The 57671-nt window shown below is 34.3% G+C and carries 40 protein-coding genes (2 of these 40 running past the window's edge); 33 read left to right on the top strand and 7 right to left on the bottom strand.

Annotation, left to right across the window (positions count from 1 at the left end; translation table 11 throughout):
• On the top strand, positions 1-1534 hold the 3' portion of the coding sequence (locus GQ47_RS17470; RefSeq protein WP_371199648.1) for a rhamnogalacturonan lyase. The gene continues 251 nt to the left of window position 1, outside the view; only the last 1534 of its 1785 coding nucleotides appear in the window; its start codon lies beyond the left edge, outside the window; its stop codon occupies positions 1532-1534.
• Positions 1535-1798: 264 nt separating this feature from the next.
• On the opposite strand, the gene GQ47_RS17475 is transcribed toward GQ47_RS17470, so the two are convergent.
• Positions 1799-2839: a GntR family transcriptional regulator gene (locus tag GQ47_RS17475; protein ID WP_035651106.1), complete on the bottom strand. Its 1041-nt coding sequence runs from the start codon at positions 2837-2839 to the stop codon at positions 1799-1801.
• Positions 2840-3225: 386 nt separating this feature from the next.
• Here GQ47_RS17475 and rhaT point away from each other — a divergent pair, with 386 nt between their 5' ends.
• The 8 genes from rhaT (at position 3226) to GQ47_RS17515 (ending at position 13707) form a co-directional block, all read left to right on the top strand.
• A complete protein-coding gene (gene rhaT, locus GQ47_RS17480) occupies positions 3226-4296 on the top strand; it encodes an L-rhamnose/proton symporter RhaT (RefSeq protein WP_035651109.1) in 1071 nt (356 codons plus the stop codon).
• Between the two features lie 25 nt (positions 4297-4321).
• On the top strand, positions 4322-6463 hold the full coding sequence (locus GQ47_RS17485; RefSeq protein ID WP_035651111.1) for a bifunctional rhamnulose-1-phosphate aldolase/short-chain dehydrogenase: 2142 nt from the start codon (positions 4322-4324) through the stop codon (positions 6461-6463).
• Positions 6464-6644: 181 nt separating this feature from the next.
• Positions 6645-7919 (top strand): sugar isomerase, encoded by a 1275-nt coding sequence (locus tag GQ47_RS17490; protein WP_035651114.1) that lies wholly within the window; start codon positions 6645-6647, stop codon positions 7917-7919.
• A 79-nt stretch (positions 7920-7998) separates the two neighbouring features.
• The gene (locus GQ47_RS17495; RefSeq protein ID WP_035651117.1) at positions 7999-9360 is read left to right on the top strand and encodes an FGGY-family carbohydrate kinase; all 1362 of its coding nucleotides are present in this window, start codon (positions 7999-8001) and stop codon (positions 9358-9360) included.
• A 107-nt stretch (positions 9361-9467) separates the two neighbouring features.
• A complete protein-coding gene (locus tag GQ47_RS17500) occupies positions 9468-10205 on the top strand; it encodes a (Fe-S)-binding protein (RefSeq protein ID WP_035651120.1) in 738 nt (245 codons plus the stop codon).
• A gap of 127 nt (positions 10206-10332) precedes the next feature.
• Positions 10333-11703, top strand: coding sequence for a glycoside hydrolase family 28 protein (locus tag GQ47_RS17505; protein ID WP_035651123.1), 1371 nt, complete (start codon positions 10333-10335; stop codon positions 11701-11703).
• A gap of 23 nt (positions 11704-11726) precedes the next feature.
• Complete coding sequence (locus GQ47_RS17510) at positions 11727-13130, top strand: lactate utilization protein B (RefSeq protein ID WP_035651128.1); 1404 nt, start codon at positions 11727-11729, stop codon at positions 13128-13130.
• Entirely contained in the window at positions 13120-13707 is a 588-nt protein-coding gene (locus tag GQ47_RS17515) for a LutC/YkgG family protein (protein ID WP_035651131.1), read from the top strand. The genes GQ47_RS17510 and GQ47_RS17515 overlap by 11 nt, the downstream gene beginning before the upstream one ends.
• Before the next feature lie 95 nt (positions 13708-13802).
• Here GQ47_RS17515 and GQ47_RS17520 read toward each other — a convergent pair whose 3' ends face one another.
• Together GQ47_RS17520 and GQ47_RS17525 are read right to left on the bottom strand one after the other, a co-directional pair.
• Entirely contained in the window at positions 13803-15017 is a 1215-nt protein-coding gene (locus GQ47_RS17520) for an MFS transporter (protein WP_035651417.1), read from the bottom strand.
• A gap of 95 nt (positions 15018-15112) precedes the next feature.
• On the bottom strand, positions 15113-15694 hold the full coding sequence (locus GQ47_RS17525) for a TetR/AcrR family transcriptional regulator (RefSeq protein ID WP_035651134.1): 582 nt from the start codon (positions 15692-15694) through the stop codon (positions 15113-15115).
• Positions 15695-15873: 179 nt separating this feature from the next.
• Here GQ47_RS17525 and GQ47_RS17530 point away from each other — a divergent pair, with 179 nt between their 5' ends.
• The 14 genes from GQ47_RS17530 (at position 15874) to GQ47_RS17595 (ending at position 42242) form a co-directional block, all read left to right on the top strand.
• Positions 15874-16446, top strand: a complete 573-nt coding sequence (locus GQ47_RS17530; protein ID WP_035651136.1) for a hypothetical protein — start codon at positions 15874-15876, stop codon at positions 16444-16446.
• A gap of 192 nt (positions 16447-16638) precedes the next feature.
• Entirely contained in the window at positions 16639-17205 is a 567-nt protein-coding gene (locus tag GQ47_RS17535) for a hypothetical protein (RefSeq protein WP_035651139.1), read from the top strand.
• Positions 17206-17303: 98 nt separating this feature from the next.
• A complete protein-coding gene (locus GQ47_RS17540; RefSeq protein ID WP_035651142.1) occupies positions 17304-17810 on the top strand; it encodes a hypothetical protein in 507 nt (168 codons plus the stop codon).
• A 309-nt stretch (positions 17811-18119) separates the two neighbouring features.
• The gene (locus GQ47_RS17545) at positions 18120-22160 is read left to right on the top strand and encodes a hybrid sensor histidine kinase/response regulator transcription factor (RefSeq protein ID WP_035651419.1); all 4041 of its coding nucleotides are present in this window, start codon (positions 18120-18122) and stop codon (positions 22158-22160) included.
• Between the two features lie 829 nt (positions 22161-22989).
• Entirely contained in the window at positions 22990-24387 is a 1398-nt protein-coding gene (locus tag GQ47_RS17550) for a hypothetical protein (RefSeq protein WP_051951622.1), read from the top strand.
• 42 nt (positions 24388-24429) lie between these two features.
• Positions 24430-27441, top strand: coding sequence for a SusC/RagA family TonB-linked outer membrane protein (locus GQ47_RS17555; protein WP_035651145.1), 3012 nt, complete (start codon positions 24430-24432; stop codon positions 27439-27441).
• Positions 27442-27452: 11 nt separating this feature from the next.
• Complete coding sequence (locus GQ47_RS17560) at positions 27453-29054, top strand: RagB/SusD family nutrient uptake outer membrane protein (RefSeq protein ID WP_035651146.1); 1602 nt, start codon at positions 27453-27455, stop codon at positions 29052-29054.
• A 1-nt stretch (position 29055) separates the two neighbouring features.
• The gene (locus GQ47_RS17565) at positions 29056-30693 is read left to right on the top strand and encodes a glycoside hydrolase (RefSeq protein ID WP_035651148.1); all 1638 of its coding nucleotides are present in this window, start codon (positions 29056-29058) and stop codon (positions 30691-30693) included.
• Between the two features lie 137 nt (positions 30694-30830).
• Entirely contained in the window at positions 30831-32414 is a 1584-nt protein-coding gene (locus tag GQ47_RS17570) for a glycoside hydrolase (RefSeq protein ID WP_035651150.1), read from the top strand.
• 131 nt (positions 32415-32545) lie between these two features.
• Positions 32546-34966, top strand: coding sequence for a sugar-binding domain-containing protein (locus tag GQ47_RS17575; RefSeq protein WP_035651151.1), 2421 nt, complete (start codon positions 32546-32548; stop codon positions 34964-34966).
• A gap of 160 nt (positions 34967-35126) precedes the next feature.
• On the top strand, positions 35127-36497 hold the full coding sequence (locus tag GQ47_RS17580; RefSeq protein ID WP_035651153.1) for a glycoside hydrolase family 27 protein: 1371 nt from the start codon (positions 35127-35129) through the stop codon (positions 36495-36497).
• Entirely contained in the window at positions 36497-39058 is a 2562-nt protein-coding gene (locus GQ47_RS17585) for an alpha-L-arabinofuranosidase C-terminal domain-containing protein (RefSeq protein WP_238568007.1), read from the top strand. Before GQ47_RS17580 ends, GQ47_RS17585 begins: the two co-directional genes overlap by 1 nt.
• A gap of 31 nt (positions 39059-39089) precedes the next feature.
• On the top strand, positions 39090-41027 hold the full coding sequence (locus tag GQ47_RS17590) for a glycoside hydrolase family 43 protein (protein ID WP_035651154.1): 1938 nt from the start codon (positions 39090-39092) through the stop codon (positions 41025-41027).
• A gap of 180 nt (positions 41028-41207) precedes the next feature.
• Positions 41208-42242: a hypothetical protein gene (locus GQ47_RS17595; RefSeq protein ID WP_035651157.1), complete on the top strand. Its 1035-nt coding sequence runs from the start codon at positions 41208-41210 to the stop codon at positions 42240-42242.
• 66 nt (positions 42243-42308) lie between these two features.
• On the opposite strand, the gene GQ47_RS17600 is transcribed toward GQ47_RS17595, so the two are convergent.
• Positions 42309-42641: a YegP family protein gene (locus GQ47_RS17600; protein ID WP_035651160.1), complete on the bottom strand. Its 333-nt coding sequence runs from the start codon at positions 42639-42641 to the stop codon at positions 42309-42311.
• A gap of 224 nt (positions 42642-42865) precedes the next feature.
• Between GQ47_RS17600 and GQ47_RS17605 the strand changes: the two genes are divergently transcribed.
• Both GQ47_RS17605 and GQ47_RS17610 read left to right on the top strand, forming a co-directional pair.
• Positions 42866-43990 (top strand): XdhC family protein, encoded by a 1125-nt coding sequence (locus GQ47_RS17605; protein WP_035651163.1) that lies wholly within the window; start codon positions 42866-42868, stop codon positions 43988-43990.
• Positions 43980-44588: a nucleotidyltransferase family protein gene (locus GQ47_RS17610; RefSeq protein ID WP_035651433.1), complete on the top strand. Its 609-nt coding sequence runs from the start codon at positions 43980-43982 to the stop codon at positions 44586-44588. Before GQ47_RS17605 ends, GQ47_RS17610 begins: the two co-directional genes overlap by 11 nt.
• A gap of 107 nt (positions 44589-44695) precedes the next feature.
• Here GQ47_RS17610 and GQ47_RS17615 read toward each other — a convergent pair whose 3' ends face one another.
• On the bottom strand, positions 44696-45832 hold the full coding sequence (locus tag GQ47_RS17615) for a cysteine desulfurase family protein (protein WP_035651166.1): 1137 nt from the start codon (positions 45830-45832) through the stop codon (positions 44696-44698).
• Positions 45833-46154: 322 nt separating this feature from the next.
• Here GQ47_RS17615 and GQ47_RS17620 point away from each other — a divergent pair, with 322 nt between their 5' ends.
• The 8 genes from GQ47_RS17620 to GQ47_RS22960 all read left to right on the top strand — a co-directional run bounded on the left by GQ47_RS17620 (position 46155) and on the right by GQ47_RS22960 (position 56520).
• Positions 46155-46793, top strand: coding sequence for a (2Fe-2S)-binding protein (locus GQ47_RS17620; RefSeq protein ID WP_035651168.1), 639 nt, complete (start codon positions 46155-46157; stop codon positions 46791-46793).
• Entirely contained in the window at positions 46790-47770 is a 981-nt protein-coding gene (locus GQ47_RS17625; RefSeq protein ID WP_035651171.1) for an FAD binding domain-containing protein, read from the top strand. Before GQ47_RS17620 ends, GQ47_RS17625 begins: the two co-directional genes overlap by 4 nt.
• Positions 47771-47777: 7 nt before the next feature.
• Entirely contained in the window at positions 47778-49979 is a 2202-nt protein-coding gene (locus tag GQ47_RS17630; protein ID WP_035651173.1) for a xanthine dehydrogenase family protein molybdopterin-binding subunit, read from the top strand.
• Between the two features lie 137 nt (positions 49980-50116).
• On the top strand, positions 50117-50608 hold the full coding sequence (locus GQ47_RS17635) for a DUF4280 domain-containing protein (RefSeq protein WP_035651176.1): 492 nt from the start codon (positions 50117-50119) through the stop codon (positions 50606-50608).
• Between the two features lie 11 nt (positions 50609-50619).
• Positions 50620-53334 (top strand): glycoside hydrolase family protein, encoded by a 2715-nt coding sequence (locus GQ47_RS22950; protein ID WP_051951625.1) that lies wholly within the window; start codon positions 50620-50622, stop codon positions 53332-53334.
• Positions 53318-54352 carry a hypothetical protein gene (locus GQ47_RS17645; protein ID WP_035651179.1) on the top strand — a complete coding sequence of 345 codons (1035 nt, stop codon included), beginning with the start codon at positions 53318-53320 and terminating at the stop codon, positions 54350-54352. Before GQ47_RS22950 ends, GQ47_RS17645 begins: the two co-directional genes overlap by 17 nt.
• A gap of 195 nt (positions 54353-54547) precedes the next feature.
• Entirely contained in the window at positions 54548-55432 is an 885-nt protein-coding gene (locus GQ47_RS22955; protein ID WP_051951627.1) for a hypothetical protein, read from the top strand.
• 191 nt (positions 55433-55623) lie between these two features.
• Entirely contained in the window at positions 55624-56520 is an 897-nt protein-coding gene (locus GQ47_RS22960) for a hypothetical protein (RefSeq protein ID WP_051951629.1), read from the top strand.
• 231 nt (positions 56521-56751) lie between these two features.
• On the opposite strand, the gene GQ47_RS17660 is transcribed toward GQ47_RS22960, so the two are convergent.
• Both GQ47_RS17660 and GQ47_RS17665 read right to left on the bottom strand, forming a co-directional pair.
• Complete coding sequence (locus GQ47_RS17660) at positions 56752-57315, bottom strand: DUF2911 domain-containing protein (protein ID WP_035651182.1); 564 nt, start codon at positions 57313-57315, stop codon at positions 56752-56754.
• Between the two features lie 95 nt (positions 57316-57410).
• Positions 57411-57671: the 3' end of a glycoside hydrolase family 2 protein gene (locus GQ47_RS17665; RefSeq protein WP_035651184.1), read on the bottom strand. 1572 nt of this gene lie beyond the right edge of the window; only the last 261 of its 1833 coding nucleotides appear in the window; its start codon lies beyond the right edge, outside the window; the stop codon is at positions 57411-57413.

Consider the following 57671-nt stretch of genomic DNA (forward strand, 5'->3'; position numbering starts at 1 on the left):
AAAAGGTAGTTTTACAATTCCGGCTTCAAGTTCTAATAAAGATTATTTGTCAATTTCGTTAAAACAAATTGAAGGATATACAGCAAATGATCTTTCGGTTGGTGATTTAGACGGTGACGGAAAATACGATTTAATCGTGCATATGACAGGAAAAGCGCACGACAATTCGCATACCGGAATTACAGATCCGCCTATATTTCAGGCTTATACTTTGGATGGGAAATTTTTATGGCAGATTAATTTAGGAAAAAACATTCGCGAAGGCGCACATTATACACAGTTTATGGTGTATGATTTGGATGGCGATGGAATTGCAGAATTGGTTTGCAAAACGGCTGACGGAACAATCGATAGTCAGAATAATGTTGTTGGCGATGCTTCAAAAGATTGGGTTGACCGTGATCCAAATTCAGGAACTTTCGGAAAAATATTGAAAGGACCAGAATATCTTTCTGTTTTTGACGGAAGAACTGGAAAGCTTGTCACAACGGTTGATTATATTGCCGAAAGAGGTGATCTTGCAGGCTGGGGTGGACATGGCGGAAGCGGAGGAAACGACACAAAAGGAAATAGAATTGATCGTTTTACGGCTTGTGTTGCTTATTTAGATGGCGTTCATCCGAGTGTAGTGATGTGCCGTGGTTATTACGGAAGAACGGTTTTAGCGGCTTGGGATTTTAAAAACGGTAAACTTACCTCAAGATGGGTTTTTGACAGTAAAGATTCTGAAAATCCGTATTCTGGAATGGGAAACCATAATCTTACCGTTGCAGATGTCGATAATGATGGCAAAGATGAAATAATCTACGGATCAATGTGTGTGGATGATGACGGAAAAGGTTTATATACAACGGGTTTCAGACACGGAGATGCTATTCATGTTTCTGATTTAGATCCTGATCTTCCAGGTCTTGAAGTCTTTGGAATTCATGAAATTGAAAATGGCACAACAGGTCCAGGAGCTACCGTTTTTGCTGCAAAAGATGGAAAAGTTTTATTTACAGGTTCTATAAATGAAGATGTGGGAAGAGGTGTCGCAGATAATATTGATCCTGAGTTAAGAGGAGCACAGTTTTGGTATTCAGGTTCTCCTGATTTATATAATATGAAAGGAAAAGTGGTTGGAAAAGCACCAGGCTCAATTAACTTTTTAATTTATTGGGATGGCGATACTTCTAGAGAATTATTAGATTCTAATCATATTGATAAATACAATAAAGGAAGATTGTTCACCGCAACAGGCGCAGTTTCTAATAACGGCACAAAATCGACTCCGGCGCTTTCGGGAGATATTTTGGGAGATTGGCGCGAAGAACTAATTTTAAGATCTGAGGATAATAAAGAATTGAGAATTTATTCGACCACAATTCCAACGGATGTAAGACAATATACTTTAATGCACGATCCACAATATAGATTGAGTATTGCTTGGCAGAATGTAGGATATAATCAGCCTCCACACACGAGTTTTTATATGGGAAAAGACATGAAACCGGCGCCAAAACCGAATATTTCTTTGGTGGTTAAGAAATAGTTTTCTTTTAGGTGCTAAGATTCTAAAAAGCTAAGGTTCTAAGGTTTTTTTACAAGAGGTTTTATTGTAGAGACGCACAGCAGTGCGTCTTTCGTATTTTATGAACGTATGATTTGTCATTTCGAGGAACGAGAAATCACACTAGAAACTCTACAAAGAATGGCGAAAATCTGTGTCGATAAACGAGTGTGATTTCTCGTTCCTCGAAATGACAAACGATGCTAAAAAAAACTTAGAACCTTAGTATCTTAGAACCTTAGCCCCTTAGATAGAATTTCTATCAATAAAATTAAAAGGCACTTTCACTTCTCCTTTTTCTTTATTTAAAATCATTCGGGCAGCGGTTTCACCCATTACGTTGAAATCGGTTGACATAACGGTGATGCCTAATAATTCTTTTAAAGGCGTGTCGTTGTATGAGATTACGCCAATTTCTTTTCCTAAGATATATTCTTCATCGCGAATCTGTTTCATTAAATTCACTAAATCCGATTCTTCGATGGTAATAAAGAGATCACCTTTTTTCAGGATCATATCGTCATAAACTTCACTTAGAATCTCAAAATTGATTTCGTGCTCGACACAAAATTTTCTGAATCCGTGCAAGATTCTTCTCGGATAAGGATAAACTGCTTTTTCAGGATAAACCAAAATCAACCTTTTATATTTAGTAATTTTCGATAAACCTTCTTTTAGAGCATTGTAAATATCATTCTCAAAATCCTGATAAATCTTGATGATTTCGCCTTCCATTCCTAATTTGATATTGTCCATAATGACCAATTTCTCTTTCGGAATGCGTTCGATTGCTTTTACAACATCATCAGTAAAACTTAAATGTTTCAATTCATCTGTTTTAAAGTGTGTTGTAATGACATAATAATCATAAGCGCCTTCAAATTTGTCAAGTAAATTAAGGAATAAGGTTTCGTCACAATGATAAATATGCAGATCAGTATGCGCATTTGCACCAACAGTATTGATAAAAGAACTGTAAGTTTTCATTTTATACGCACTCAATTTATTGAACAGAAAAAGCACATTTACCTTCGATTCGAGTTTTGTTCGAGTAATATAATAACCTTTTCCTCGAATAGAAGAAATGATTTTTCGCTCTTTTAAGATATTATAAGCCTTTTCGACAGTATCACGAGACATATAAAACTCCTCGCTGAAACTATTAATTGAAGGTATTTTTTGATTTATTTTTAGATTTCCGTTGGCAATATTCTGTAAAATTGAATCTACAATCTGCTTGTATTTTGGAACCCTTGAATCTTCATCAATTTTAATAAGTTTAATCATTTTGCAGGTATTGAAAATTATGCTGAAAAATTTACGAGCATAATTCTGAATTAAAATTTGGATATAAGCTTTACTTAAAAATCCGATAAAGTGCTGTAATTGCTACTTTTCTCACAAAGAGAAAGAATTAAATAAGGCTAATTTTATGTTTTTGGAGATTTTCATAATTATTACAAATTGATGATATAATAATTACGAAATCGATTGCTAAAATAGAAATTTTAAATTTATTTTTCTACTTAAAAACCATTCTTCTTCGCAATATTCTTTGGTTTTAACATAATTCCTAAAATCATAAAGGATAGTACAGGACAGTTTTCTTTTTTACATTCTCTTATTTTACAAAACCAGATTAACTATCAATAACCACAAACTAAATTTAATAAATGGAATCATTACTAGGTATTATTTTTCACTCCATTGGAGGTTTCTCTTCGGGCAGTTTTTATATGCCATTCAAGAAAGTAAAAAATTGGGCATGGGAAAGCTACTGGCTTATAGGAGGATTTTTCTCTTGGCTAATTGTGCCGCCAATTGCTGCTTATTTGACTATTCCAAATTTTACTGAAATTATTGCAGAAGCCGCTCCATCTGTTAAAGCATTAGCATTTACAATGGGATTGATTTGGGGAATTGGAGGACTTACTTATGGTCTTGGTGTTCGCTATTTGGGAATGTCATTGGGAAATTCGATTACTTTAGGATTCTGTTCTGCTTTTGGCGCTTTGATTCCGCCAATTTACTATAATTTCAATGCAGTAGAAGGTAAGGAATCAATCAGTGATATGTTTGCGAATTCAGGCGGACAAATGGTTTTGGCCGGAGTCTTAATATGTATTATCGGTATTGCTATTTTAGGAAAAGCCGGAATGCTGAAAGAAAAAGATTTTGCAACAGGCCATGAAGATAAAGACAAAGATTTTAGTCTGGTAAAAGGACTTATTATTGCTATAGTATCAGGTATTTTAAGTTCGTTTTTTAACTTCGGAATTGAAGCCGCAAAACCAATGGCTAACGTTGCCAACGAGGCCTGGAAATTAGCAAATCCAAATCAGGGAGAATTTTTATTCCAAAATAATGTAAGTTATATCGTTATCCTTTGGGGTGGCTTAACAACTAACTTTCTATGGTGTATTTATTTGAATTTCAAAAACAAAACTTTTTCAGATTATACAAATACAAAAACGCCAATTGCTAAAAACGTCTTGTTTTCTGCAATTGCCGGAACAATGTGGTTTTTGCAGTTTTTCTTTTATGGTATGGGGGAAAGCAAATTAGGAAATGGCGCAAGTTCTTGGATTTTGCACATGTCGACCATCATTTTGACGGCCAATTTCTGGGGATTCTATCTGAAAGAATGGACAGGAGTTTCTAAGAAAACAATGAGAACTTTTGCGTGGGGAATTGGTGTAATCATGCTTTCGATTGTTTTAGTCGGAATCGGGAATTCATTATAAAATCAACTAAAATCAAAACAACCAAATGTCGAATATAAATACAACTAATATGAATTTTAAGCACGTAAGCTATCTTTGGGATGACGCTAAAGCAAAAGAACTAGCTGGTGATGAAGTAGCGCTTTTTATTTATCGCTCTAACTTACTTGGAGCCGATTTAAGATTGACAAACTACGGAGGTGGAAACACGTCGGTAAAAATAACAGATAAAGATCCATTAACAGGCGAAAGCTCTGAGGTTATGTGGATTAAAGGTTCTGGTGGAGATATTGGAACATTGACAAAATCAGGCTGTGCAGCACTTTATTTAGACAGATTGCGCAATCTTGAAAATGTGTACAGAGGAATTGAGTTTGAAGATGAAATGGTAGAATTATTCAACCACTGTATTTTTGATCTAGCATCAAAAGCGCCTTCAATCGATACGCCTTTACATGGTTTCTTGCCTTTCAAACACATCGATCACTTGCATCCAGACGCGGCAATTGCAATTGCAGCTGCAAAAGATGGAAAACAAATTACTGAAGAATTATTTGATGGCGAAATAGGATGGGTTGGATGGCAACGTCCTGGTTTTGACCTTGGACTTCAATTAAGAAGTTGTTTGGAAGAAGCTGAGAAAAAAGGAAAAAAACTTCGTGGTATCATGTTAGGTTCTCATGGTTTATTCACTTGGGGAGATACTGCATACGAAAGTTATATTAATACGCTGGAAGTAATCGAAAAATGTGCTGAATATTTAGAAAGCAATTACGGAAAAAAACGCCCAGTTTTTGGAGGTAAAAAAATCGACAGTCTTCCAGAAGCGGATCGTAAATTAAAAGCAGCAAAAGTAGCGCCAATTTTAAGAGGTTTCTGTTCGTCAGAGCGTCAAATGATTGGACATTATACAGATGATGCAAGAGTTTTGGAATTCATCAATTCTAATGATCTTTCAAAATTAGCACCACTTGGAACGTCTTGTCCGGATCACTTTTTAAGAACTAAAATCAGTCCGCTGGTTTTAGAATTAGATCCAAACGAAGATTTGTCTGATGTTGATGCAATAAAAGCAAAATTAACGCCCGCATTTGAAGCATACCGTGCAATGTACAAAGACTATTACAATGCATGTAAAAAATCAAATTCACCTGCAATGCGTGACCCAAATCCGGTTGTGATTTTATATCCGGGAGTTGGTATGTTCACTTTTGCAAAAGATAAAACAATGGCGCGTTTGGCGTCAGAATATTATATCAATGCGGTAAACGTAATGAAAGGTGCTGAAGCAGTTTCAGAATATACTTCATTGCCTCACCAAGAAGCATTTGATATCGAATATTGGTTATTGGAAGAAGCTAAATTACAGCGTATGCCAAAACCAAAAGCACTCTCAGGAAGAGTAGCTGTAATTACAGGTTCTGCTGGCGGAATTGGTAAAGCTATCGCGAAGAAATTTGCTCAGGAAGGTGCTTGTGTGGTAATCAATGATATTAATGAAGAGCGTTTAGAAGTAGCTACAGCTGAGTTTGTAAAATTGTTTGGTAAAGATGCAGTTTCAAGCACTTTATTGAATGTTACAGATCCTAATAGTACTGAAAAAGCATTTGATGAAGCTTCTCTAGCTTTTGGTGGTGCAGATATTATTGTAAACAATGCCGGAATCAGTATTTCTAAATCTATTGCTGAACATACTTTAGAAGAGTGGGACAGATTATACGATATTTTGGTAAAAGGACAATTTATTGTTTCTAAAGCTGGAATCGAAGTAATGCGCAAGCAAGGATTTGGTGGAGATATTGTAAATATTGTTTCTAAAAATGCAGTAGTTGCTGGTCCAAATAATCCTGGATACGGTTCTGCAAAAGCGGCTCAAGCGCATTTAACACGTTTAATGGCGGCTGAACTTGGAGCTGATAAAATTCGTGTAAACACAGTAAATCCAGATGCAGTAATTTCAGATTCAAATATTTGGTCTGGCGGATGGGCAGAAGGACGTGCAAAAGCATACGGAATTACAGTTGAAGAATTGCCGGCTTACTACGCAAAACGTACATTATTAAATGAAATTATATTGCCAGATGATATCGCAAATGCGTGTTTTGCTTTCGTTGGCGGTTTATTAGGTAAATCTACAGGAAACGCTCTAAATGTTGATGGCGGTGTAGGAATGGGCTTTTACAGATAGATTGTTTAGTTTTTTTAAGTTTAAAACAAAGGTGGTTTTTTGTAATCTAACGTTCGGAAATTTTCGAGCGTTAGATTTTTTTAAAATTTAAGAACTAAAAAAACGCAAAAAAATAATTAAGATTAACCAAGAGCGCAATCGATATAATGTGTTAAATTGTGCGCTATTAAAATAAAATGCTATGTTAATTGAATCAAACAATATTGAATCTCATAACGAGGGATTGCTGAAAAAACATCAAAATAAATTTGCTTTCACAGCATCAGAAATAGAAAATGCAGAATCGATTATTCAAAAATTAATTGATTTTCAAATCGCAATTCCATCTTGGGCTTTAGGAACTGGAGGAACTAGATTTGGACGTTTTGCAGGTGGAGGAGAACCTCGTTCATTAGAAGAAAAAATTGAAGATGTAGGTTTGCTTCATAAATTAAACAATGCTTCTGGCGCGATTTCGCTTCATATTCCGTGGGATATTCCAACAGATTATAATGCAATCAAAACCCTTGCAGCACAGCACGGATTAAAGTTTGATGCCATGAACTCGAACACGTTTCAGGATCAAGCAAGTGCAGAACATACTTATAGATATGGTTCGCTTCAAAACGTAAATAAAGCAGTTCGCAAACAAGCAATTGCTCACAATATTGAGGTTATTAAACACGGAATTGAATTAGGATCTGATTCGTTAACAGTTTGGTTGGCTGACGGATCTAATTTCCCTGGACAATTAAACTTCCGTAAAGCATACCAAAATACATTAGAAAGTTTAGAAGAAATCTACGATGCATTGCCTTCAAACTGGAAATTATTCTTAGAATACAAATGTGCTGAACCAAACTTTTATTCAACAACAGTTGCCGATTGGGGACAGTCGTATTCATACGTTCAAAAATTAGGAGACAAAGCAAAAACACTTGTTGATTTAGGACATCATTTACCGAATGCCAACATTGAGCAAATTGTTTCTATTTTGCTTATGGACAATAAATTAGGAGGTTTTCACTTTAATGATTCAAAATACGGAGATGACGATTTAACTGCTGGAGCTTTAAAACCATATCAGTTATTCTTGATTTTCAATGAATTAGTTGAAGGAATGGATGCAAGAGGAATGAACCACGCCAAAGATTTAGGCTGGATGATTGACGCGTCTCACAATATTAAAGATCCTTTAGAAGATTTATTGCAATCTGTTGAGGCGATTATGATTGCTTATGCACAGGCACTTTCTGTTGACAGAAAAGCGTTAGAGCAAGCGCAAGAAGAAAATGATGTAGTAAAAGCACAAGAAATTCTTCAAAATGCTTTCCGCACTGATGTTCGCGCATTAGTTGCAGAAGCTCGTTTGCGTTCTGGAGCAGCTTTAAATCCAGTTGAATTGTATCGTACTCTTGCCGTTAGAAGCAATTTGATTGGCGAAAGAGGATTAAAAACAATGGCAACAGGTTTATAATTATAAATTATTAATTGTTAATTATAGATTATGAATCCATAATTAACAATTGATAATTAACAATTTACAATTAAAAAAAATGAATGTAGTTGCAATTTTTGATATTGGTAAAACAAACAAAAAGGTTTTTTTATTTGATGAAAATTATAAGATTGTTTGGGAAAAATCAGTAAATCTTGATGAAACCACAGATGAAGATGGTTTTCCTTGTGAAGATATTGATGTTCTGAAAAACTGGATACTCGATCGATTATCAGAAATAAAAGAGCTCACCAACTATGTTTTAAAAGCAATCAATTTTAGTACATACGGCGCCAGTTTTGTGTACGTTGATGAAAACGGAAAAGTTTTAACTCCTCTGTATAATTATTTAAAAGATTATCCAGAGGAATTAAAAAAAGGGTTTTACAGCAAATATAAAGGTGAAGAAAAATTCGCAGTTAAAACGGCTTCTCCGGTTTTAGGAAGCTTGAATTCCGGAATGCAGATTTATAGGTTAAAAGAAGAGAAGCCAGATTTATTTAAAAAAGTAAAATACTGTCTTCATTTACCGCAATATTTAAGTTTTCTGTTAACAAATGAGGCTTTCGCCGATATTACAAGTATTGGCTGTCATACGAATCTTTGGAATTTTAAAAAGATGAAATATCACAAATGGCTTCAAAATGAAGGTATTTCAGCTAAAATTCCGCCGTTGCATTACGGAAAAGATGTTTTGAAAAAAGAAAATGATCTGGCAATTGGAGTTGGTCTTCATGACAGTTCATCGGCAATAATTCCGTATACAATTAATTTTACGGAACCTTTCGTTTTATTATCGACAGGAACTTGGAGTATTTCTCTGAATCCTTTCAATAATAAACCTTTAACTTTTGAAGAATTGCAACAGGATTGTTTGTGCTATATGCAATACACCGAAAAACCGGTAAAAGCGGCGCGATTATTTTCGGGCAATGAACATGAAGTGCAGGCTAAAAGATTAGCTGCCCATTTTAATGTTCCGTTTGACAGTTTCAAAGATGTTTATTTTAATAAAAAGATTGTGGCAACTTTGCGATCGCTTAATTTTCAGATTATTTATCCAAAGAAATATGATTTTGATATTCTGAAAGAATGTCCTTTTCAAACAAGAGATCTTTCTTTATTTAAGGACTATGAAACGGCTTATCATCAATTGATGCTGGATCTTGTAGAACAACAAGTTTTTTCGACTAACTTAGTGATACACAATAGTCCCGTAAAGAAAATTTTTGTTGATGGAGGTTTTAGCAAGAATTCCACTTTTATGAATCTGCTGGCAGAAGCGTATCCAGATGTTGAAGTTTATGCAGCATCAATGGCGCAGGCAAGTGCATTAGGTGCAGCGTTGGCCATTCATGAAAACTGGAACCCGAAACCAATTCAAAATGATTTAATCGATTTGAAGTTTTATAAGCATTAAATAGATTTTTTCCACGCAGATTTAGCAGATTAATTTTAAAAAAAAATCTGCGTGTATCTGCCTAAATCTTTTTAAATCTGCGTGAAAAAATAGTAATTACCAAGAATATGAAAATCGGACTTTTTATACCGTGTTATGTCGATCAGTTCTACCCAAAAGTTGGAATAGCAACCTATGAGCTTTTGCAGAAATTAGGCTGTGATGTTCATTTTCCGATGGGTCAGACTTGCTGTGGCCAACCAATGGCAAACAGCGGTTACGAACATTTAACGAAAGGCTGTAACGCAAATTTTATCGCGAATTTTGCAGGATTTGATTACATTGTTTGCCCTTCCGGAAGCTGTGTTTTACACGTAAAAGATCATTTGCACGATGAAAAATTAGAAGTTGTAACTTCAGAAATGCGTAAAAAAGTTTTTGAACTGACAGAGTTTATTACTGATATTCTGAAAATAGATCACATAGAAGGAAACTTTCCATACAAAGTTGGAATGCATCAAAGTTGTCATGGTCAGCGTGGTTTAAAGCTTTCGCAAATGACCGAATTAAACGCACCATTTTTTTCAAAACCAGAGCAATTGCTTCATAATATTAAAGGTTTGGATTTAGTTTCTTTATCCAGAAAAGACGAATGCTGTGGTTTTGGAGGAACATTCTGCGTTACTGAAGAAGCTGTTTCTGTAAAAATGGGGCAAGACCGAATCAAGGATCATGAAAATCATAATGTAGATTATATTACAGGTGGCGATATGTCGTGTTTGATGCATTTAGAAGGAATTCTGAAAAGACAAAACAGCCGAGTAAAAACCATTCATATTGCCGAAATATTAAATACAATGGCGTAGAAACATTGGCCACGGATTTTACGGATTAAACCGATTTTCGCTGGTTTAATTTTATCAGTTGATTTAAAAAAATCTGTGCAAACCGGTTTAATCCGCAAAATCTGTGTGCCATTATAAAAACATTACCATGAAAAAAATATCAATTTGTTTCATCCTGTTTCTTTCAATCCTCTTTTTAGCATTTAAAAAAGATCCATCTACTGTGACGCAGAAAGATGTTGTGGTAAAAGCACAATTTGAAATGCCAGTTATAAAAATTCCAGATTTTAGCAAATGCAAGGAATTTTCGATAGTTGATTTTGGAGCTGTTAAAGGAGATAAAAACAAAACTTCTGAAGCCATTTCAAAAGCCATTTCAAAAGCAAATAAATCTGGCGGAGGAATTGTCGTAATTCCGGAAGGAGAATGGTTGACCAAGAAAATTCATTTTAAAAGCAATGTAAATTTGCATTTGAATAAAGGTGCCGTTTTGCTTTTTTCCGAAGATCCAAAAGATTATTTGCCTGCCGTTCGTTCGACTTGGGAAGGATATGAATGCCACAATTATTCACCATTGATTTATGCGTATCAATGTAAAAATATTGCGATTACTGGCGAAGGAGAGTTGAAAGCTAAAATGGATGTTTGGACAAAATGGTTCGCACGCCCAAAAGCGCATATGGAAAGTTTGAAAAGATTATACTATTTGGCTTCTTATAAAAAACCTGTGGAAGAAAGACAAATGGTAAATGATACGGCAAATTTGCGTCCGCATTTTATTCAGTTCAATCGTTGCCAAAATGTTTTAATGGATGGCGTTAAGATAACGAATAGTCCATTTTGGACGATACATCCGTTTTTATCAAAAGATGTCGTAATCAGAAATCTTCAGGTCTATGCGCATGGACATAACAACGATGGTGTTGATCCGGAAATGTCTCAAAATGTATTGATCGAAAATTGTGTTTTTGACCAAGGAGATGATGCGATTGCGATTAAGTCGGGTTGTGGTATCGATGCTTGGAATTTACATACGCCTTCAAAAAATATTGTAATGCGTAATTGTACTGTGAAAAATGGTCATCAATTAGTGGCTATTGGAAGTGAACTTTCGGGCGGAATAGAAAATGTTTTTATTGACAACTGTACCGTTGTTGATGGCGCAAAACTAAATCATCTTTTGTACATTAAAACCAATGAAAGAAGAGGTGGTTTTGTAAACAATATTTATATGACTAACATTACATCAGGTAAAATTGACGCGGGAATTCTCGGCATAGAAACTGATGTTTTGTACCAATGGCGCGATTTGGTTCCAACTATTGAACGACGCCTTACGCCTATAAAAAATGTGCATTTAGAAAATATAAAAGCAACCAATGTAAAGTTTATTTCGAGAATTCAAGCTCAGAAAGAACTTCCTGTAGAAAATATTTTCTTGACAAATGTAACTGCGGATAATGTTCAAGGAGAAAAAGCAATTCATGAAAATGTCTTGAATTTTGTCAGTAAAAATTAATAAGCGTTTTAAACTCTAAAAAAATGTCTTCAAAAAAAATAATAGAACATAGTGAAGCCGCAGCACGTTTTAATAAAGACGTTGATCGTGTAAACTGGCATGATGAAACGCTTTGGTTTGTTAGAGAAAAACGTGACAGATCAGCGCATCAGATCGCGGATTGGGAATTACTGCGTGAAACTGCTTCGAAAATCAAGAATAATGTGCTTTCTAACATTCACGATTATTTAGTTGAATTTGAAGTAAATGCACAGAAAAACGGAATAAAAGTACATTGGGCAGCCGATGCAAAAGAACATAATGAAATTGTTCATTCTATTTTGGTAAAACACGATGTAAAGCAAATGGTTAAATCAAAATCCATGCTTACAGAAGAATGCCATTTGAATGAATATTTAGCCGAAAATGGTGTAGAAGTAATTGATTCCGATTTAGGAGAATATATTGTACAGCTTCGAAAAGAGCCACCGAGTCATATTGTTTTGCCAGCAATTCACCTTAAAAAAGAAGATGTAAGTGAAACTTTTCATGAACATTTAGGTACAGAAAAAGGAAATTTTGACCCGCAATATTTAACCGAATCGGCGCGACAACAGCTTCGGGATACGTTTTTAACCCGAAAAGCAGCTTTAACCGGAGTTAACTTCGCCATTGCTGAAACGGGAGAATTTGTAGTTTGCACCAATGAAGGAAATGCTGATATGGGCGCACATTTAGCCGATGTTCACATTGCCTGCATGGGATTTGAAAAACTGATTCCGAAGAGAGAACATTTAGGTGTTTTCCTGAGATTATTGGCCAGAAGTGCAACGGGACAACCCATTACCACTTTTTCAAGCCATTTTAAAAAGCCAAGAGATGGCAAGGAAATTCATATTGTAATTGTCGATAACGGCCGAAGCACACAATTAGGACGAGAAGATTTTAGAAATTCACTGAAATGCATTCGCTGTGGTGCGTGCATGAATACGTGTCCGGTTTACAGACGAAGTGGCGGACATAGTTATCATAATGCTGTTGCGGGACCAATTGGTTCTATTTTGGCACCAAATCTTGACATGACCAAAAATGCCGATTTGCCGTTTGCCAGTACGCTTTGCGGTTCCTGCACGAATGTTTGTCCGGTAAAAATTGACATTCATGATCAGTTGTATAAATGGCGTCAGGTTTTGGTGAAAGAAGGACATACGCCAACTTCAAAAACCATTGCAATGAAAACAATGGCGAAAGTATTAGCGAACCCAACGGTTTTTAATATTGCTGGAAAATCAGGCCGATTTGTAATGAAAAATGCTCCAGGTTTGGTCAACAATAAAATGAATAAATGGTACGATCAGCGCGAAATGCCTGCCGTTCCGGAAGAATCATTCAGAGAGTGGTACAAGAAAAATTCAAGAGAAGCAAAAGAGAAAAACAATGAGCAGTAAAGCCGATATATTACGTAAAATAAAACAGAATCAGCCCGATTCTGTAACCGCTTTGCCAGACTTAAAAGTTTTAGGTTCTGAACAATCCGATGTTTTAGAAACCTATAAAACGGTGCTGAAAAACATTGGAGGAAACACTGTTGAAGTTTCAAATTATGAAGATATAATTTCATATATCAAAGAGCATTATAATATTGAAAAACGAATTGTGACAACGCTTCCTGAACTTTCAGAAATTGCATCTTTAGACTGGACAAATGACGATCCGCATTCACTTAAAAACGTGGAATTGACGGTTGTAAAAGCGCATTTTGGAGTGGCAGAAAACAGTGCGCTTTGGGTAACCGATGATATTTTGGGACAACGCGTTTCGCCTTTTATAGCACAATATTTAGCTATTATTGTAAACAAAGAAAACATATATCCAACAATGCATCAGGCGTATGAAAAAATAGGAAATCAGGAATACGGTTTCGGAACTTTCATCGCCGGACCTTCAAAAACGGCTGATATTGAACAGTCTTTGGTTTTAGGTGCACATGGTGCGAGAGGTTTGATTGTTTTTATTTTAAACTAATTTTTCGCCACGAATTCACGAATTATTTTTAAATCTAATTCGTGAATTCGTGGCGATTTTTTTAGAACAATTTATTTAAATTGAAATAAAGATTGTTATTTTTTAATCACTTCAACGGCTAAGCTTTTTGCTCTGTATTTATTAAAAGTTATAAAAATAATAGTTACAATTACAAGTAGAGCGAAATCGGCAACGCCTAATAATAATTGCGTTTTTACTTTAAATAAATTAGCAAATCCGTAGCTGAATATTGAACTGATCATGTACATTACACCACCTGTAAGTCCGCTTGCGATTCCGGCATTTTTTGAGAAACGGCTTAGACAATAGCCATAAATAATATTGAATATAAATCCGCCGGCAATGTGAATTCCGATAATAAAACCAATTAAAGTATAAAGACTGCTTCCGAAAGAAGAGGTAAAAATCATCAGCAATACTAAAGTAATCTGAACCGCAAATGCAATACTTACTTTTTGTGCCAAAGGTTTTTTAATCATCGATTTTGCAATAATACCGCCCGTCATTAATGAAAAACCAGAAAGCAAAGAACTGTATCCCGTAGTAATCGCTGAATATCCTAAAACGCGTTCAATAATAAACGGACTAGATAAACTGTAAACGACAACCATTCCAAACGAAATTCCGATAATAACCAAACCTAAAGTAAAATCAGCCGTTTGAAGCATTCCTTTGTACGTTTGTGCAATCAATTTTAATTTAAATGGATGATAATGTTTTAATGATTCTCCGCTGTAAATAAGTTCTAAAATCAGAAATACTAAGGATAATCCACCAAGGAAATAAAAGTTAGATCTCCATCCAAAACTGTTTTGCAGATAACCACCTAAAAAAGGCGCCATAATAGGAGCACAGGCCCAAATGATGGAAAACATACTGATGTAGCTTTTCAGTTTTTCGCCCGTAAATAAATCAACAAAATAAGCGCGTTTTCCTACTACAATAAGGGCAATTGTAATTCCCTGGATAATTCGCATGGCGTAAATAACATAAATATTGGGAACTAATGCAATCACAAAACTGGTAAGCGAAAATAGGGCAAGTGACGCCAGACTTATTTTATAGCGTCCGAAACTGTCTAAAATACTTCCAATAAAAAATTGGCTTATACCAACACTAAACATAAATAAAACCAGCGAAAGCTGTACCGCCGAAGCCGAAACATGCAAATCATTTGCCATTGCAGGCAAAGAAGGTAAATAAATATCTGTAGCAAAGCCAGATAGTGGAATCAATGCCAAGGCTAGTATAGTACTAAATCCCTTGTGGTTTTCTTGTAAAATTCTCATTTTGTTATTTTTTAATTGTTTTTTGTTGTGTTTCAATTGAAACTTATTTAATTTAAATTAGACCGAACGGTCTAAAAAATAGTAAAAAAAATAGGTTATCGAACATATCTTTTAAATTCATCCTTTATGCTTTCTAAAACGATTAGCATTTGTGTGTGATCACCACTTATTTTTTCGCATAAAATGGCACCTTCAATCATGGCAAAAGTTTTAATGCTAAACTGTTGCGGATTAATTTCTGCCTGCAATTCATTATTGTTTATTCCGTCTTCAACAATGGTGTAAAATCTCTTTTGGGCCGACTGGATTGCTTTTTTTACATATTCCTTCACCGTTGGATTTGTATCATCCGCATCAACTCCGAAGTTTAAAATTGGGCAACCGTCAACCATTGTTTCGTCATTTCCGTATACATCCAATAAATTGAAAAGTTTTTCCTGTGCCGTTTTGCCTTTTGAAACTGCGGTATCTAATTTGTTTGCCAATTGCGCTCTCAAATAGATAAATGATTCAATGCAAATTTCTTCCTTACTTTCAAAGTTACCATAAATACCGCCTTTTGCAAGTTTTGTAGCTTCCATAATATCAGTGATTGAAGTGCCCGCCATGCCTTTTTTATTGATAATAGGCGCTGATGCTTCTATGATAAATTGTCTAGTTCTTTCTGCTTTGCTCATGATCTTTTCATTTTGACGCTACAAATTTAGACCGTTCGGTCTTTATTTGCAATAATTTTAACTTTTTATTTTAGAATAGAGCCCGTTTAATAAAAATTATTTCTGTTCTTGTCATCATGATTTTTAATTTATATTTGTTTACATAGATGTTATTTTGAAACAAATTTCAATAAAGAAAAATGGGATTAATTTATAAAGTCGAAGATAAGGAGCTCTTAAAAACAAGAAATGAGATTTTCAAAGAAGTAGGAATTCCTGCTTTAATGACAAATGGTTTTGAGCCAGATCCTTATAAAACTTCATGGCATGGTGAATATGATAAAAGTAGTCGTGGATACATCTATCAATTCTCGAGAATCTCGCAAGAAAAATATCTTGAGCGAATTGAAATTTCAATTATTAGTGGTGAAAAATGGATTAAGATTTTTCTAAACATTTTCGAAATAAAACCAAATTTAAATTCGTTGTCTCTTTTGAAGGATTTTGACGGTCTTAAATTTAGCGGATTAGCATTTCGTTTAACTAGAATTCGATTACGAAGCGATGACTATAAAGGTCCGCCAATATTTTATATGTTGTTTTTACCAGAGCATAAATTTGGGAGCTTTTATACTAAAAGAGGATATAATAAAGAAGCAGAAAAGTTAAGGAAATTAATAAAATCAGACATGGAAAATGTAGATGGTTTTATAGAAAGATGGCATCAATTATTTTTCCCAGTTAAAATAGATTGGGAAGGGAATCTTAAATAAAATCTTAAAATGTAAACTATGGCACGAGCGAGACGCTCGCGCTAGCAGGGATAGCATAATAGTAGAATTTAATAAAAATTTTCCTTTTATTAATCGCATTAAAGAATAAAAATTATCTGTTCTTGTGTCATGATTTTTAATTTATATTTGTTCAAATAGATATTATTTAGATACAAAATTTAATAAATAAAAATGGGATTAATTTACAAAGTTGAAGATGCAGCGCTTTTAAAAACAAGAAATGAAATTTTCAAAGAAGCCGGAATTCCTGCTTTGTTAGCAAATGGTTTTATGGCAAATCCCTATCAAACCTCATTAAATGGGGAATTAAATAGAAATAATCGCGGATATAACTATCAGTTTTCCAGATTATCCCAAGAAAAATATTTGGAAAGAATTGAAGTTTTAATCAACAATGACGACAAATCAATTCAGATTTTCGTAAATGTTTTTGATGTGAAATCGAATTTAGATGCTTTCCCTGCTTTAAGTGATTTAGCGGGTGCAGATTTTAGTCAGTTAGCATTTAGATTAACAAGAATGAGGTTAAGAGATAATTATATAGGTCCGTCATTATTTAATAAGCTGTTTTTTCCAGCACATGAATTAGGGGGATTTTATACTGAGAGAGGCTTCAATAAAAAAGCAGAAAAATTAAAGAAACTGATAAAATCAGATATAGAAAACTTGGATGGTTTTATAGAGAAATGGAAGAGATTGTTTTCTCCGATGGAAATTGAATTGAAAAGGGAATCTTAAATAAAGTTTTAGAATGTAAAATATGGCACGAGCGAGACGCTCGCGCTAGCAGGGATTAATTTATAAGGTTGAAGATACAGCGCTTTTAAAAACAAGAAATGAAACGAGTAATAATAAAAAAAGGAGATGTTTTTTTTGTTAAAATAAATGACAATAGCAAGCGCTATTTTCAATACATAACAAATGACTTAAAACAACTTAATAGTGATGTAATTAGATGTTTTAAAAAAGTTTACTCGCTAAATGAAAATCCAAGTTTGGACGAAATAATAAAAGATGAAATATTTTTTTATGCACACTGCGTAACAAAATGGGGTGTCAAATTAGGGTATTGGGAAAAAGCAGGAAATATAACTGATGTGGGTACATTTGAGCATATTTTGTTTAGAGGTACAAATGATTATGGCACGATAAAAGGACAAGAACCCATAAAATTTTCAAATAATTGGTTCGTATGGAGGATTGGGGATTTAAAATCAACATATCTTGGCAAGCTTAAAGGAGAGAACAGGAATGCTGAAATAGGCATCGTTATGGACCCTGAAAGTATTGTATATAGAATAAAAACAGGGAAGTACGATGGTTTTTATCCAGATTTCATATAGACTTAAGGATTTAATTAAATGAATGATTTTCAGATTTAGCAAAAAATACTGAAAATACCAATATTGTTTGTATGATCCGCTAGCGCAGATTTGTAATCTGTGGTAATGATTGATATCAGAACACTTTGTGCAATAAAAGATGCGAACAAAAACATTTTATAAGCAAACCTTTATTAAAACTAAAAACGTAAGATTTACTCTTACACATCAGCCATAAAATCAAAATTTTATGAATTGATTTTTGCAAAATACCTATAAATAAGCTTATAATTGTGCTTTCTACACAAATTCACAAAAAAGCATACTATTTTGAAGTATTTTGTTCTGCATTTTATACTGCTGTTTGGTTTCACTTCGCTGAGTTTTGCGCAGGATAATCCGGTGAAATTTCTTGATATTTCTGACGGTTTGTCGAACAATTCCGTGATGACTATTTTTCAGGACAGCGACGGTTATCTTTGGTTTGGAACTTACGATGGACTAAATCGTTACGATGGTTACAATTTTAAAGTTTTTCGAAACCGAATCAACGATAAAAAATCACTTTCCTTTAATGCCATTTACAATATCGAAGGCGATTCTCGAAAGAACATTTGGGTTGGAGGCGCAAATGGAATAAGCATTTACAATAAATCAACGGCCACATTTCATCCGGCTGGATATCTTTCATCGAATAAAAAGAAAATCTTAAACGGCATTATTCATCAGATGCGTTCGGTTTCTGAGAATTTGTTTTTAGTTGCTTCGCAGAGTTTAGGCTTGGTTAGTTTTGAAAATGGTTTATTTGTAGGGAAACAAATTCCGCTTACTGTTTTGGGCAATAAAATCGGTATCAATAATTATGATGCGATTGCGATTCAGGAAGATAAAAAAAATAAACATTCGTGGGTTTACGTGCGAAATGTCGGAATTTGCAGTTATAGTTATTCGTCTAAAACCTTAAAAGCCGTTTTCTCGCTTTCAAAAGAAGTTAAAGCAATGAAATTAGCTTCTGACGGAAATCTTTGGTTGGGAACAGATGAAGGGCTTTTTCTCTTCAACACAAAAACGGGAATTATTTCAGATAATTATTTTCCAAATAAATGCAGTGTCACTGATCTTTTGGTTGACAAGAAAAAAGAGCTCTGGATTACGACAGACGGTTGCGGCATTTACAAAGTCATCGGAACAAATAAAAAAGCGATTCCGTTTAATAATGTAAACGATAATCAGCTGGCAAAAAGCAATTCGGTTTGGAGTTTGTATGAAGATAAAGACGGAAACATATGGTTTGGTTCTTTGCGCGGTGGTATCAGTATGCTGAGCAATTCGCCAAAGTATTTTAAAAACATTCGATACAATGCTAAAGATCCTGCCGAAAACTTCATTTTGTCTTTCTGCGAAGATGAAAAAAAGAATCTTTGGGTAGGAACTGACGGCGCGGGATTAAAATATTGGAACCGAAAAAATAACTCGTATATCAATTACGGTAATAAACTTTCAAGTCCGTTTATTACCGGAATTGTTCGGGATAATAATAACGAAATCTGGCTTTCGACCTGGGCGGGCGGTGTCAATAAAATTAATCCGAAAAACAATTCGGTTACGCAATATTCTTGTTTTAATCCTTTTACGAAACAAATTGAAAAGAATATTTGGTTTGTTTACAAAGATTCAAAAGCAAATATTTGGGCGAGTGCGACAAATGAAGGTTCGCTGTATTTTTTCGACAGAACAAAAAACAGTTTTGTGCTTTTTGACAAATCGGTTATAAACTTGCAATGTTTGACGGAAACCAGCGATGGGAAACTTTGGGGTGGAAATTATACCAATTTGTTTTCTATCGAAAAAAATACAAGAAAAATCAATAAAGTTTCGATTGGAAATCCAATTCGCTGCATTCACGAAGACAAAGACAAAAATCTCTGGTTGGGAACTCAGGAAGGCGGATTATTGTTATTTGACCGAAAGAAAAATACGTTTAAAAGGCTGACAACAGATGATGGTTTGCCGTCAAATACGATTTTAAGACTGCTCGAAGATAAGGAAGGAAATCTTTGGATGAGTACATATAACGGAGTCTGCAGATTTGATAAAAAGAGACAAACGTTTCGCAATTTCTCTGTAAATGATGGTTTGCAAAGCAATCAATTTAGTTTTAATGCCGGAATTGAATTATCGACCGGCGAGTTTCTTTTTGGCGGAATAAACGGCTTCAACATATTTTTTCCTGAGGCAATCAAAGGATTCAATCAAAAGAATAATTTATTGCTGAGTGATTTTTCTGTGAATAATCAGTCGATAGAAGAAAGCAAAGTCGAAGTTACAAATGACGATTCGACCAAAATGAAAGAAGTAAGTTTAGATTACGATCAAACGGCTTTGTCATTAGAATTTGTAGCAATTGATTATAACAATGCAGATAAAATAAATTATGCCTATTTCCTTGAAGGTTGGGACGAACAATGGAATTATGTGGGTCAGGCCCGAAAAGCAAATTATTCGAGGCTGCCGGAAGGAAAATATACGTTTAAAGTAAAAACGACAAACGCAAAAGGTGGCTGGAATAAAGAAGTTAGTCTTATTTCAATTGAAGTTTTACCGCCTTGGTACAGAACCTGGTGGGCGTATACCTTGTATTTGCTCGGAATTGCGGGGGCACTTTTTGTTTATTTGGATTACGAAAAAAATAAAGAAGCACTAAAATATAAAGTCAAAATTGCCGAATTAGAAAGCAAGAAAGAAAAAGAAATTGCCGAGAAACAATCGTCAATGTTTACCTATATCTCGCACGAATTCAGAACGCCGCTTTCGCTGATTATAAATCCGTTGAAAAAAGCAGTTCAGAAGGAGCGTGTCGAAAACGGATCTTCGGGCAGTGATTTGGCAATTGCGCATAGAAATGCAAGACGTCTTTTGAGTTTGGTCGATCAGCTTTTGCTTTTCAGAAAAGCCGAAAATGATGCGGATTCGCTTCGATTGTCGCCTATAAATGTCAACAAACTTTGTAATGAAGTTTATCAATGTTTTGTAAATCAGGCAAAAGATAAAAACATCAAATACAATTTTGATATTCCAGATAATGAAATTGAGATTATTGGCGATTATGAAAAAATCGAAATTTCGCTTTTTAACTTAATGTCGAATGCTTTTAAATATACTCCAATTGGCGGTGAAATTAGTTTGAAATTAACCGAAACAATTTCAGACGTTGAAATGGAAATTTCAGACAGTGGAGAAGGAATTGATAAAGCGGACATTGACGTAATATTCGAGAAATTCAGACAAATAAATTCTAAAGTTTCGATAAGTACTGGTTTTGGAATCGGACTTTTTATTGTGAAATATTTTGTTGACAAACACAAAGGGAAAGTAAGCTGCAGCAGTGAAATTGGAAAAGGAAGTATTTTTAAATTGACCTTTTTAAAAGGAAGCAGTCATTTTGAGAATGCTGTTATTACAAATGATATTCAGCAAAGAAGTCAGCTTTTTGACGAACTGAATGTTGATGATACTGAAGAAAATAATTCGGTTAATACTCCGATTTCAGAAACTGATTTTCGAACCGTAATGCTGACTGAAAAACGAACCATTTTAATTATTGACGATAATGATGATATCAGAAATTATCTGATCAAATTGTTTTCAGAAAATTATATGGTTTACAGCGCTGAGAATGGAGAAGAAGGTTTGAAACTGACCAAAAAACATATGCCTGATTTGGTTATCAGTGACATTACAATGGAGCAAATGGATGGTCTAGAGCTTTGCCGAAAGATTAAGGAAAGTAATGATTTGTCGCATATTCCGGTTATTTTATTGACAGCTTCAAAAAATCCAGAAACACATTTACAAGGAATCAATGACGGTGCCGATGATTATATCATGAAACCTTTTGATGATGATATTCTTGTTGCGCGTGTAGAATCGTTATTAAAAAACAGAAGCAATCTTCGAACTTATTTTCTGGACAGTATTACATTAAAAGAAAATACACAGAAAGTTCCGGCCGAATATCAATTTATACTGAAAAAATGTATTGATATTGTTGAAGCCAATATTCATAAAAAAGATTTTACCATAAAGACTTTTGCCCAGGAAATGGGAATGAGCCACAGAACGCTTTATACTAAAATCAAGATTATTTCCGGACAAACTTTAAATGCTTTTATTCGATCACTCCGGATTCGCAGAGCGGCGATGTTAATGCTGACCGAAGACATGAATATTGCGCAGGCAAGTGCCGAAGTTGGTTTTGAAGATCCTAAATATTTTAGACAACAGTTTGTAAAACTTTTTGGAATGACGCCTTCAGAGTATATTAAAAAATATAAGAGCTCTTTTAACTCCGATTTGAATATTATTGGTTAATCTATTGGTGCAATCTTAAACTAGAAACATAGATTTATAAGAACGAAAAAGAATATGAAAAGAAACATGCTTCTAACACATAGTCCCGAAGCTTCGGGATGCATTTAAATTAGTCAAACGCTTTTTTTTTAAAAGTTACTAAAACTATTTTTCTATGTGTTAAAATTAATTATGCTCAACGATTTTAGTTAAAAATCATTTTCAGACTTTATATTTTCTTAAAGACTTAATTGCATTTTGCAAATAAGAGTGCATTTTTTTGAAAAATTTCAAACGTTTTAGTCTCAAATGAAAGGATATTTCAACGATTGCAGATTATGTAAAAATATCCGGATATTTTTTAATACTCTGTAAATTTTAATACCAAATAATGATTAATTGCAATTTTGACCTCCTTTTTTTTCCATTTTACCCCTCCTTGGAAGTGTGATTTAAACATTTCTTTGCATCGATAGTAATAGATTAAGTTGTATTACTGTGTAAAATTATAAGTGTTATTTTTTTGATAAGTTTTTAATCAGTTTAAAGAATTGAGCCTTCTTTAAAATAAGATTGTAAGAGTTGGTTTTACGTATTACTTATCTGGCCCGCGACAAAAATCGCGGGTCAAAAAAATAAAGCTTTACTGTTTTAGAAAAAGAAAAAAAAGGAAATATTAATCAAACTTTACTAACATGACAAAAACCAAACCACCGATTTTTAATTGTCTGTTTCCGTCTCCAAAAAGGAAAAGACAATCTAGATCTTCAAAAATGAGTCCGACTCATTTATTTAAACAATCACTTTACGCTTAAAAAGAACAAACTAACCTAACCTTAAAATTAAAGAAATGAAAAAGAATAAATTTTTATTTTTTCTTGCCCTTTTTGCCGTTTTGTTTACAGGATGTCAAAGTAACGATTCAGATTTCGCTCCATCTGATGATCCTACGGTAGTAATAGCTACAAAAGAGATTTATGGCGCGCCAAATAGAAAATTCGAAATCAAAGCGGCGCTTGCTGATGATTTAGGATTAAAAAGTGTTGAAATCCAAATTCCGGAATTATCACTTGATAAAGTAATTTCGTTTGCAACAGATCCTTTGTTGAAAACATACGATCTAAGCTACTTTTTTGAAGTTCCGGCAAACAGAGGAACTTCTGAAGCTTTCAAAATAAAATTGACTATTACAGATGTTTCTGGAAATATTGTAAATGAGGAAATCAACCTTCGTTTAGACGGAGAATTTGCTGCACCATCTATTACTATGGTTTCTCCAAAAGAAGGAGCTGTAATTTTATTATCAACTAGTAATCAAATGCCAGTAAATTTTGTGGTGAACGACGATTCTGGTATTGATTATGTTCAAATTAAATGTGCTGCTTTAGGAATTGATGAAACTGTTCAATTAACGGGTTCGCCTCAATCTTATACATTCAATAAAACGTATACATTGCCAGTAACAGCTGCAGATTATGTTTTGACAATTACTGCGAAAGACAAATTTGCTATTCCGAACACTGGATCTTTGAATGTAAATATTGTGGCTACAAATGAGTATCCGGCAATTTATTTATGTGATCAGCCAAAAGGAACCAACCTGACTACTGATGCAGTTGGAGTTCCGATGTATTTCCACGAGAAAAGCGGACAGGATTTTGAATTCAAATATTATGCAGATAAAGACAACAAAGAAGTTTATTTCTTAGGTCAGGAATCAGATTTTGCCCCACATTGTTTTGGTTTGAATGCTGCAGGAGAATTAGCAGATGATGTTGCTTCGGCACCAATTATTTTGCCAACAAAAGGATATTACAAAATTAAAGTGAATCCAAATACTTTAAAGTATACAGTTACGAAATACACGCCAACAAGCAAAGTATGGGCTGATATTGCCAACGGATTATGGCATGATGATGCAGCACTTAGAAAACCTTTCGTGAGTGTTTGCGGTGGCGGAATCAAAGACGCAAACTGGGATACTTGGAATGCGTGGGTTATGACTGGATTGCACTTAAGCAATAATTCGGCAAATCCTTATCAATTAGTTGGTGAATACACTTTAACCGGAACTATGGAAGCCACTTTTACAGGCCAATGGTGGGATCCTTCTTGGAGATTAATCAAAAACGGAATCTGTACAATGTCGCCAGGTGAGAACGGAAATGCTAAATATCCAGCTGCTGCGGGAGTTTACAAAGTAGTTCTTGATACTGAGTTAGAAAGAGTATTTATCACAAAAAAATAGTTACGGCCTTCTTGTAACATTTAATTAATAAAACAGCTTAATATGAAATTTAAATATATAGGATTTTTTATTGCCCTGATGTGTACTGCTGTATCATTTGGACAAATAAAAATAACAGGTACTGTTAAGGATAAAGGCGCAGTGCCAATTCCGGGTGTTAATATCGTTGTAAAAGGAGCTTCAACTAACACGTCAACAGATTTTGATGGAAAGTTCGCAATCGAGGTTCCGAATAAAAATGCGCAAATTGAATTGTCTTTTGTTGGTTTTGCCAATAAAATAGTTCCAGTTGGTGATAAAACTAATTTTGATATTGTTTTAGAAGAATCAAGTCAGGCATTAGATGAAATTGTTGTAGTTGGTTATGCTGCTGTAAAAAAGAGCGACGTAACGAGTTCTATTTCTTCTGTAAAAGGAAAAGAATTGCAAACAATGACAGTAGGAAACGTAACAGAATCACTTCAGGGAAAAGTTTCTGGAGTACAAGTTGTAGGCGCTGGAGGTCCAGGTGCACAACCAAGAGTATTGATTCGTGGTATTTCTACGGTAAACTTAAGTACAGATCCGCTTTATGTAGTTGACGGAATTCCGATGGGAACAAGTATCAATTTCTTGAGCAATAACGAAATTGAATCGATGGAAGTTTTAAAAGATGCTTCTGCAAGTGCAATTTACGGTTCACGTGCATCAAACGGGGTTATCCTGATTACAACTAAAAAAGGAAAAGTTGGAAAAACAAGATTCAATTTTGATACAAGTTCAGGAATGCAGTTTATGAATAATCCGTATCATATGGCTGATGCACAAAGCTATGCAACAATTATGAATACGGCTTATAATAATTCAGGCTATTCAGATTATTTGCCAAATCCTTCTCAATACCAAGGAAAAACTACAGATTGGTGGAATGCTGGAATTAGAAAAGCAAGTCCAGTTGTGAATGCTTCTCTTGGAGTTACAGGAGGTTCTGAAAAACATACTTTCGCAATCAGCTTAAACTACTACAATTCAGAATCTATGTATGAAGTAGGAGGTTGGGAAAGAATTACAATGAGAATTGCAAACGATTTTAAATTCTCTGATAAATTCTCAGCAGGAATTACATTAAACCCTCGTTACGAAACGTATGGTTCACCAGGAAACTGGGCTGATTTTGACAAAATTGATCCAATTACGCCAATCTATAAACCAGCAGATCAATTAAACGGAACTGAAAATGAATACAGTATTTATGCACGCTCTCCGTCCTATATCTGGAATCCGGTTGCAGCTGTAAAACGTTATGATGATTTTACAGATCAATACAACTTGAATACAAATGGTTATTTGCAATACGCACCAATTAAAGGTTTGGTAATTCGTTCACAAGCTTCGATTGAAGTAGGCGATAAAGTAAGAAATAGATTCAGCCCTGACTTTGTGATTGATGCTGCACACGAAAAAGCGGAAATCAATAGTGTTGAAAAATGGAACACTACTAATGTCGATTGGACTTGGCAAAATACAATCACCTACACTAAAACATTTGCTGAAAAACATAATGCCTCTTTAATGATTGGTAACACTATGGAAGAGTATAATGGAAATGATCTTTGGGGTTACGGAGAAGGAATTCCTAACAACTCAGATTCTATGAGAGAATTAAATGCTGCAACAAAAAACCGCAACAGTGGCGGTAACAGCTGGTCAAGTTCATTAATGTCTTATATTTCTCGTTTTTCTTATAACTATGACGGAAAATATTATTTCACAGGTACTTTCAGACGTGACGGTTCTTCAAAATTCATGGAAAACAATAAATGGGCAAATTTCCCATCTGCATCGGTTTCTTGGAGAATTTTGAATGAAGATTTTATGGAATCGACAAAAGATGTTTTAAGTGATTTAAGATTTAGAGCAGGTTGGGGTAAAGTAGGAAATCAAAACTTACCAAGCGCGGTTTATCAATCTAATATCGGAACAGGTTTTTACCCAATTGGGAATGATATTGCTGATACTTCTTATCCTTCTACAATGGCAAATAAAGACATTAAATGGGAAACCGTTGAAGATGTTTCTTTCGGACTTGATTTCGGATTATGGAAAAACAAGCTTTCTGGATCTTTAGAATATTACCAAAAGAAAACAAATGATATGTTGTTCTTAAAACAATTTCCAACATATAGTGGTTTTCCTGGATATTCTACAATATGGACAAACGTAGGTTCTATGAAATCAAATGGTGTCGATTTATTGGTTTCTTACAAAGACAAAAAAGGGGATTTCTCATACGGTGTTGATGTAACTTTCACAACTGTAAATGTGAAGATGATAAATTTATCTACTGACGGAGAAAAATTATACGGTTCAAGCAACAGAACTTTGACTGTTGAAGGTAATGAGCCAGGCTATTTTTACGGATATGTTGCTGATGGTTTGTTCCAAAATCAAACAGAATTAAACTCTCATACAGACGAGCACGGAACAAAATTACAGCCTTATGCGCAAGTTGGAGACGTTCGTTTTAAAGATATTAACGGAGACGGAAAATTAGACGATAAAGACAGAACAAAAATTGGTTCTCCTTGGGCTGATTACAACGTGGGTCTTAATTTGACTTTCGCTTACAAAAATTTTGATTTAGTAGCGAATTTCTATTCAAGTATTGGAAATGATTTGATTAACCAAAATATTTCAGATTTATACAATGGTGCAAGTTTGACAAATAAAGTTAACGGATTAGATCAAATGGCTTGGCATGGAGAAGGAACTTCAAATTATGTTCCTCGTTTATCAAAAGATGATAACAACGAAAACTTTACAAAATTCTCTTCTTTATATGTTGAAGACGGATCTTATGTACGTATGAAAAACCTTCAGGTTGGTTATTCGTTCTACAATAAATTCGGATTAGATAAACTAAGACTTTCGTTATCAGGTCAGAATTTATGGACTTGGACAAATTATACAGGAGTTGATCCTGAAGTAGGAGGCGGAGTTTTAGGATCAGGTTTTGGAGGATGGAATTATCCAGTTCAGCCAACAATCCTGATGGGTCTTAATGTAGTATTTTAATAAAAACGATCATGAAAAAAATAATAGTATCATTAATCACTTTTTCTCTATTAGCAGTTTCTTGCAGCGATTTTATTGAAAAAGAAGAAAGAGGAACACAAACCTTAGAAAATTATTTTCAGACAGCACAAGAGTGTGAAAATTACGCAAACGAGTTAACACGCAGATTATTAATTCCGAATGACTGGTGGACTTTAGTTGCGCCAAGAGTAACCAACGAAATGTCAACAGATGATGCCTGGATGGGTAATACAGGACAGGACAGCGGTGCGCACAGACCATGTTCACAATACATCATTACACCTGACAATATGGGTGATATGAATAGTATTTATACGGCGCATTTTTACACGATCCAATCGGCTAATCTTGGTTTGGAGAAAATGGCTGCATCGCCACTTACCGAAGCTCAAAAAAATCAGTATATGGGAGAATCTCTTTTCGTAAGAGCCTATTGCTACTATGAGCTGGTAAACCTTTTTGGAGGAGTTCCGGTGTATACAAAATCTCTTGGAACTGGCGATTTGACTTTAAAGCGTAATTCAGCAGCAGAGGTTTATGCACAAATTGAAAAGGATCTTAAAGAATCGGCTGCAAAATTAGAAACGATTCCAGTTAACAGAAACGGAAGAATTAACAAATGGGCGGCTTATGCTTTATTGGCTCGTGTGTCTTTGTTCCAGGAAAAATGGGCTGAGGCAAAACAATACTCAAATAAAGTTATTACAGAAGGCCCTTATGCTCTTGAAGCTGATTTCTTGAACATCTGGAATGTAAACAATCATAACGGAGTGGAGTCAATTCTTGAAGCGCAATCTTCATCAGTTCAAGATAAAAGTTTGGGTTCTGCATTGCCAACTTTAGCTGGAGCAAGAGGCGAAGATAAAAAGAATTTCCCTAGCAATGATGCTGCTGATGTTCTTGACGGTTGGGGATGGTGTATGCCAACAAGTGATTTAGAAAATGCATATTTATCTGAAAATGATGTTATCCGTCGTAGAAGTACCATTACGAAATGGGGAGAAGCTGCTTACGGTGATGAGGTTTTAAACCCAACTCATAAATTCAGTTTGAATGATAATAAATCAGGACGTATTTGCCGTAAATATTATATTCCAATTGCAACGCGCCGTTCATTAGATAAAAAAGATGGTCACTTGCCATTAAATATTCCATTGATTCGTTTGGCAGAAATGTATTTGACAAGAGCAGAAGCAAGCTATCATACTAGCGGAGATGCTTTGGCAGATATCAACATCATCAGAGCGCGTGTAAAATTAGATCCAAAAACAGGGCTTTCGGGACCAACTTTATTGAGACAAATTTACAAAGAGCGTCGTTTGGAATTGGCTTTCGAAGGATTGCGCTTGTATGATATTCGTCGTGAAAAAGATCCAACAACAGGAAGACCAGTAATCGAATCTTTAATGGGACCAAACGGAACTTTTGTTAAATACAACTTGAGTTCAACAGATCCTTACGAAACGACAAACTTGAGAGAACCTCAGGATAAAGGAATCAATTTTAATCCTGCGAAAAATTTATTATGGCCAATTCCTCAGTTGGAAATTGACTTGAGCGGCGGTTTAATCACACAAAATCCTGGTTATTAAGATGAAATTTGTTAATCAAAATAAAGTAAGTCTGCTGTGTGCAGGCTTGCTTTTCGCTAGCTCACTTTTTGTGGGTTGCGACTCTGAAAAATCGGATAATTCAGGTTCTGAAAATCCGGTTGCCGAATTGAATGTGAATTTGGATATGAATCTTCAGACAATGGAAAGTTTTGGAGCTTCTGATGCTTGGCAAACTAATTTTATTGGAAAAAATTGGCCTTCGGATAAAAGAAATAAAATAGCCGATTTATTATTCAGTAAAGAAGTTGATGCCGATGGAAATCCTAAAGGTATCGGATTATCATTATGGCGTTTTAACCTTGGAGCAGGAAGTACTGAACAAGGCGACGCAAGTGATATTACAGATGAATGGAGGCGCACCGAATGTTTTACGACAGATGGCGTAAGCTACAATATGAATAAACAAGCTGGTCAGGTTTGGTTCATGAAAGCGGCAAAAGAACGTGGTGTTGAAAAATTATTGGCTTTCGCCAATAGCGCACCAGTTTACTTGACACAAAATGGAAAAGCGCATGCGAGCATCAAAGAATTTTACAATCTGAAAGATGGAAAAATGCCAGAATTGGCTGATTTCTGGGCTACTTCATTAGAAAAATTAAAAACAGAACACGGTTTAACAATCGATTATGTGAGTCCGTTTAACGAACCACAGTACGAATGGGATGGTTCTGCACAGGAAGGTTCGCCTGCTACAAATGCAAATATTTACAGTTTTGTAAATGTTTTATCCCCAAAATTACAGTCAAAAGGACTTAGTGCGCAGATTGTTGTGGGAGAAGCGGGATCTTATGAATCGCTGTACAAAACAGTTTCAGGAAAAGAAAGCAGATCCAATCAAATTGATTATTTCTTTGCTTCTAATTCAACAAAAAAGATTTCTGGATTGAGTAATGTTAAGAAAACCATTTCTGGACACAGTTACTGGCAAGCTTGGCCTTTGAGCGAAATGGTTTCGTCAAGACAACAAGCTGCTTCAAGAATTCAGTCGGTTGGCGGAGTAAGTTTATGGTCTTCTGAATATTGTGTTTTAGAAAGTCCGGGAACTGCAGAATTACCTGGTGGAGCAGGAGCAGGAAGAGATTTAGGAATGCCGCTTGCACTTTGGACAGCGCGTATTATCAGTACAGATATTGCTCTTGGAGGTGTAACTTCTTGGCAATGGTGGACAGCAATTAGCCGTGGCGATTACAAAGACGGTTTGATTCATGTTGATGATAATGCAAGCAACGGAGCTGGAAATGCTGATTATTGTAAAAATGATGGTTACATCAGAGATTCAAAAACATTATGGGCTTTAGGAAATTTTTCATTTTTCGTAAAACCGGGAATGGTAAGAGTTCAAATTCCGAGTGTGGATAATGCAACAACTTTGAATGATGTAATGGTAACCGCTTACAAAGATGCAGCTACTAAAAAATTGGTAATTGTTGCGGTAAACATCAGCAAATCGGCGAAAGCCTATAAATTGAATTTGGCAGGAGGAGCTTTGACAGACGGTAAATTAACTCCTTATACAACTTCCGAAACTTTAAGTTTGAAGAAAGGAGCTGCTGTTGATGCGGGAAGTTTAGAAATTCCGGCTAGGTCGATTGTGACTTATGTAGGGAATTATAAATAAGAATAAAAAATTTAACCGCAAAGGTCGCAAAGAAAAAACGCAAGGGCTCGCAAAGCTTGTTTTAAACTTAGCGCACCTTGCGAATCCCGATAGCTATCGGGATAGCGTCTTTGCGGTTAAAAAAACATAAAAAATAAATGAAAAAAGTATATATCTCACTTTTTCTGGTAATAGGTTCGTTGTCATTTGCGCAACGAACTGCCATTATCAGTACAGATAAAGTTGTTCAGACGATGGACGGTTTTGGAGGTTCTGATGCGTGGAGAACTCAGTTTGTGGGAAAAAATTGGCCAGAACAAAAAAAGAATGCCATTGCCGATTTGCTTTTCAGTAAAGAAATCGATGCGCAGGGAAATCCCAAAGGAATTGGACTTTCGATCTGGAGATTCAATCTTGGTGCAGGAAGTACAGAACAAGGTGAAAACAGCAAAGTTTCTGACGAATGGAGAAGAAGCGAATGTTTCTTAAATGCAGACGGGACTTATGATTTCTCTAAACAAGAAGGTCAAAGATGGTTTTTGCAGGCAGCTAAAAAACGTGGTGTCGAAAAATTCCTGATTTTTACAAACAGTCCGCCGGTTTTTATGACCAATAACGGATTGTCTTTTGCTTCTCAAAAGAATAAACTGAATCTAAAAGATGGTGCAATTCCAAAATTTGCCGATTTCTTAGTTCAAAGTATTCAGGGACTGGAGAAAAAAGAAGGAATAAAATTCGATTATGTTAGTCCGATAAATGAACCGCAATGGGAATGGATGCCAAAACATGGCGATACAAACAGTCAGGAAGGAACTCCGGCAACGAATGAGGAAATTTATGATTTGACCAAATCACTTTCAGAAAAACTGAAAGCTAACAAAATGAATACTGAAATTGTAATTGCTGAAGCGGCTCAGATTGATTATTTGTATGAAAATGTAAATAAAGAAAATCGCGATAATCAGATTGATTTTTTCTTTGGAAAAACTAAAACAAACGTTTCGAAATTCTCCAATGTAAAGAATGTTATTCTCGGTCATAGCTATTTTACAACATGGCCGGTTGAAAGACAAGTTTTAAGCAGAAAATTAATTGCTGCGGAAATAAAAAGAAATCCAGGTTTAAAGTATTGGCAGTCTGAATATTGTATTTTAGAGAATCCGGGAGAAAATGAAATTCCGGGCGGTTCAGGTGGCGGAAGAGATTTAGGAATGCAAACCGCTTTATTTGTGGCACGTTTGATTCATAATGATATTGCTGTTGCAAACGCCGCTTCTTGGCAATGGTGGACATCAATAACGAGAGTCGATTATAAAGACGGTTTGATTTATTTGGATGACGGAAAAAGCAAAGGCGGAACGGAGCCAAATTATGTTAGAAACGATGGAGAATTTCACGATTCAAAACTGCTTTGGGCTTTAGGAAATTATTCACTTTTTGTTCGTCCGGGAATGCAAAGAGTTGATGTTCCAAATCAAAATGAACTAGACGCTGCAAATGATGTAATGTTGACAGCTTACAAAGATGTGCAAAACAAAAAATTGATTGTGGTTGCGGTAAACTGTGGAAAATCAGCGCAAAAATACAAGTTCGATTTATCAAAAGGTGCGTTGAAAAATAATGAGTTTACACCGTACATCACATCTGAAACTTCAAATTTAAAAAGAGCGGAAATTCAGAAAATTGATAACTTAGAGATCCCTGCAAAATCAGTTGTGACGTTTGTGGGAGAGTTTCAATAAAGATAAAATTAGTTTCAAGTTTCAGGTTTCATGTTTGAAGGAACCTGAAATTTGAAACCTGAAACAAAAAAACATATTAATAGAAAAGCTTAGAAATTTAGAATCTTAGCAACTTAGAACCTTAAAAAGAAATGTTTACAAAAAAAATCATTTTACCAGTTTTACTCTTTTCGTGTCTGTCGGCGAGCAGTCAGATATCGTTTGGAGATTCAAAGAAAATCAATGACAATTGGAAGTTCAATCTTCAGGAAACGCCAGATGCAAAAAACATCACTTTTGACGACAGCAAATGGCAAAATGTAAATGTGCCTCACGACTGGAGCGTAAAAGGACAATTGAGTCCAACTTTAGCGAGTTGTCAAGGTTATTTGCCGGGCGGCATTGCTTGGTACAGAAAATCAATCAATATTCCGCAAAGCAAATCGGGCGAGAAAGTGTATTTGTATTTTGAAGGAGTTTACAACAGAAGTGAAGTTTTCATCAACGGACATTCATTAGGAAAACGTCCAAATGGATATATTTCTTTCGCTTATGATGCAACAGAATTCGTAAAATTCGGTGGAGAAAATACAATTTCTGTTCGCGTTGACCACAGCCAAAGTGCCGATTCAAGATGGTACACCGGATCAGGAATTTATAGAAATGTTTGGGTAGTGTACGCAAATCCGGTGCATATTGCACAATGGGGCGTTTATGCCTATCCAGAAGTGAAAAAAGGAGCAGGAACTTTAAATGTTGAGGTTGATGTTGAGAACGGTTCTTCAGCAAAATCATCTTTGACAGTTGTAAACGAATTGTTTTCAAAAGATGGAAAATCAGTAGCAAAATCTTCTTCTAAAATTGAAGTTGCTGCTAAACAAAGTGGAAAAATTTCGACTAAAATAAATATCAAAAATCCACAATTATGGGATTTAGATAGCCCGAATTTATACGAACTGAAAACTACAGTTTTAAAAGACGGAAAAGAAATTGACAAAGCAGTAACGAAAACTGGTTTTAGAGATTTCACTTTCGATCCAAATAATGGTTTTGCCCTTAACGGAAAATGGATGAAAATGAAAGGTGTTTGTTTGCACCATGATGCAGGAGTTTTAGGTTCGGCAGTTCCAAGAGAAGTTTGGAAAACAAGATTAAAAACGTTGAAAGAAATTGGCGTAAATGCCATCCGTACAAGCCACAATCCACAAGCGCCAGATTTCTATGAACTTTGCGACGAGTTAGGTATATTGGTTTTAAACGAAGCTTATGACGAATGGGAATTCCCAAAACGTAAATGGCTTGAAGGTTGGAACTATGGAACTCCAGGTTTCCAAGGTTCTTTCGATATTTTTGCAGAGTATGCAGAAAAAGATCTAGAAGATTTTGTTCGTCGTGACAGAAATCACCTTTCAGTATTCGGATGGAGTATTGGTAACGAAGTTGATTATCCAAATGATCCATATTCACACCCAGTTTTGGATAAAGGGAAAGACGGTTTTGGACAAGCGGCTTATGGAGGTTATAAACCAGACGCACCAGATGCAATGCGTCTTGGAGCAATCGCAAAACGTTTAGTTGCAGCAGTTAAAAAATACGATAAATCGCGTCCTACAACAGCTGGTTTAGCAGGTGTTGCCATGTCTAACGAAACGGAATATCCAGGAGCTTTAGACATTACAGGGTACAATTATACTGAGAGTAAATATCAGTCAGATCACGCAAAATATCCCAAAAGAGTTATTTACGGAAGTGAGAACGTTCACGATATGGAACCTTGGTTAGCAGTTAAAAACAACAAACATATCTTCGGTCAGTTTTTATGGACAGGAATTGATTATTTAGGAGAATCGGGAAGATGGCCTTCAAGAGGATTTTATTCTGGATTAGTTGATTTTGCTGGCGTAATTAAGCCTCGAGGATATTTCCGTCAGTCATTATGGTCAGATAAACCAATGGCATACGTTGGAACTTATCCGTTGACAAATGAGAAAGATGTTTCTAAAGATGCATGGGCAATTTGGAATTACGAAGTTGGGCAAAAAATCCGCGTAGTTTGTTATACAAATGCTGCAAAAGCACGTTTAGAATTGAACGGAAAAGTAGTTGGAGAAACGAAATCATACGACGAAAAAACCGGAATTATTTATTGGGATATTCCATTTGCTTCAGGAAAATTAGAAGCAATTGGTTTAGATGCAAATGATAAAGAAGTGAGCCGTTATGCAATCAATTCAACACAACAGCCGGTTGAATTGACAATTGCTGAAAAAGACATCACAATCAGCAAAGATAAAGGAGTAGCTAAAATCATGGTTCAGGTAAAAGATCAAAATGGTCTTCCAGTTATGCTTTCAGACAATGAAGTGACTTGCAAAATCAGCGGACCTGGAATTTTATTAGGACTTGAAGCTGGAAACAACAGCGACATGACCGATTATACAGACAATGTACAAAGAGTTTTTCATGGACATATTGCAGCTTACATTCAGGCAACTGGCGATGCGCAACCAATCAAAGTTACGTTTACAAGTCAATGGTTAAAACCTGTAGAAGTGACAATTAACGTGAAATAAAGGCATTTTCTAAGTTAGAGAATTATTAGTTAGTTATTTTAATTTTTCAATTAACCTGTCTGTATTTTTGGTTTACAGGCAGGTTAATTGCATTTTACGAATAAAGTTTATTATATTTGAAGTGTAAATTTTACATTTATTAACATCTAACCACATTATAATGAAAATTAAGAATAGAATTGCTCTGGTTTTAGGAGTTGTTTTTGTATCAATTTGTGCCAATGCTCAGACCAAAACATTTGGAAAAGAAGAATTTAAACAGTGGGCGCAAACACCGCCGATGGGATGGAACAGCTGGGATTGTTACGGGCCAACTGTAGAAGAACACGAAGTAAAAGCCAATGCCGATTATATGGCAAAAGAGCTTAAAAAATATGGATGGGAATACATTGTAGTTGATATCAGATGGTTTGTTGAAAATGACAAAGCGGGTGGTTACAATCAGACAGATCCGCGTTATGTGATGGATAAATTCGGGAGGTATTTGCCGGCAGTAAACCGTTTTCCTTCTGCAAAAGACGGACAAGGTTTTAAGCCTTTAGCAGATTATGTTCATAGAAAAGGATTGAAATTCGGAATTCATATTATGCGTGGTGTTCCTAAAAAAGCGGTTGAAGAAAAAATGCCGATTAAAGGCGCAAACGGAATTACAGCTGATCAAATTTATTCGACAGCTTTGCAATGCGAATGGTTGAGAGACAATTACACTGTTGTGGCTGAGAAACCGGGAGCACAAGAATATTACGATTCTATTTTCGAATTGTACGCACAATGGGGCGTAGATTTTATTAAAATCGATGATTTGTCAAGACCGTATCACGAAGGCGAAATCAACTTGATTAGAAATGCCATTGATAAATGTGGACGTAAAATTGTACTAAGTACATCTCCGGGAGAAACACCAATTTCGGCTGCGCCACACGTAAGCTCACATGCAAATATGTGGAGAATGGTTGATGATGTTTGGGACACTTGGCCACACATCACACATTTAATGGATGTTGCTCAAAAATGGTATCCATACATTGCGCCGGGAACATGGCCAGATTGCGATATGATTCCCCTAGGACGTATTTCGGTTAGAGGAGAACGTGGTGAAGACAGAATGACGCGTTTGACAAAAGACGAACAATATACTTTAATTACCTTCTTTAATATTTTTAAATCGCCTTTGTTTTTTGGTGGAGATTTGCCAAGTAATGACGCTTTTACTTTATCATTATTGACTAATAAAGATGTGGTGAAAATGCACAATGAAAGCACGGCAGTAAAACAACTTTTCCAGAAAGATGGAAAAATTGCTGTAACTTCAAAAAATGCCAAAGACGGAAGTGTTTATTTGGCATTGTTCAATATTTCTGATGTTGCAGCTCAAAATGTTTCAGTAAATCTTGCTGATCTTGGTTTTACAGGCTCAGTTGAAGTTTTGAATATGTGGACAGGTGAAAAATCAAAAATTTCTTCTAAAGAAATTGGTACAGTTTTAAAAGCGCATGCTTCAGTTTTATATCAATTAAAAGGTAAAAAATAATGATGCGATTTTTTAAAAATAGCCTTTTAGCATTAGTATTACTTTTTTCAGTCCTCTTTATATTGTCGGGATTTGGCTTAAAGCCGAAAACAGAAAAACCGGACAAAGTATATCTATTTGCCTATTCGACTTTAAAAAATAATGGAAAAAACGGACTTCATTTTGCATGGAGCACCGATCAGAAAAACTGGTTTTCAATTGGTCCGGAATATAGTTTTCTGAAATCTGATTTTGGAAGTTGGGGACCAACAGGAAAAAGCATGTCAGAGCCTTTTATGGTTAGAGACAATGCAGGGATTTTTCATTGTTTCTGGAGTGTAAAAGACAATGTTTTTGCACATTCAGAAAGTAAAGATTTAGTGAATTGGGGAAGACAAAATTACATTCAAGAAATGAAGAATTTTGTTGGAAAAGGTGAAGATAAATCGGTGATTACAAATGTACAGATTAGTCAGAAAGAAGGTCAATATTTAGTTCATTTCAGCGAAAGCGGAAAAAATTATGTCAGTGCGACAAAAGATTTTAAAAATTATAGTCCATCAACAATTGATGCTAATTCTGATTTAAAATTAAGAAACGAAATCACGATTCAAGGCGAAGTTGTTCAAGGAAGTTTATTCCATGTAGATTGGAGTTTGGTTGACAATATGATCCGAAATATGGAATCGGCTAAATTTAGAGAGAAACAAGATAATTCTTCTCCAAAAAGCGATAGCTTGCTTTTTGCCGGATTAAAACCTGTAAAAGCTCAGATTTCAATAAATGGTCAGCAGTCAAAAAAAATCAGCAATATGCTTACGGGCGTTTTTTTTGAAGATATCAATTACGCTGCTGATGGTGGTTTGTATGGAGAATTGATCCAAAATCGTGATTTCGAATATGCTTTGCACGACAAAAAAGAAAGAGATGAAAAATGGAATGCTACAATGGCTTGGAGCGGTGATTTTAAAATTGCTAAAGAAAATCCAATTCACCAAAACAATCCAAATTATGCTATAGTTTCTAAAGGAAATATCAGCAATTCTGGCTTTGATGGAATCGCTTTGAAAGCCAATGAAAAATACGATTTTAGCGTTTTTGCCAAAGGCTCAAAAGCTATTGTTCGTTTGAAATCGGCAAGTGGAGAAACTTTGGCGGAAGCCGTATTGACTCCGTCAGCAACTTGGAAGAAAATAAATGTAGTATTAAAATCTTCAAAAACGGTTAAAGATGCGAATTTAGAAATCAGTACCAATGGCGAAACTGCCGTTGATATGGTTTCGCTTTTTCCTCAAAAAACATTCAAAAACCGCAAAAACGGACTTCGTTTAGATCTTGCTGAAGCTATTGCAGATATGCATCCAAAATTCGTAAGATTTCCAGGCGGATGCGTGGCGCACGGTGACGGACTGCATAATATTTACAAATGGAAAAACACAATTGGTCCGCTTGAAAGCAGAATTCCAATGCGCAACATTTGGGGCTATCATCAATCAATGGGATTAGGTTATTTTGAATATTTTCAGTTTTGCGAAGATTTAGGCGCTGAAGCTGTTCCGGTTTTAGCGGCGGGAGTTCCTTGTCAAAATTCATCTGACGGAGGTTCTGGACAGCAATTCGGAATTCCGATGGAAGATATGGACGAATATGTACAAGATGTTTTAGATTTAATCGAATATGCCAACGGAAGCGTAAATACAACTTGGGGTAAAAAACGTGCCTTAGCTGGACATCCAAAACCTTTCAATTTAAAATATATCGGAATCGGAAATGAAGATTTAATCAGCGATGTTTTTGAAGAACGCTACCGAATGATCGTAAAAGCGGTTCAGCAAAAATATCCTGAAATAATTGTAATTGGAACCGTTGGACCATTTTTTGAAGGAACAGATTACAATGAAGGCTGGAAAATTGCCGATGATTTGAAGTTGTCAATTGTTGATGAACATTATTATCAAACACCGGGTTGGTTCATCAATAATCAAAATTTTTACGACAATTATGACCGTTCAAAATCTAAAGTTTATTTAGGCGAATATGCTTCGCGCGGTAATAAGTTTTATAATGCTTTGGCGGAAGCCTTATATTTAACTGGCGTTGAACGAAATGGAGACGTTGTTGAAATGGCTTCTTATGCACCGTTATTGGCGAGAGAAAAGCATACACAATGGAATCCAGATTTGATTTATTTTAACGGAGACGAAGTAAAACCGACAGTAAATTATTTTGTACAAAAATTATACGGCCAAAATCCGGGGAATCAATATATTGAAAGTACTACGAAATTGTCAGATGCAAATCCGGAAGTTAATAAACGTATTGGAGTTTCTGTTGTAAAAGATAATGCTTCTGGAGAATTGATTATCAAGTTAGTAAATGTGCTTCCGGTTGCGGTTACACCTTCAATAGAAACAACAAATTTACCATTGACTGAAACTGCTGATTATACTGTATTGACGGGTACGCCAGAAAATACAACAGCAAGACCTGCAACGCAAAAGTTGACGGTTAAAGAAGCTTTTTCAAAAGAATTGCCTCCATATTCGTTTGCAGTAATTCGTATTAAAACAAATAAGCTTTAATATTTAAGCAGAAAACAAAAGGAATAAAAGAATGAAAAAATTAAAATTTAGCCTTGTTGCACTAGCGTCATTTTTTAGTGTTTTGCAAGCTCAGAATAATCAAAAAGGAACACCGCCTGTTATTGCTGAAAAGGATTTAACAGCCTATTTATTTGTTTATTTCACAGGAAATAAAGTCGAAGAAGAAGCAGTTCGTTACGCAGTAAGTGCCGATGGATATCATTATTATCATTTAAATGACAATAAACCCGTTTTAGACAGCAAAGTAATCAGCTCAACCGGAGGCGTTCGCGATCCGCATATTTTGCGTGGTGATGATGGCAAAACTTTTTATATGGTTTTGACCGATATGACTTCGTCAAAAGGCTGGGACAGCAACCGTGCCATGATTTTATTAAAAAGCACTGATTTGGTAAACTGGAAAAGTAGTGTTGTCAATATTCAGACGACTTTTTCTGGAAATGAAAATCTAAAAAGAGTTTGGGCACCTCAAACTATTTATGACGCAAAAGCCGGAAAATATCTAATTTACTTTAGTTTGCAATATGCTGGAGGCCCAGATAAAATTTATTACGCTTACGCGAATAAAGATTTCACTGCTTTAGAAAGTGCACCAAAATTATTATTTGTTCCAAAATCGGAGAGAGCTTGCATCGATGGCGACATTATTGAAAAAGATGGTGTGTATCATCTTTTTTATAAAACCGAAGGCGGAAAAGCAGGAATTAAAGTTGCTACAACAACTGATTTGACTTCTGGAAATTGGACAGAAAATGATAATTATCTGCAACAAACAAACGATGGTGTTGAAGGATCAAGTGTTTTCAAACTAAACAATTCTGACGATTATATTTTGATGTATGATGTTTATACAAAAGGAAGATATCAGTTTACAAAAAGCAAAGATTTAGAGAATTTCACCGTTATCGATAATGACATTTCAATGGATTTTAATCCGCGTCACGGAACTATTTTACCTATTACACGTTCAGAATTGAAACGATTAACAGCAAAATGGGGAACGCCAGAAAAACTTCCAAAAGTAAATAATAATCCAGTTCTAGAAGGTTATTATGCTGATCCTGAGATTCTGTATTCCAACAAAACCAAAAAATATTACATCTACCCAACAAGCGACGGATTTGATGGTTGGTCGGGCTATTATTTCAAAACCTTTTCATCAGATAATTTGACAGATTGGAAAGACGAAGGAATTATAATCGATCTTAAAAAAGATGTGACTTGGGCAAACCGAAATGCGTGGGCGCCATGTATTGTGGAGAAAAAGATAAAAGGAAAATACAAGTATTTTTATTATTTCACAGCGGCTCAGAAAATTGGAGTTGCTTCTTCAGATAACCCAATAGGACCATTTACAGACAGCGGAAAAGCTTTGGTAAGCTCAAAACCAGAAGGTATTAAAGGCGGTCAGGAAATTGATCCAGACGTTTTTACAGATCCAAAAACTGGAAAAAGCTATTTATACTGGGGCAACGGATATATGGCTGTAGCCGAATTAAACGATGACATGATTTCGCTTAAAGAAGGAAGTACAAAAGTGATTAAAGTTGATAATACTTTCCGAGAAGGAACGTATGTGTTTTACAGAAAAGGAACTTATTATTTCCTATGGAGCGAAGACGATACCAGAAGCCCGAATTATAAAGTAAGATACGGAACTTCAAAATCACCGCTTGGACCAATTGAAATTCCGCAAAATAATATTGTAATTCAGGGAATTCCGGATCAAGGAATTTATGCAACTGGGCATAATTCGGTTTTACAAATTCCGAATAAAGATGAATGGTATATTACGTATCACCGTTTTTCATATCCAACTGGAATTAAAATGGGTGAGGCCGGAGGTTTTCACCGCGAAGTTTGCATGGATAAATTAGAGTTCAATGCTGATGGAAGTATTAAGCAGGTTGTTCCAACGCATAGTGGAATATCTGCTTTAAAAAAGTAATATTTTAAAGTTCTATAAAAAAGCTGTTTTTACAATGTAGAAACAGCTTTTTTTTTTTTGAATAATTTTTTCTTTAAAAATTAATTTTCACAAAATGAGGTTTTACGTAAAGAGGGATTAATTTTAAATAGCATCTTTACTGCATTCAAAAAATACTTAAAATTTATAAAAAACGTAAATATGAAAACAAAGTTTTTTACGATTCTATTTTTATCATTTTCCTTATTTTGTTTTGCTCAGGAACAGTTAAAAATAAAAAAAGAAATAACAGCATTTTTTGCAAAAGCTGACAAAACCAACCTTCAAAGTGTACTTCCATTTGAAGTGGATGGTAAAGTGGGATTAATAGATGCAGTAACAAAAAAAGTATTGTTGAACCCTATTAAAAATTTTCAGGTATTTACATTATTTAACCCTGTTATGACTGGTTATTATAAAGATTATGAGTTTGCAATTAATCCTAAAAATTTTAAAATAACAATAAAAAAGGAACCAGAAAGCAATAATGATTTAGTGCCTACAATAGCTGAATATAAAGAGAGTACAACTGATCAAGATCCCAAAATGCCTTATGAAAGTGGTATTAAAGGATTTACGGTAGATGAAAATGGAAATTTGAAAACATATGCAAAGATCTATAAAGTCGATAATTTTAGAAATCTCTATCCTTTTAAATACAAAGGTAAATATTATGCGATAGCTGCAATAAAAAAGAATGATGGTAAAACCTATTTTGGAATAATTGATACGGAAGGAAATACTATAGAAAATTTTGATTTTGTTTACAGTACAATTTGGTTTAATGAATTTGCAAAAAATGAAGATGATGTTTGGTTTATCGCAAATGCTGATATAAATAATTCTTGTGAGGTATTATTGGAAAATGCATTTTATATAAATATGGAAGGAAAGCAAAAACTAAAAGGTGAAATTCCAACTTTTCCAAGTTCAGATATTTTTGGCTTGAATGCTAATTGTTCAGGTTGTATAAAATATAGCGGTGTTTTGGATATTGAAAAGATGGAATGGATAATTAAACCTCAATCAAAAATTAAAATCAGATGGATGGATTATACATCTAAAACTGTTTTAGATATTAAAAATCCGAGGGATAAAAATAAGGCGAAAATCTATATTAAAGTATTTGACGATCATTTTACATATTATATGGATTTAGATATGAAGAATAAATACCTACCAACAAAGATGAAATAATATCTTTAGAATAAAACCATAAAAAAACGAGGCAGATAAGCCTCGTTTTTATTTTTATATGAAATTTTAAGCCGTCTGATCATCAGTTTCAGCATCAGGAGCATTTTTCTTTACAGATTCGATCCCGTTTTCTCTTGCGGCAACACTTTCGTACATTTCGCTCGATCCAATAATTTGTCCGTTGCTGGCTTTTAAATTAAAATACGGTTTGCCATTGCTTGACTCTTTTCTGTCGTAGCGGCCATCATCTTGCGAATTTGTTTTCACAGATTCGATTCCGTTAGTAGCGGCAGCTTTAGTAGTATAACCCTCGCTTGCTAAAATTGTCTGGCCATTTCCAGCTTTTAAATTGAATTGAAATTCTCCGTTGGTTCTTTTAGTAATTACAAATTTTCCCATGTAGCTTTTTATTAAGGTTAGGTAATATTTTTTTTGCTAATTATAAAAATACAAAACTTCGGGATATAAATAATATTGTATGAAAAAATAATTGTTTTGATATTGTTAAGTACAAATTCATTTTAAACTTAAATGATTTTCCTGCTTTTAAGTTTATAATATTTTTTACTTTTAGGCTGTTAAAGAATCATCAGAAGTTTGTTTTGCTGATGAATAATTATTTTATGAAAGAAATCAGCGAAATTTTAAACGCTTATTCAGAAGCAAATGCAGCAGGAAAAAAAACAGCTTTGGCAACGGTAGTCAAAGTTGAAGGTTCATCATATCGCCAGCCGGGCGCCCGTATGTTGGTTACTGAAGATGGTTTGCTAACTGGTGCTATAAGCGGAGGCTGTCTGGAAGGAGATGCATTGCGAAAAGCACTCCTTTCCATCAATCAAAAACAAAATAAATTAGTTACTTATAATACGAGCAATGAAGACGATGCCGAAATTGGTCTTCAGTTGGGATGTAACGGAATTGTACATATTTTGTTTGAATACATTAATGACGAATTGGAAAACAACCCAATCCAGCTTTTGAGTCAATTAAAAGCGGAAAGAAAAGAAGCGGTTGTGGTTACGATTTTTTCATTGAACAAAAGAGCAATTCAGATAGGAACAACCTTGTTTTTTAGAAAAGACAGTCCGACATTACATCATCATAATAATGTATTGAATTTGATTTCGGATGCGAAAGAAGTGCTCGAAACTAAAATAACTTCTATAAAAAAACTGCAGGAAGGCACAGATGACGAGGCTTTAATCGAATATATAAATCCGCCAATTTCGCTAGTAATTGCCGGCGCAGGAAATGATGTACAGCCATTAGTAAAAATGGCAACTTTATTGGGTTGGGAAATAACCGTTGGAGATGGACGGAGTGCTCACGCTACAAAAAAACGTTTTCCAAAGGCAAATCAGGTTTTAGTTGTAAAACCAGATGATTTTTTAGATACTATAACAATTGATGATCAAACGTATTTTGTTTTAATGACGCATAACTACAAGTATGACTTGGCAGTTTTAAGATTATTATTGAATACAGATTGCCGTTATATTGGAATTCTCGGACCAAAATCAAAACTGAACCGAATGGTTGATGATCTTAGGATGGTAGGAATTAATGTAAATGAAGAACAGCTAAAAAGAATTCATAGTCCTGTAGGTCTAGATATTGGTGCTGAAACTTCTGAAGAAATAGCTTTGTCGATTGTTTCTGAAATTAAAGCTTTTGCTTCGGGAAAAACGGGGACTTCCTTAAAATATAAGTCAGGGAAAATACACGATGAAATTCATTATGGAGCATAAAAATCAAAATAAAACAGGCATTGTAATTTTGGCTGCTGGAAATTCTTCAAGATTGGGACAGCCAAAACAGCTTTTGGGCTACAAAGATTCTACGCTTTTAAAAAATACGATTGCAGAAGCTTCTTTAGTTCCACATGCAAAAATTATTGTGGTTACAGGCGCAAATAATCAATTGATTGAAGAAGAGCTTGATCCATCAAAAATAAAAATAAGTTTCAATCCAGATTGGGAATCAGGAATGGCGTCATCAATTGTGAATGGACTTCAAAAATTATTGACGTTATATCCTGATTATGAAAATTGCATTTTTGCAGTGTGTGATCAACCTTATGTTTCGAGTTTGATTTTCGAAAATTTGATTCAGGAACATAATAAAACCGGAAAAGGAATTGTAGCTTCAGCATATTCAGAAACATTAGGAACTCCAGTTCTTTTTCATAAAAACTACTTTGCTGAATTATTGGAATTAAAAGGACAAGAAGGAGCAAAAAAAATAATCAGTAAATTTTCAGATGATGTCGTTTCTGTTTTATTTGAAAAAGGAAATATTGATATCGATACTGAAGATGATTACAATAAATTGATGTCTGAGTTTTAAGTTTTCTCCCGCAGATTAAGCAGATTAAACAGATTATTTATTAAAAGTATCTATGTAAATCTGAACAATCTGTAGAATCTGCGAGAGCCTATAACTTTTTGAAAAATCTATTGGCTTAACTGTTGAACTAAAGCCAAAACACGTTCAATAGTTTCATCAATTTCTTCTGAGGTTGTAAATCTTCCTAAACTGAAACGAATCGAACTCAAAGCATTTTCATCAGATAATCCCAAAACTTTCAAGACATGCGAGGGCTCTGATGTAACTGCCGAGCAAGAAGAACCATTAGAAACCGAAATATTTCCCAAAGCCAAAATCAACTGCTCTGAATTTACACCCGGAAAACAGATATTTGAAGTATTGTAAATTCGCTTTTCCGAATTTCCGTTCACAAAAGAACCGTCAAAATGCAATAAACCAGTTTCTAGTTTATTACTTAATTTTTCAATTCGTTTTTGATCTTCTTTCATTTCGGCCAAAGCAATTTCGCTAGCTTTTCCTAAACCGATAATTCCCGGAACATTGAGTGTGCCGCTTCGTAATTTTCGTTGTTGATCGCCTCCATGTAATTGAGGTACGAGTTTAATTTTAGCTTTCGCCGAAATATAAAGCGCGCCAATGCCTTTTGGACCATAAAATTTATGCGCCGAAAAAGGCAAAAGATCAATCCCAAGAACCTGAACATCAATCTGAATTTTCCCGACAGCCTGAGTTGCATCACACATAAAAAGAGCACCTTTTGAATGCGCAATTTTGGATATTTCTGCAATATTTTGAAAAACACCGGTTTCATTATTAGCCATCATAATGCAGACTAATGCTGTTTTATCAGTAATATTTTGATTTAAAATTTCAAGATCTAAAATACCATTAGTAGCGACAGGTAAATAAGTGATTTCAAAACCGATGGTTTCCATAAACTCACAAGTTTTTAAAACGGCTTTATGTTCGGTTGCGACAGTAACAATATGTTTCCGGTTTTGATTTGCCAAACCTTTAATAGCAAGATTGATAGATTCTGTCGCTCCAGAAGTAAAAATGATTTCATCTTCCTGAGCACCAATAAGATTTGCGGTTTGCCATGCAGCATTTTCAACAGCTTCGTTTACAGTCAACCCTGCAAGATGATTGCTTGTGGCATTTGCATAAGAATGCGTAAAATAAGGAAGCATTGCATTCAAAACTCGTTCATCTACACGGGTTGTAGCATTATTATCAAGATAGATGATTGGCTGTTGCGACATAATTTTAGGTTGATCTTGTAAAAATAAAAAAATAAATCTGCTGTTCCTGTTTTTTTAACCGCAAAGAACGCAAGGTTTTTTACTTAGTGATTTGCAAAATCGCAAAGTTCGCAAAGCTCTATCCATAAAGCTTTGCGAACTTTGCGTTTATTTGACATAATGAAGATTAAAATAACTTTGCGTGCTTTGCGGTTAAACCACACCACGAAATTGTAATTATTCTAAATAAAGCTAATGTTTGAATTTTATAATTTTTTGTGGCGTAAGATTGTTAAATTTGTTAGAATAACTAAGATGTTTTGCTAATTTAAAAATAGACTGAATGGCTTCTAAAAAAACAAATCAGAGTAAAGAAACAGAGGAAAATTCAAGTTCCCGCCGTGACTTTATAAAAAAATCAGGACTTCTTACCGCTCTCGCTTTTACGCCGCCTTCACTGGTTATGGCGTCTGAGAATAAATGGGATGAAAAAATAGCTGAATATTTAGAAACTGTTCCGCTTTCTATTGAAGTAAATGGTAAAAAACATAATCTTAATATCGAGCCCAGAACTACTTTGCTCGATTTACTAAGAGAACAATTGCATCTGACAGGAACTAAAAAGGGCTGCGACCACGGTCAATGTGGTGCCTGTACCGTACACGTAAACGGAACCCGAATTTTATCCTGTCTGACTTTGGCAACTATACAGCAAAATGCTCAGGTTACTACAATCGAAGGACTTTCGAAAGGAAAAAAACTGCATCCAATGCAGGAAGCTTTCATCAAACATGATGGTTTTCAGTGTGGGTATTGTACGCCTGGTCAAATCATGTCGGGAATTGCCTGTATTAAAGAAGGGCATGCCAATACCAGAGAAGAAATTAGAGAATATATGAGTGGAAACATTTGTAGATGTGGTGCTTATCATAATATTGTTGATGCAATTACAGAAGTTAAGGAAGGAGGGATGCTATCATGAAAAATTTCCAAATAATTAAGGCTTTATCATCCAATTCGGCGGTTTCGAGCATCAGCAAAGAAAATTCGGCGATGTTTATTGCAGGGGGAACAAATCTTGTTGATTTGATGAAAAAAAACATCGCTGCACCTGATAAATTGGTCGATATTACAGCTTTGGATTTAAAAAAAATAGAATTTTTAAGCGGAAAAGTATCAATTGGTGCATTGGCAAAAAATAGTCAGGTTGCAGAGGATAAAGCAATAAAAGAAAAACATCCTTTATTGGCTTTAGCTTTAGCTGCAGGAGCATCACAGCAAATTAGACATATGGCAACCGTGGGCGGAAATATGATGCAACGCACGCGCTGTTCGTATTTTTATAACACTGATATGCCTTGCAATAAAAGAGTTCCAAAAAGCGGATGTGGTGCTATAGGAGGTTCAAACAGAATGGCAGCAATTTTTGGCGCTTCTGAAAGCTGTATTGCAGTTCACCCAAGCGATATGTGTGTGGCTTTAGCAGCACTGAATGCAACAGTTTTAGTAGAAGGCCCAAAAGGTAAAAGACAAATTAAATTTACCGATTTTCATCGTTTGCCAGGAAACACACCTGAAAAAGACAATACACTTTTAGATAAAGAATTGATTACTTCAGTCGAAATTCCAGATAATAATTTCAATAAAAATGTACATTATTTGAAAGTCCGAGACAGAACGAGTTATGCTTTTGCATTAGTTTCTGTTGCTGTAGCTTTAGATATTCAAAACAATACAATAAATAGTGCACGTTTGGCAATGGGCGGTGTAGCACATAAACCTTGGAGGTTGACGGAAGCGGAAGAATTTCTGAAAGGAAAAACGATTTCTGAAACTACTTTTAGACAAGCAGCAAATTTGGCAATGAAGGGCGCAAAAAGTTACGGAGATAATGATTTCAAATTGACTCTTGGACCAAATGCCATTGTAGAAGCATTAACTATAGCATCATCTAAATAATTGAATTATGAGCAAGACAAGTAATATTAATAGAGTAGATGGGTTTGCTAAAGTAACAGGTTCCGCTACTTATTCGGCGGAATATAAAACAGACGGGGTTGTTTATGCCTGTTTGGTAGGAAGTACGATTGCGAAAGGAAAAATAAAAAGCATTGATACTAAAAAAGCAGAATGGGCTCCGGGAGTTTTGGCTGTAATTACACATTTGAATGTGGATAAACCATCTGGATATCAAAAAGCAAAAGACAAACATAATTTTGGACAGCCACTGCAGATTTTTAAAGATGATTCGATATTGTATTACGATCAGCCAATTGCACTTGTAATTGCTGATACTTTTGAGCGTATGCAATATGCAGCAAGTTTAATTAAGGCAGATTATCTTAAAGAAGAACACTCGACTGAACTTAAAAAAGCAGCCGATAAAGAAAAGAAAGTCGAAACGGATAAAGGCAATGATTATCACCGTGGAGAACACGATGGTTATAAAAATGCTGAAGTTGTTTTAGAAACCGAATATACGATTCCGACGGAAGTTCATAATCCAATGGAATTAGCCAATATAATCGCAAAATGGGAAGGAAATAAACCAATTTTATATACCAAAAGTCAAGGTGTTGAAGGAACGCGCAGAAGTGTAGCAGGAGTTTTTGATGTTCCTGCGGAAGATGTTGAGGTGCATGCAGAATATATTGGAGGCGCATTCGGAATGGGATTGCATACTTGGCCGTATGAAATTGCGGCTTTAATTGGTGCAAAAAAATTAAATCGCCCAGTGAAATTGGTTTTGCATCGCGAACAAATGTTTACGAATGTTGGTTTCCGACCTTATACCATTCAGAAAATGGGGCTTGGAGCGACTAAAGATGGAAAACTCACTGGCTTGACACATGAAGCTGTTGCCATGACTTCAAGCTATGAAGATTTTATGGAAGGAACGGTAAACATGTCCCGATTTATTTATGATTGTGCCAATGTTTCAACGCGTTATCGCATTGTGCCTTTGGATACTTGTACGCCAATCTGGATGCGTGGTCCGGGTGAGGCGACGGGTTCATTTGCTTTAGAATGTGCGATGGACGAAATGGCTTATAAACTAGATTTGGATCCGATCGAATTTCGTAAACGCAATTATGCCGAAAAAGATTTGGAACAAAATAAGCCTTGGAGCAGTAAATATCTTTTGGAATGCTATGAAGGCGGAATGGAACGCATTGGTTGGAAAAACCGTAAAAACAAACCGGGATCAGTTCGTGAAGGTGAATGGTTAGTAGGATACGGAATGGGAACTGGGACTTTTGGCTGTTATAGAAGTCCAACTTCAGTAAAAGCAAAATTCTCGGCTGATGGAAATTTAATACTTCAGTGTAGTGTAAATGACATGGGGCCAGGAACGGCAACAATGATGACGGCTATTGGTGCAGAAATTATGGGAATGCCTGTTGAAAATGTAATTATAGAAATGGGTAAAAGTGGTTTGCCGAAAGGACCAACACAAGGAGGATCGGCGACGACTTCATCTGTGGGTTCTGCAGTTCATGATTCTTGTAATTTATTGGTAAGCAAAATTCTTGGTTTAGCTAACGAAACTCCAACTTTTAAAGGAACTCCTATTGCAGATTTGATTTTTGCAAATGGTCTAATTTCTTCAAAAAACAATTCAAAAACGGTTTCTTTAGCTTCATTATTGGCTGCAAATAAATTGGAAGATTTTGCAGTAGAAAACCAATCTAAAGGAAATGAAGAAGCTAAAAAATATTCAATTTATTCGTTTTCTGTCCACTTTGTAAAAGTTTTAGTGAATCCGAATATTGGAAAAATAAGGCTAGCTCATGTGGTTTCTTGTGCTGATATCGGAACTGTAATTAGTCAAAAAACTTCAGCAGGACAAATGTTCGGTGGAGCTGTTGGCGGAATCGGAATGGGATTAATGGAAGCTTTAGAAATTGATCATCGTTTCGGTCGTCCAATCAATAATAATTTCGCCGATTATCATGTTCCTGTAAATGCTGATATTGAAAAACAGGAAGTCTTTTTCGTAAACAAAAAAGATCCAATCAGCAATCCAATGGGAACAAAAGGTTTAGGAGAAACAGCTTTAGTAGGAATGGCTCCTGCAATTGCAAATGCCGTTTTTAACGCAACAGGAAAGCGTGTACGAGATTTGCCAATTACATTGGATAAGATTATTGATACTGTCAAGGTTTAGAAAATAATATATTTATAAAATTTAAAATCCGTCTGATTATTGCAGACGGATTTTTTTATGCATCAAAGCTAATTTGAAAGAAAAGTATTGTAATTTACATTTTGTAAGAAAATTATCTTAATTTAGGTGAAAAAATTATGAGCGGAAAACATGTAGTAGTTCAAGGTGCAACGCTAAAATGTAAGTTTAGTGAAAAGCCTCAAACGGATATTTTAAAAGTAAAATCACAAAATAAACATTTTGCAAATGACAAAGATGCATCAAAAAAGCTAATTGCAACCACGAAAGAAATAGGACAAACTTTAGAGAAAAACACCTTTGGTAATTGTAAACTGCAGCCTACCGGAAGTAGTTACAAACCTTGCCAGGCTGTAATAAATCAATGGAGTGCTTTCTACGAAAAAGTGACCCTAAGTAATCAGGGCAAAATATTAGTTGAAGACAGTAAAGCAACCTGTCCAATTGGAGGGCCAGACTGCATAAGCGTTGTTAAACATGGGCAGAAGGTAGAGCTAAGTAAGCAGAATTTCAAAAACGCAAACGAGCTTTTGAGTAATCAAATCAATCCATTAGTTAATATGGCTGAATTTAAAGAGCGTTTAGAAGATCAGGATTCAATTTGTAAGTAAATAAAAGCATCATGTCAGATTTTAAAATAATAGGAAATCCAAATCCTGTAGTTGGAGTTCTTGAGATATTTACTGTAAGTGATTTTTTTGAGAAAGCTCAAAATAGTCCTTTTAGCGAAGAAAATAGTTTTTCTTATAATCCTGTTTTTTGGGAAGTTTATGTTTTAGAATTGGGTAAATGGCGAAAAACAAAAGAGAATGATAAAAGAGGAAATAAGGTATCTTATACTTTTTTGGAAAAAAGCCTGACAAGAAATGGTATTCGTATTTTGGCAAGAAAAGGCGATAAAGTAGCTCGACTCGATATAAAACCACTATCAGCACAGCCAAAAATTGATCATATCGAACTATTAGATAAAAACGGATCTAGAATAAAAGGACGTTTATCATACGGACAAACCGTTAAAGCAAGGGTATTTTGTCTTAACATGGAAAGACGCAGAGTATCGGTTACCATGTGGGAAGATGATGTAAAAGGTGCTGGGCATAATAAAGCCAATGAAAAAAACTTTATAGAAACACTTTCTGGAATTGTGAAATTCGGAAAGGCGGATATTGATTTTCTTTTAAAACCAAGCTTTGCAAAAATTGCTGAAAGAGGAGGTCACGAAAAAGATAAAATTCATGAGTTTTATGTAACCGCAGAGTACAAAGATGGCAAAATAGCCAGCAATAATATCAATGTAAATGCGCTTGAAACACCAGTTGCTCCTTACAAAGGAAAAACAACTCCGCATCAGGCTGTTAAAAACAAGACCACAGACCAGAAACCTAAAAATGATTCACAAAAACCTAACGTGCCAACTGCTACAAAAGCAGTGAAGGGTAAAATTAATGCTGTACATATTACTGATATAAATGGAAATCAGATAAAAGGTAAATTCAGAGAAAAACAGATCAAGGTTTTAATAAATTCAACAGGATTAGCAGGAAAAGAGGTTTGCCTTAAATTATACGATGACGATTTGGTTAGCAATGACTTGTTGTTTACTGATAATTTCACTATTAAATCTGACTTTCATATAGTAACGGTACAATTAGATACTATACCAAGAAGTCTAGGCGGAAGCAATTGGGCTGAAGGAAACGAGCAGGAATTATTTACTGAGATCGAAGTTTTACAAACTCATGATTTTATTAAAAGTGCTGTTGTTGATGTTGATGCTACGGTTTTTAAGCAGGATCCTGTGGAAACAATTAATAATGTTTTGAAGGTTGATGTGGCAGAAGATGAAAAGGATGAAAAGGAAAATAATTGTGGAGAAAAATATTGTATAAAAAAAGGAGATAAAAGTGAATTAATTAGAGAAATAAATATTCGATTAGCAGGATTTGGAGGAAATGTACCTACAAATGAATTTACAGATCGAACAGAAAAAATGATTAAGCAATTTCAGCGAGATTATATGAAGGTTCCAGAAACTGGAAAAGTTTGTGGGAATGTTCTTGTAGCTATTGATGACTTTTCTGAAAAATTTGATATTTCTAATAAATTCTGGGAACAAATTAAATGTAGTTGTGGTACAAAAAATAAAAAAGCTATTAGTAAATTAAGGGGTATAGAAGAACTTAATTCTTGCGGAGGATTTGGTGATCATACAGGGAAAGGCACTTACGGGAAACATGATAAAACTGAAGCTTATCATAGATATGAATATCCAGGTATACATAGATCTTTATTGTTTGGTATTAAGGCGTTACAATTTTATTTTAGTAAACAAGATACATACAAAATAGATCATGTTACCTCAGGCTATAGATGTCGTTTTAAAAACTACAGTTCGACAAATCACCAAGGAAAGGCAATAGATATACAATTTAGTAAAGGAAAGTGGGAAATTAGAGGAGAGCAGAAGAAAAATTTAGAACCTTTAAGAGATATAAGAGATAGTATTTATATAAAATATTTAGGAGCTCAAAAAGAATGGCCAGGAGATAATGTTTACTCAATTGAACCGATTGATTTACTATATGATAAAAAAGGTAATTTAAGATATGATCACACTTTTAGTTGGATTCATATGGATGTCAGAGAATTTGATTCAATTTATCTAGAAGATAAATATTTCTCTAAGAGTTCATCTGTTTTAAATGGAAAATCTATTATTCAAACGGCTAAAGAAAGTGGTTTTGATAAAACATGTACTTGTCTTAAAGGATTTGCCGTAAATAGTACTAATAAAGAAACTAGAGATTTAAATAAAAGAGTCGATCCGAAAACATTAAAAACATCAAAAAAAGGAATAGAATTTATAAAAGGATGGGAAGGCACAACAATTGTAAATGGTAAACATGTACCATATAACGATTCTGAATACTATTGTACTATAGGTTATGGACATTTAATTGAAAAAGAAAGATGTGAAAAGATAGTAATTCCTCAAAAATTTAAAAATGGAATTACTGAAAGTGAAGCTGAAGTATTATTTGCTCAAAGATTACTAGAATTTGAAAAATCTGTACAAAGAGATATAAAAGTAAAATTATTTCAATATGAATTTGATGCTTTAGTGAGTTTAGTTTTTAATTCAGGTCCGGAATTTTTAAACATTGGTGGTAAAAATAAAAAAGAAACAAAAATTAAAATAAATATAAATAACGAAGATTATTCTGGAGGAGCAGATGAATTTTCAGATGTTACGAATGGAGGAACTTCTGGGTTAATTAAAAGAAGAAAAGCAGAAATTAACATGTTTAAAAATAACGTATATGATTCTAAACACTAAATCTTTAAAAGTTTTAATTTATATATTAATACTTTTTGTAAATATTAGCTGTAAGACTAATGATGAAAAAATAGATAAAAATATTACAATATCTGAAGATGTAAATAAAGTTGCGGACAATAATAATTTAAAGTCGGAGGATACGTCTTTTAAAGGAGAAAGTTATGTTTTTTATAAAGCTTACTACTTTCAAGCAAATGCTAATGATATACCTGAATTTTCAGAAAATCAGATTATTAGTAAATTCAAAAAAATAAATATAAAGCTGTCAAAGGATATAATATCAATTGATAACGTAAAATCATATTACAGTATTGAAAAGAAGAATTCTAGAAAATTCTTTACTAAAGAGTATTTATATGCGTATTATGTAGATGCATTTAAAAACGGTTTTAACATTGATGTAAAAGATACAGTTAGTTACATTAATCTGGACATAGAAAACAATGACAAAAGTCCTTTTGTCGATTATTTTTTGGAAGCAGGAGATGCTGTTTTTATGAATAGTTGTTTATTTCTCAATTTTGGGAGATACATTATTTGTTTTAAGAGTGATCAAAATAAAGTAGAATTAGATAATAACTATTGTGGGCTTCCTTTTGATTTAGAACAAAAAGATAAGCTTGCTAATTCAAATAAAGAAAAGTTCTCAAAAGTATATCCTAAATTAAAAGATGATAAGTTTTTAGAAATAAAAAAAATTATTTCGGAAAGTTCAGAAGGAGACAATGCAGATGAAATATTTCAAATTAATAATGGAGGACTAGCATTTGATTCATTTTTATATTGTATTTATGGAGATTCAGATTCACAAACTTTAATTAATATCAAAAATGATAAAATAATTGCAAAAGAAGCAATTGGTTATGCTATGCCTGAGAACGAAACTTATCAGTCTTTTGTAATTAATAAAGATCTAACAATAGATGTTTATGATATAAATTATAATTCACGATCTAAAAAGTTTTTAGAGAGACATCAAATTAAGCAGGATGGTTCTATTGTTAAAATAAGATAAAATATTTTTGATTTTGATATTACAGTTCCCCATGTTAGCGCAAGAATCTTGCTCGTGATTTTTAAATTAGTTATTATGTGACTGGTTTGACTTTGATTGTGTGCACCAGCACGACGCTCGCGCCAGCAGGAGATGTATTAAATAAAACACACATAACTCCAGAAGAAATTCAAAATGTCTTAACAAATTCAAAAAATGAAAACAAATAAAGCTTTAATATTTAGTGTTTTATTGACGTTAATTATAGGATGTAGAAAAAATATTTCGGAAAACGAATCCAATAATTTTAAGGATACATTTAGAACCACTAATTCAAAAAAATCTTTGTCTACTAGTGAAACGATAAAAGATATAAATAAGTCTTTCGTTTTAAGTTGCGGTTCAGGATGTGCAATGACTTATACCGCAGAAAATATTTCTTCGGAAATTCCTATAATAAAAGTTAAGTTTAAAATTGAAACGTATATAGATGAAAAATTATCAGACACATATTATGAAGTTTATATTTTCAAATATGATAATTTAAATAATATTATAAAAATTGAAGCCGAAGGGAAAAATGAAAATTTTTTAGAGAACCTTTTACCAGATGCCAAAGAATCTTTTAAAAAGTTTAGTATTGATTTAATTAAGGATAAAAAATTAGAGATAAAATCTTCGCAAACTTGTTTTAAAGAAAGTGTTATAAAATTGCCTTATGTATCTGTAAATACTAAAACTTTAAAATATAGCTTGCTTGATTGCAATTCTATAATCGGGATTGAAAAATATAATTGTAATTCTGACAAACTTAGATACATTTCATTACCAAATAAAGAAAATATTAATGTTATTCTCGTACCTCAAGATTGTGGAGATTTTGACTATAGATATTATTTGCTAACGATAAAAGGCGATAAAGTAGTTGGTAATCTGTATGTAGAAGGAGAATGGTATGAACCTGAAGATGAAAAAAATAAAGAAATAACTTCTTTTTCAATTGATAGAGAATATAATTTAGTTGTTAAAACTCAAACTCCAAATTCCTCAATCTTAGAAAACTACGTTATTAAAAATGGAGGGAATATTATAAAAAAATAAAAAAAGCTCCGTTGGCGTGAGCGTTTCACTTGTGATTAGTAGAATTTTAGTAGTTTGATTTAGATTGCGGGCACGAGCAAGATGCTCGCGCTAGCGGGGGGAAGGTGGCATTCTTTGGATCAAACTGTTCAAAAGAATTATGTGAAAGACATTAATACAACAATACCTCGAATATCTAATAATTTAAAATCATGAAAAAAATACTTATAATAGGATTAGCATTAACTTTAATTGGATGCAAAGACAATAATTTTAAAGTAAACAAAAAAAAAGAAACCAATCTTGAAATTACAAGTCGTAATCAAAAAGAATTAACTTGTGAAGACATAATTTATAAAATTGTAAAATCAAGTAATTTAAAGTTTGAAAAAAAAAATGTTTTTTTAACATCAATCGACAGAATTGAAGATGACAATATAATAATACATGTCTTTTTTGAGAATAATTTATCTGACAATCCAAAAGAAAAACAGATTGTTGAAAGTACAATTGCTTGGCTTTCACTTAACCCTAATAAACTTAAATTATATAATACAACTGCAGATCCTGATAATCCAATTGAATTAAATTTTGATAAAAATATATTAAATGAAAATGACATTTTTAGCACATGTCAAATTTTTAAAAAAGAAATAAAGATTGTTTCTAATGCACTCTTAAAATACACTAAGCTACCCATCGATTTTGATGAATATTATAAAGCATGTGTATATCCATATGATAGCTTAGCTTGTAGCAATAACTATCCAAAATACTCCTTTAATGAAAATGATCAAATTGCTAAAGTTTTTGGAAAAAAATATAATCCTAACAATTATATGTATTTGCCAAAATTGAATAACTACCAACCAATGATTTTATGTAACACTGACACTGATATTGAATCCTATGATTTGGTTGTAAGTAATGGTAGTGAAATAATTTCTTCTTTAGAAATTGGCTTAATAGATGGAGAATCAATAATTCAATTTGCAATAACCAAAGATTATGTTATTAACTTGTACAAAAGAAAAAATTCTACCGAGAAAAATGTCAAATGGAAATCATATAATATTAATTTGGATGGTAAAATATTAGAAATAAAATAGATATATCTTTTAAGGACTATAATGTCAATCATCCATGTCCAAAAAGTATATTTTTTTCAATTTATATTGCTTTCAATCTTTGAGGGTACGGATTAGAAATCCGCGCTATAGGACACGGAATATCTCATATAAAGATAAAATTATCAAAGTAAAATAGTTTTTGAAATGACATTAAAACAAAAAAAGAGACATTGAAAAATGTCTCTTTTTTTTATCTGTAAAACGATTAAATTATTTAACTGTAATAGGCAATTCAACCGTAGTTTTATCCCATCCAATAACTAAATTAGCCACATTACCTTGAGTTGTAAAAGCAATAGATAAAGCTTCAATTACATCAGAAACAGGTTTAACAGGAACTGAAACTCTTACAACATCTTTGCTTTCATCATAAGCATATCCGCCCCATAAATCCAATTCTTTATTGATAATGATGGTCCATTTGTCTTTTTCAGGAATAGCAAATAAACTGTAATACCCAGCAGGGATTTTTTTACCGCCGATTGTTACATCTTTGTAGAATTTGATTTCTGTATTTTCATTAGCACCAACTCTCCAAACTTCACCAAACTTAACAATATCGCCAAAAATTGTTCTTCCTTTTACAGAAGGTCTTGAGTAAAGAACTTTGACAACTGGGTTTGGAGTGTCTGTTTTTTTGAATTTAACAGATCTGTTTGGGAAATAAGAAATATCAGCCGGACTTGCATCAAGCGGAGCAAATTTCACCACATCTTGTGCCTGAACTGTAAAAGCAGCAAACAATGTAACTGCTAGTAAATAAATTTTTTTCATAAGGTTACAATTTTTAGAATAACTACAAAGTAAGTTAATAATTAAGAAAAATCATGAAATTACGATTTGTTTTTTGTTAATGAATTGATAACGGTTTATTTGCCCAAAGAATAATTCAATTGTTCTTTTTTCTTCTTTGTGTACCAATCTTGCATAATGTAGAAAGCTTTCTTCTTTTCACCTTCATTTGAGATTAAGCCTTTACGGTTGTATCCGTCCTGAATGCCTGGTAATAATCTTTTTGGTGATCTGAAATCCACTAAAATCCAAGGACTTGTACCACTTAAATGCGGAATTTTTTCAATCATTTTCAGATTCTGAATGTATAGATATTCCTGATATTCCTCGGTCCAACG

Origin of the sequence: Flavobacterium sp. ASV13 (assembly GCF_000745775.1) — a bacterium.
GTDB lineage: Bacteria > Bacteroidota > Bacteroidia > Flavobacteriales > Flavobacteriaceae > Flavobacterium.

Coding starts and splice junctions, on each gene's coding strand:
- GQ47_RS17475 (WP_035651106.1), bottom strand. CDS start 2,839: ATGATTAAACTTATTAAAATTGATGAAGATTCAAGGGTTCCAAAATAC.
- rhaT (WP_035651109.1), top strand. CDS start 3,226: ATGGAATCATTACTAGGTATTATTTTTCACTCCATTGGAGGTTTCTCT.
- GQ47_RS17485 (WP_035651111.1), top strand. CDS start 4,322: ATGTCGAATATAAATACAACTAATATGAATTTTAAGCACGTAAGCTAT.
- GQ47_RS17490 (WP_035651114.1), top strand. CDS start 6,645: ATGTTAATTGAATCAAACAATATTGAATCTCATAACGAGGGATTGCTG.
- GQ47_RS17495 (WP_035651117.1), top strand. CDS start 7,999: ATGAATGTAGTTGCAATTTTTGATATTGGTAAAACAAACAAAAAGGTT.
- GQ47_RS17500 (WP_035651120.1), top strand. CDS start 9,468: ATGAAAATCGGACTTTTTATACCGTGTTATGTCGATCAGTTCTACCCA.
- GQ47_RS17505 (WP_035651123.1), top strand. CDS start 10,333: ATGAAAAAAATATCAATTTGTTTCATCCTGTTTCTTTCAATCCTCTTT.
- GQ47_RS17510 (WP_035651128.1), top strand. CDS start 11,727: ATGTCTTCAAAAAAAATAATAGAACATAGTGAAGCCGCAGCACGTTTT.
- GQ47_RS17515 (WP_035651131.1), top strand. CDS start 13,120: ATGAGCAGTAAAGCCGATATATTACGTAAAATAAAACAGAATCAGCCC.
- GQ47_RS17520 (WP_035651417.1), bottom strand. CDS start 15,017: ATGAGAATTTTACAAGAAAACCACAAGGGATTTAGTACTATACTAGCC.
- GQ47_RS17525 (WP_035651134.1), bottom strand. CDS start 15,694: ATGAGCAAAGCAGAAAGAACTAGACAATTTATCATAGAAGCATCAGCG.
- GQ47_RS17530 (WP_035651136.1), top strand. CDS start 15,874: ATGGGATTAATTTATAAAGTCGAAGATAAGGAGCTCTTAAAAACAAGA.
- GQ47_RS17535 (WP_035651139.1), top strand. CDS start 16,639: ATGGGATTAATTTACAAAGTTGAAGATGCAGCGCTTTTAAAAACAAGA.
- GQ47_RS17540 (WP_035651142.1), top strand. CDS start 17,304: ATGAAACGAGTAATAATAAAAAAAGGAGATGTTTTTTTTGTTAAAATA.
- GQ47_RS17550 (WP_051951622.1), top strand. CDS start 22,990: ATGAAAAAGAATAAATTTTTATTTTTTCTTGCCCTTTTTGCCGTTTTG.
- GQ47_RS17555 (WP_035651145.1), top strand. CDS start 24,430: ATGAAATTTAAATATATAGGATTTTTTATTGCCCTGATGTGTACTGCT.
- GQ47_RS17560 (WP_035651146.1), top strand. CDS start 27,453: ATGAAAAAAATAATAGTATCATTAATCACTTTTTCTCTATTAGCAGTT.
- GQ47_RS17565 (WP_035651148.1), top strand. CDS start 29,056: ATGAAATTTGTTAATCAAAATAAAGTAAGTCTGCTGTGTGCAGGCTTG.
- GQ47_RS17570 (WP_035651150.1), top strand. CDS start 30,831: ATGAAAAAAGTATATATCTCACTTTTTCTGGTAATAGGTTCGTTGTCA.
- GQ47_RS17575 (WP_035651151.1), top strand. CDS start 32,546: ATGTTTACAAAAAAAATCATTTTACCAGTTTTACTCTTTTCGTGTCTG.
- GQ47_RS17580 (WP_035651153.1), top strand. CDS start 35,127: ATGAAAATTAAGAATAGAATTGCTCTGGTTTTAGGAGTTGTTTTTGTA.
- GQ47_RS17585 (WP_238568007.1), top strand. CDS start 36,497: ATGATGCGATTTTTTAAAAATAGCCTTTTAGCATTAGTATTACTTTTT.
- GQ47_RS17590 (WP_035651154.1), top strand. CDS start 39,090: ATGAAAAAATTAAAATTTAGCCTTGTTGCACTAGCGTCATTTTTTAGT.
- GQ47_RS17595 (WP_035651157.1), top strand. CDS start 41,208: ATGAAAACAAAGTTTTTTACGATTCTATTTTTATCATTTTCCTTATTT.
- GQ47_RS17600 (WP_035651160.1), bottom strand. CDS start 42,641: ATGGGAAAATTTGTAATTACTAAAAGAACCAACGGAGAATTTCAATTC.
- GQ47_RS17605 (WP_035651163.1), top strand. CDS start 42,866: ATGAAAGAAATCAGCGAAATTTTAAACGCTTATTCAGAAGCAAATGCA.
- GQ47_RS17610 (WP_035651433.1), top strand. CDS start 43,980: ATGGAGCATAAAAATCAAAATAAAACAGGCATTGTAATTTTGGCTGCT.
- GQ47_RS17615 (WP_035651166.1), bottom strand. CDS start 45,832: ATGTCGCAACAGCCAATCATCTATCTTGATAATAATGCTACAACCCGT.
- GQ47_RS17620 (WP_035651168.1), top strand. CDS start 46,155: ATGGCTTCTAAAAAAACAAATCAGAGTAAAGAAACAGAGGAAAATTCA.
- GQ47_RS17625 (WP_035651171.1), top strand. CDS start 46,790: ATGAAAAATTTCCAAATAATTAAGGCTTTATCATCCAATTCGGCGGTT.
- GQ47_RS17630 (WP_035651173.1), top strand. CDS start 47,778: ATGAGCAAGACAAGTAATATTAATAGAGTAGATGGGTTTGCTAAAGTA.
- GQ47_RS17635 (WP_035651176.1), top strand. CDS start 50,117: ATGAGCGGAAAACATGTAGTAGTTCAAGGTGCAACGCTAAAATGTAAG.
- GQ47_RS22950 (WP_051951625.1), top strand. CDS start 50,620: ATGTCAGATTTTAAAATAATAGGAAATCCAAATCCTGTAGTTGGAGTT.
- GQ47_RS17645 (WP_035651179.1), top strand. CDS start 53,318: ATGATTCTAAACACTAAATCTTTAAAAGTTTTAATTTATATATTAATA.
- GQ47_RS22955 (WP_051951627.1), top strand. CDS start 54,548: ATGAAAACAAATAAAGCTTTAATATTTAGTGTTTTATTGACGTTAATT.
- GQ47_RS22960 (WP_051951629.1), top strand. CDS start 55,624: ATGAAAAAAATACTTATAATAGGATTAGCATTAACTTTAATTGGATGC.
- GQ47_RS17660 (WP_035651182.1), bottom strand. CDS start 57,315: ATGAAAAAAATTTATTTACTAGCAGTTACATTGTTTGCTGCTTTTACA.